Source organism: Simiduia agarivorans SA1 = DSM 21679, assembly GCF_000305785.2.
Classification (GTDB): Bacteria; Pseudomonadota; Gammaproteobacteria; order Pseudomonadales; family Cellvibrionaceae; genus Simiduia; species Simiduia agarivorans.
In genome coordinates, this window is record NC_018868.3 from 2,310,687 (window position 1) to 2,368,357 (window position 57,671).

Genomic DNA, 57,671 nt, shown 5'->3' on the forward strand with positions numbered 1-57,671 from the left:
GAATCCGCCACTACGCCGTCGGCATCACTGACCGTGGCCGTCAACACATCACCCACACTGGGCGATCCGGTAAAGCCCGAGATTTCCACAGACCCAGGCGTATTGCTGTAGCTGTTATCACCACCACCGCACGCCGTCAGTGCGGCACCAATGGCCAGGGTAAGTAACGTTTTCTGAAACATGGTAGGTCCTCTTTTTTATTGCTATTTATTTTTTGAGCGACTGTTCGCTGCTCATTGCTCTTACGCCGGCGCGCGCAACTCAGGGTTGCGCAGTACCGTGCGACGTTTCCAGGCGATAAAATGTCGCTTGCACGAAGTCGTCTGCATTACCGGTGTTATTCTGGTTGTAGACACCGGCCTTGAAGTACATGTAGTCGTCACTCACGTCGTAGCCGGATTGACTCATGTCCACCTCTGTCTGACCGCGCAGTTCATCTCCCACATAGATTTCAACGCGCAGGCTGTTGCCCTTAGCGTCAATCACGTAGGAAAACTTTTCATCCAGCGCGATGCCGTTAGCCGGATCTTCAGCGTTGTCCTTGCGACTGCCAATCAGGTCGATAAATATTTCGTCGCCGTGGCCGCGCGAGGGCTCATGGGCCATATACACAGATCCCCGGGTGTTGTTGGGTAATTTGCGGTAGTAGAGTCGGATTGGTTCATCCTTGTCGGCATGAATCTGACCGATAATGACCCGGCCTACTTGATTGGGGGCGCCGGTTACCGTGACATAATTGACTGCCAGCGTTGCCTCCATGCGGCCATCGACGGCGCCGGCAATCCGCTGCGCGCGCGGCGGCGCACTGGAAAACACCCAATTGTTTTTGTTGGGCCCGCCAGTAGCTTTGGTCTTGATGGATTTATCGCCGCGCCGGAGCATGCCGCGCAATTCACTGCGGGTAAATTTCGTATTAGCAGAGGTACGGCCGCCTTTATTGGGCGCGCGGAAAGTCATACCGCCATCCCAACGGGTAAAGAAATACAGCTCGTCCTCAAAGCCATTCGCCAGTTCCCACTCGTAGTAAATATCGCCGATACCATCGCCGTCATCATCGCGCGGCGTGCTCAGATACCAGCCGAGCAGATCAAAATTGCGGCCCGGAGGGAGGTCGGGAGACAAGCCGGTACCGCCTTCACTTTTCGGCTGAATAGCTGCCGCCAAGGGCGCGCCGGCGTGCTCAGCCAATGAGAAAGAAAAGTCGTCAAAGCGGCCTTCGGTGCCGGCGTATGAAGCAAACACAATGGCCTGAGTGGCCCCCTGACTGTCGAACACCACTGACAATTCTTCCCAATCGCGGGTCTTGCGTTCTGGCTGATCAAAATACATCTGGCCGTCCACTTTCACACCCAGCGTCCCGGCGCCAAGTACGCGCGCCGTAAGCTGGTAACGGGTGTCAGGCGTGACGGAGACCAAACGGCCCACATAACTTCCGGGCTTGGTCAGTTTGACGGAGTGCTTGCCGGTGTAGGCCTTGTCGGAAATCGATAACCCCTCGCCCTGGGGCTGCCAACCTTCCCAGCCCTGCTCAAAGCCCGGGTTAACCAGCTCATTGGCGCACAATTCAGAAGACAACAACAACGCGGCCAGACCAAGGGTTTTTCTCATTACCTACTACACCTGCTTTCTTATTACCCAAACCGGATACAGGCCGGCCAGGGAATCTTTTATCTGATACCAAACCATAACATGGGACCTATGTATCAGATCAATACATCTGACATATAATTTATTGAAATAAGGTAGTAAAAAAGCGCTTATAAATGCCGTAGACAGGGGCTAACACGCCATTTAACTAACTGATAAATAAGCTTATTATTAAATTTCACGCCTTATTTGCGAAACACCCGAAATAATCCAGCCATCTGATCAATTACAGCAATCAAGCGGCGTAATTTGGTCAGCAAGCGCACATTTTCGGGTTATTTGCCCTATCACTGGTTGACTAACGGGTCAGATTTCTTCCGCAAGAAATACGCAGCCCTGGGCCTCTAACCTACTACTGCTGGCAAGCATGCAAAAAAAAGCGCCGCTTAAGCGGCGCATAAGGTGCAAAACGATCCGAATTGATCGGGAGAGATCAGTGTCGTCTACACACGAGGGAACACCACACAATTAGTCATGCTGCACCGTCAGCTCATAAAAGGTGACTGATGCATAATCGGGCGAGGCGGTACCGGTGTTGTTCTGGTTATACAAGCCGGCCTTGAAGTACATATAGTCGTCTTTGTAAAAATCAGAAATCGTAATGGCGTTGATATCGCTGCTATTGTTGATCAACACTTTTGAGCGTGTTTTGGTGTAAGCGATGGCGTCCGCCGTGGTGTAAGTGTTACCGTCATAGGTCACTGTCACCGTCAGCTGGTCGCCCACCAATTTGATCTCGTACTCCCATTCGGCACCCAGCGGAATACCATTGGCTGGCTCTTCGACGGACGATGCATTGGCGTCTGTATCGTTTTTGTCGGTAAAGCCAATCACATTGATGCGATCAACCGGACTGCCACTGGCACCATCCACCGTAAAAAATACTGAACCCTTGGTGTGACCAGGTAGTTTGCGATAGTAAATTTTTACCGGTTCATGGTCTGCGCCGTGAATCTGACCCACAATAATTCGACCGATCTGGTCTGTACTGGTGGCATCCACACTGACCGTATTCACCTTCAAGCGCGCGCGCATGGTGCCATTCACACCGCCTACCAATGTCTGATTTTCAACCGGCGCCTCACTGGTGACCCAGTTATTTTTGGTAAAGCCTTTTACGTTGGCGGAAGAGTCATAGTATTCACTGATCAACTCCCTCAACTCACTGCGCACAAAGCTCGAGTTGGTAGATGTACTGCCTTTGTTTGGCGCCCTGAATGTCGGGCAACCTTCGCTGTCAAAGGTCAGGTCTGCGCCAATATTGGTGCGATCAATCAGGTCCTGAATATCGGATGCGTCATTGCGCGAAACACCATCGGATACGGTATAACCCCAGCGGGATAGATCCATATCCGCACAGGTTCCGGTGGGCGTTGGCGTTGGCGTTGGCGTTGGCGTTGGTGTAGGCGTTGGTGTTGGTGTTGGCGTCACAGAGCCGGCGCTGAATACATCGGCTTCGGTCAGGCTGTTCCAGCTGTTGCTGCTGTTGCCGTTACCCACATAGCGCACGTAGCGAGCCGAGCTGGAAGGCACACTGAAGCGCTCCGCTTGCAGGCTGGTACCGGAGCTCACCAGCCCCGAAGCCAACGTCGACCAGCTGCTGCCATTGGTGCTGGCCAGCAAATTGAAATAAGCCTGGCGCTGATCGCCCTTATAAAAGGCCAGATCAACTGCATCCACTTGCTGGGTGCTGCCCAGATCCAGCGTCAACGTCTGGCCTGATCCGTTGGCGCTCCAGCGAGTGTCAAAATTATTATCCAATACATTGACCGCCACGTTGCCATCGTCGGCACTGGCCGAAACGCTCTGCACGGTAATCGGTGTCAGGCTGCCGCCTGCTTCCGATTCAAAACTGACTTCGGTGATACTGTTCCAATCATTCGAACTATTACCTAAACCAACCAGCCGCAGATAACGTCCGGCGGCACCACTCACAGCAAAGGCTTCGAAATCCAATGTTGAACCGGAGCTCACGCCGTCGTATACCACTGACCAGTCGGTGCCATTGGCAGACGTGGCAATCTGAAACTGGGTTGTGCGCTCGTTACCTTTATAGAACGCAATATTCATCGCGCCGAATATCTGGCTGCTACCAAAATCATATTGCAGGTATTGCCCTGCACCTTGCGCCGACCAGCGCGACTCGGGTTCCAGAGAGCCATCCAGTGTGTTGGCGGCCACATGCCCATCATTGCCACTATCGGACACATTCACAGGGCTCAACGCATAGGCGGCACTTCCAATAGCCATCGCCAGCGGAAGCAGAAGGAAAGGGTTTGCTCTTTTCATTGATTTAATCTCGTGTCATTCATTATTGGTTTTATGGAACACAACTCCCCGTCATACGGGCACCTCAGTCGACTGCATCCTGCGGTTCATATCTGCCCTGAAAGTGGTATGAAATCATAGTCAGATAGATTAGTAAACCAAAGGTTAAAAATATTGCGACACAGGTCAGATAAGCGCTATAGTCAAAGTGCCGGTATCCCATGGCCCCGGCAGAGTAGGCAGGAAGCACAATAATCAGTAAAATCTGTCTGATCACTGCATCAGATTCAGTTATTCAGGAGCCAGCATGAGCGGACGCCGCCTTTATCAGAACGTTGTTGACGAGATCAATAAACTGATCGACTCCGGCGATTACCCGCCGGGCAGCCGTCTGCCGCCAGAGCGGGATCTCGCCGAGCGCTTTGACGTCAGCCGGCTGACCATCCGCGAAGCCATCATCGCTCTCGAGGTGCTGGATAAAGTCAGAGTCAAGACCGGCTCCGGTGTGTACGTGAAAGAACCAGCGCATAAAGCAGTTGCAGGGGCACCATCGGATATTGGCCCGTTCGAACTGACCCAGGCACGCGCCGTCATTGAAGGTGAAGCGGCAGCCATCGCCGCCAGCATGATCACCGAGGAAGCGCTGAAAGAACTGGAAGGCACCCTGAAGTTAATGGCGCAAGAAAACGCCGAAGGCGACCTGGCCGCGGCGGAAGCTGACCGGCAATTCCACCTGATTATTTCGCAGGCCACCAACAATGCCGCGCTGCTGATGACCATTAAACGATTGTGGGAAATCAGGGAAACTTCGGCGCCCATCGTGCGTGCCTATGAGGGCGTGTGCAAACTGAATGGCAAAAACCGGTTGGATGAACACCGCGCCATTTATGACGCACTCAAAGCCCGCGACGCCAACGCTGCGCGCAAGGCCATGCACCACCATTTTGCCCGCTTGATCGAATCCCTGCTGCACGTTTCCGAAGCTCAGGCTATTGAGGCTGCGCGACAGGAATCCCTGAAAAGCCGACAGCAATATTCGCTGGATCATTTGTTCAGCCGATAACCCCGGTCAAACGCCTGCACGCCCTTAAGTGTGCAGGTGCCCCCCCGTTCAATAGTCGCCCTGAATGCTGAATACGGAGGCTGCGGTTTTCAACCCAGCCTTCCTTGGCAGTCATCGCAAGCCCTCAACCCCTGGCTCCTGCTTGCATACGACCGCCACGAACGGCGGAAGTGCACCAATTGCAGGAGCAAATTGGTGCCAGTACATCCATGGACGCCGAAGTGTCGGACCACGGTTCTTGCTCCTGCAAAACCGGCATTTGACTGACAGGGACGTCAGGAATGCCGAAACCGCATGGAGCAGTTTTCGGCCCCGCCATCCTTGGCGGTCATAAAAAAAGGCCGCTAATGCGGCCGTAACGTGGGCGAGAGATGATTATGCGGTGCCCTTACCGCAAAAACGCGTTAACCAATCCAGTAAGCTATTTCGTTGCTGATCAACCGGTCATTTCCGGGCGATCAAATCCTGCCATCAGGCGGCGCGGAATAATGGCGCCGCGATGCTGGATCACCAGGGCGGCCAAACGGTGTGCGGTTTTTGCCGACGCCACCGGATCTTTGCCACCAATGCGCTCGGCCAGATAGCCGGCATTAAAACTGTCACCCGCCGAGGTGGTATCCACTGGCCGCACCCGCTGGGCGGGCACAATCGTGTTCAATTCACCGGCGATGATGCTGGCACCTTCCGGCCCCTGCTTGATCACTAATTCCGGTATGCCGTAGTCGAGCAAACGCTGCTGGTGCTGCTGCAAGCCGCCATTGCCAAACAAGGCCTGCTCATCCTCCAGCGTCAACAGTGCCACATCCACCTGGCGATAGATCTGCTCAAACGCCCGGACCGCGTCAGCCTTGTCGCCCCACAGTCGAGGCCGGTAATTTGAGTCGAACGCGACCTTACCGCCCGCCGCACGGTAGTGCTCCAGAAACCGCAGTAACCGACTGCGCGCTTCGGGCGGCAGTATCGCCAGACTGATACCCGTCAGATACAGCCATGGGTAGCGCATCAGCTGATCAAAAATCTGTTCGGCCCGGCCGGAATCGTTGAATAGCTTGCGCGCTGGTGACTGATCGCGCCAATAGCTGAAGCTACGTTCACCAGTGGCATCTGTTGAAATCAGGTACATGCCGGGCGCGTGGTCGGGGATGCGCTGCACCTGCGCACATCCGACACCTTCCTGCTGCCACTGGTTGAGCAACCAATAGCTCATTTTGTCGTCGCCCACGGCGGTGACAAAATCCACCGGGCAACCCAGGCGCGACAAATACACGGCGGTATTCAATACGTCGCCACCAAAGGCGAGGTTGGCGGGCAGCGAGCTGCCGGCGGAGGTGGCCGACGCCAGAGAAATCTCCAGCATGCACTCCCCCAATACCGCTATTTTTACATCCGACATGCGATGGACCTCAGGAGTACCAGGTACCGCCATTCACATCCACGTTGGCACCGGTCATATAGGATGCTTCGTCAGATGCCAGATACACGGCTGCCTTGGCGATTTCTTCTGAACGGCCTTCACGCTTCAGTGCGGCACCGCCAGCGACTTTTTCACGCACTTCGGGCTTGGTGAAAATGTTGTGGAAATCGGTATCGATCATGCCGGGGCACAGCGCGTTCACACGGATCTTCGGGCCCAGCTCTTTCGCCAGCGAACGGGTGTAGGTCATCACCGCACCTTTGGACGCGGCATAGGCAGCAGAACCCGGGCCACCGCCATCGCGCGCTGCTTGTGATGCGAAGGTCACAATCGAACCACCCTCAGACATCAAAGGCAGTGCCGCTTTAACGGTCAGGAACAGGGAGGTGACATTGAGGTCCATCACCTGGGTCCAGAATGCCTGATCGGCCTCTGCGGTGGTTTTACGGGCGACCAGACCGCCAGTGACGTGCATCAGCACATCCAACTTGCCAAAGCGTTCTTTAACGGTAGCCAGCGTACGATCCACATCGGCCTGCTTGGTCAGGTCTGCCTGCAGCGCTACGGCTTCACCGCCCGCTGCTTCAATTTGGGCACAGACTTTATTGGCACCTTCAGCGCTGGCCATATAGGTCAGAACCACTTTTGCGCCCTGCGCCGCACTTTCAAGCGCGCAGGCTGCACCGATATCACGACCACCACCGGTGACCAGTACCACTTTTCCTTTCAATTTATCTGCCATGATTCCAACCTTCTCTCTTTGGATGCACCGGGCCTGAGCACGCAGACCCGGGATAATGTCTGAATAAGTTCACTCTAACTAAATCTGATACATCGGTCAACCAATTTGTCTGACTTAAACTCACGGCTATCAGACCGATATAATCCTGCTTTCGTCACCGGGGTTTAAGCGGTTCGATCCGGGGGCACAATATCCACACCGCGGCCATCGCTGTGATGGCCAGTGCCGCGCCGATAACAAAAGCGGGGGTATAGTTGCCACCCGATGTCAGCCAGGGCACCAAAGAGGTCAGCCCCACGGCGCCAAGCTTGGCTGCCATGCCGGCAAAACCCGCCAATGAGCCCACGGTTTTACCGCCAAACAAATCACTCGGCAGTGTTTGTACATTGCCAATAGCGGTCTGAAAGCCGAACAGAATCACAGCCATCAGCAGCACCGCTGTCACAGGCTCTCCGGGATTGGCCATAGCGAGCAGTGTGGGCAACATGATCAGACAGCCCAGGGTAATCACCAGCTTGCGGGTTTTGTCCACCGACCAACCGGCTTTCATCCGGTTCTGCGCCAGCAAGCCACCGAACCAGGCGCCGAACATGGCCCCTACATAAGGCACCCAGCCATAAATACCGATTTCCTTTACATTCATGCCGTAGACTTCGGACAAGTAAATGGGAATCCAGAACACAAACAACCACCAGATGGGATCGATAGCGGCAGAGGCGATGATCACACCCCAACTCTGCTTGCGGGACAGCATTTCCATCGTGCCTGGGTTGTAGCCATCGTCGTCAGCTGAACCCGCAGACGAGTCGCTGCGCTGGCCGGTGAGAATGTACTCACGCTCCTCTTCGGAAATCCAGGGGTGACTTTTGGGCGGTGCTTTTACCAACACAATCCAGGGAATGAGCCACAGCAGGCCCACCAGACCGACAATCACAAAAATCATCTGCCAGGAAAAGTAGATAGTGAGAAACGCAATTAACGGGATCGATATGATGCCGCCGATTGCCGCACCGGAGTTAAAAATTCCCTGCGCAAAGGCCCGCTCTTTGGTGGGGAACCACTCAGCATTGCCTTTGGTAGCGCCCGGCCAGTTACCGGCTTCGGCCACGCCCAAGATGGCGCGAAAAATACTGAAGGTCACTAAACCCTTGGCGAAAGCGTGAGCGGCAGTGGCCAGCGACCAGATACCGATGGACAGCACAAAGCCCATACGGGTGCCCACCCAATCAAAGATCTTGCCGAAAATTGCCTGACCAAAGGCGTATGAAAAAACAAATATGACTGAAATGAACGCGTAAATTTCTTTGCGCTCGTCCGGTGTTTTGTCCGGGTACAGGTCCTGCGAAATGGCAGGCCACAACACGTTAAGCGATTGACGATCGATATAGTTGATGATGGTCGCCAGGGCGATTAACCCCACTACCCACCAACGCAGGCCTTTTATTTTCATAGTGACTCCCCTAATAATCTGATCACTGCACGTGCGAATTAATGATTTACCAACAGGTGTACGGGGCCCTGCCATTGAACGCGCTGTTCACCTAAGCTCAGCGCGTGCTGCCGCTCTGGCGCACGATCATCAGCCAACACAATACGCAGCGTTTGGCCGGACACGGTGTCCAGTGTCAGCACCTGTGCACCCGGGTGTTGCTCGATAGCGGCGCGGGCTATTGCCGATCTCGGCTGGCTTACAGTTTCCGCGCGGCCGTCATAGTGACCGTGTTGTTCGAGCAACTGGACAAACTGCACTCCGCCGCTGGTTTCGGCACGGGCAATTAATGCCTGATCCCTGCGCAGGTTGAACTCCGGGTCATTGGCACCCAGTTCAGCCACCAGCAAGGTCTGATCCGCCGGCGCCACCGCGGTGAGCGTGTAAAACCGGTTGTTGCTGAGCCAGCTTGCCTGCAGCGGCCGATGAGCTGCCGGCGCCAGTGTGGCCTTGTGCCACAAATGCTGATAGCCGTTTTGTGTGCCCAAAGGCTTCAACGCATCGGTGTTCACTGCCAGCTCACCGGAAAACGTCATCAGCTGGCCCTGAAAATGCACAGGCAGTTCATACACATGCTGCTCGTCGCTTTCGGCCGCCAGCAGATCAAGCACCAGAGGACCAGACAGCAACGGATGCTCCAGCAAAATCTGTGTGCGCGTCATCACCACACCTTTATAGGCATTGGCTTCACGCGCGCTCACCAGCTGCCATTGCTCGCCGCGAACAAACTGCAATAGTTCCGGACTGGATTTGGACGCGCGCTTAACGCTGCCGTCAAAATGACTGGTGCGATCCACCACCAGTGCGTTATGCGCCACAGTTTGCTTCGCCCAGCTGGTATTTTCCGGCAGGTAAATGCCACCTTGTTTGGGCTCCACGTTCAGGTAGCGAGCGGCACCGTAATCGCTGACGATTTCGGCACCCTGACTGTATAGTTGCCAGCCCAACCGATCGAAATGCCCGTGCCCCATGCCCTGGGACGCAGCCTTGAACACCACGGTGGTATCACCCGCCCGCAACAATGCCACAGCGCCTTCGTCGCCATTGGGGCCATCGCGGAACAGCTGGCTGCTGAATGGAAATTGAACGTCGGCCGAGCGTGCCAAATCAACGGCAACACGCAGGCCATCACCCGTTAACACCACCTGATTCTGCTTGCGCGCGATCGCCAACAGATTTTTGTCCTGGGTTTTCGCGTAAGCAATGGATACGCCGTAAACCATTTCTATGGTATCCAGCCCCTTGTCTTTGATCGCGTCATTCAAGGGCAGGAAATAGTGGCCGTCGGTCAATTGAATGGCGGCGTAAATGGCCTTGATCAGAATGCGGTCACGGTATTCAAAGATACCCATGCTGGGTTTGTGACGATCGAGCGCACGGGCAAACATCACGAAAGGCAACAATGCATAGCGTTGGTAGTAAGGGCCTTCCGTGTAATAGCCATCGGGTGAAAACAGCTGATCCATCTGCTTCAGAAAGCCCGCCTTGCCGGATTGGTCCAATCCTTTCAGGGCGATATTGACGTAATAATCGTCTGCCAGAACCAAACCGGTCATGCCAACTGCCGCCGCGGCCCAGGTGCCATGATTGTGAACTTTGTTAAAGGTACTGGCGGATTCTTTCGACAAAAAGTCGGCATAGGGTCTCAGCAAACGGGATTCCACCTGCGCACGCTGATCCTCCGTCATGGCGGGTAACACCATGTCATAGGCCTGAATCACATAAGTCAGCCACCAGGCATCATTGAGAATCTGCCAGAACAATTTGCCCGGCGCCTGATGTTTGTGTTCAGGATGCAACCCCAGGGTCGGGTACAGATCCGCATAGCGAACCAATACCTCCGCCGCCCAATTGGCATAGCGCGGATCGCCCTTGATGGTGTAAAGCTGCCCGGCCTGGAAAAGCAGTAAGGCATTTTTTTTGTGGCGCTCATGGCTGTAACCACCACCCGGATCTTTTGGCAGCGGAATATCCAGCGCTTGCGCCATAGCAGCATCAACTTCAGTCTGAGCTTGCTGCAATGCGTCCGCAAAAAGAGGTGCAGATACGCCGTCCGCACGCTTCATTGCGGCCACGTCTTGCGCTGCCACCAACAAGTTCGGGTGCCTGGATACATCTGTATCGGACTCACAGGCACTCAATATAAGTGCAGTAACCACTATGGAGAAAAAAACACCGGCTCTCACTTGGCTGTCTCCTCTGCCGTTTCGGTCGCATTCAATGCCACAGGCTCACCCCGATAACGGATATCCAGCAACGACTGGCGCCATTGATTGTCGGCTATCTCATACAGGGGTTCACCCACACGGCTTTCAATTTTTACCGTGCCCGAACCCGAGAGTTGGTTGCCTTTCAGGGTAACGACCTGCGCACCAAAGGCATCGATTAACAATTGATCCTGATTGCGTTTACCGCGTCCGGAATCGGTGAACTGGTTATTCTCCAGTATCAGATGCGGGCCAAAGGTACTTTCGTCAGTGCCGCCCCGGTACAGCGACAACACCTTGCCCTGAATCCGCTCAAACTGATTATTGCGAAGCACCACATAATCCGCATTGAAAATACCCAGGTCATCGATCTCCGCGTCCAGTTTGAGCATATCGCCGGTGATATCACTGAAACGGCTGTTTTCGATGCGAATTTCGTCCGCCATGGTGGACTTGGCCACTTTCAACAATGAATAGGAATGATTGACGTCCAGATTGCGCACCCAAACGCCGGAAAGCAGCAATCGATAATTGTTCAGCATGTCATACCGACTGGTACGGATAAGCGTATTGCCGGCAGTATCATCCGATTCTGCACCATCAATCAGCAGGTTGCGCAACGCCAACTGGCCACCATCCTGAATTTCAAACAGTGCATTTCTGCTATAGCGGACTGTGACCGACAGCGCATCCAGCGGCGCTTCAGGCCCCTGAATGGTCACCGCAAAAGGTACTTCAAGCACACGGTCAACCTGATAGTCGCCCGCTGCCAGCATCAGCACATCGCCGGGGGCCGCCTGCTTCAGCGCATGTTCCAATGCCTGATAACCGGGCTTCACATGAATGGTGCGCCCCGAATCCAGGGCACTACGGGCGTCGCCCTTCGGAAACCAGTCCACACCCACCTGATCCAGTTGAACCGGAAGTGCCGGCTTCGCCATGCCATGCTGCGTGGATTTTGACTGCCACAGACCGTCGGTATTTTTTTCCACTTGAATGTCCGTGCTACCCAGAGGAAACGCGGTTTGGTAGTTGGAGGCACCGTTGTCTGAAAATACCATGCCACTGACATCGTCGAAGGCGGTAATCGGATCGCTCTTAATGCCGGTGGCGATAAACAGATTGTTGGTTACTTTGGTATTGCTGGGCGTCTCACTTCGCTCGGCGTCCGAACCTGCAGCCAGTTGAATTGCAGCCACATCCACCAACGTATTGTTTTCAATGGTGACATTTTTCACTGCGTGATATCGGTTAATGGGCGAATTGGGCACACCGTTCATCACCACCAGACCGCCGCCAAAGCGATAGCCGGTTAGTTCGGAAAGGTAGTTATTGCGTACCTGGTGATCCGCGTTGATCACGCGGATTCCGCCGGTGTGCGGTTTGTTGTTACCCAGAAAAACATTATTCTCAATGATATTGCCATTGCCATGGCGCAAGGTGAGCGTGCCGGCAGACTCGAAAAACACATTATTGGTCAGACTGTTTTTACCGGATTTAACGGAAATAATTTCCACTTCACCGTCGCACCGGTCAAACCAGTTATTGCTGACTTCGGTAAAGGAGTCCGACAGCGAGTAGTGGCTGGTACCAATACGCAACGTCTCGCCACCATTGCTGCCCAGCACCTGGCGCGGACCGAAGTAGTTGTGATCGATTTTGTGATGATTTTGCTGGCTTTGTTCGGTATCCAGGCGCACCGCCAGGGTCACCCCCTGATTCATTTTGCCCACCAGGTGGTTGTGGTCAAAGCGATTGTGGCGACCATACAAAGTCACCCAGATATCCGGCTCGAAACGGCCGGGCTTATTGAATCTGTCGATAACCGTATTGGTTACGCGGGAATAATTTGCCAGTGTTTGTTTATCTTTCCGGAAGCTGATAACGCTACCGGTGGGGGAGTAGCCGCGGGTAAACACCAGACCATCGACCACCAGATAGTCGCCCGCCAGGGTCAGATTAGATTCGCCGGTGATGAGTACCTTGCCCGCTGTTTCCGCTTTCAACGTAATGGGCTTGCCGTCCTGACCATCGACCTCGAACAAAATTTCCACATCCTTCCATTCACCATTACGCAGCGTAATAGTCTGGCCAGGCTGTGCAGATGCAATAGCAGCGCTCAATTCGGTGGCGTTGCTCACTAACGCCTGTTTACCGCCACAGGCTGATACAAGCATTAGGGACAACACACCCATCAGTCTTATCAAAGAAATCATATCAGATACGAATACAGGGCCTGCTCGGAGGCGAAAAAGAAAGCCCGGCGACTGCGCGTCGCCGGGCACTGGCTATCAGAACTTAACGGTTACGCCGGCAAAAATGCGCGGGCCATAGCTGTTAACTTCACCCAAGTTATCTTCATCAAAGAAGTACTGCTGCTTGGGTGCACTGAACAGGTTGATAGCCTCGACCTTCAGCTTGACGTTATCGGTGAGGTCATAAGAAGCGCGTGCCTCCCAGGTACCCACATCACCCACATAGCGCAGGCGCGTGCCGTTGCTGGTGTAAGGCTGGAAGTAGCCACTACGGTACTTGTAGATCAACGCGGTATCAAAATCACCGATCTGGTAATAGATCTGGCCATTGAATACGTGGTTGGACAGCCCCGGCACAGAGGCAGGGTCAACAATGCCCGCAGTCAGTTGCGTGCGCACGCCGTCGAGACCGGTAGTGTAGGTATCACCGTAGAGACTGTCTTCAAACTCGAAATCCGAATCAGCGTAGTTGTAGCCGGCCTTCACACCAATACCATTATCCCAGCGATAGGCCGCGGACATTTCAATGCCGTACAGGTTACTTTCCTGATCGGTGGTCACCGCGTTGGTAATGGGCAAGCTCACGGTCTGGCCGTCAATCACAAACTCTTCCATCACGGTGCGCTGTTCAAACCCACCCAGGAAACGCTTGTAGTAGACGCCGGCAGCAAAGATTGCATCGTCATTCGGATACCATTCGAAGGACACATCAGCGTTCCATGACATCAGTGGCTTGGCATCGGGGTTGCCCGAACCGTTGGCACCCACCAGCAAATCAGGCAGCGTGGTCGGATCACTGGTGTCATCGGTGTCGAAGGTGCGACTGTAACCCATGTCGGACGGATTCACCCGCGACATGCCACGGTAAACACCACCGCGGATCACGTGCTGTTCTGAATAGTCCCACACGAAGTTAACGCTGGGCAGGAACTCAACATAATCACCGCCACCGCTGACTTTTTCGATTTCGCCAGCCACGGTTTCCAGGCTGACAACACCGGTAACCGGATCAGTTACCACCACGTAGCGATCACGGTAGCCATTGGATGTCACGTCTGTGCTGACCACCCGCACGCCGAAATTACCGCGTAATCCGCGATCTGCCAGCTGGGTTTCGTAGTCGGCCATTACATAAGCCGCATAGGTGGTTTCGGTTACGTCAGTGGTGCCCGGGTTCAGGAACTCCACTTCCGGGTAGACAAAATCCACACCGTTGGCTGCCGTCAGTGCGTTGGCAAAACACTGGTTATCGAAGGCCGCATAACTATTGCCGGTACCCTCTTCAATCACATTGCCATTGCTATCGACGTTGGTAATCAGGTTTCCGTCGCTGACGCGGTGCAAGAATTTACTGGATGGGAAATCGATAGTGCAGTTGGCCTGAATTTCAGCCACTACCGCAGAATCGGAGCTGGTGTACTCATCGCGCGAACCATTGCCATTGCTGCCACCAAATTGCACATAAGTCATTTCTGAACCGCGCAATCCTCCCTTAACGCCAGTAATGACGCCGGCATTCATGGCGTAGTCGAAATCAATGCGCAACGCATCCATGCGGTTTTCACGCACGTTTTCGCGATCTACGCGCGCACGGTAGGCGCCATCAAACCAGCTGTGGTCTGTCAAATCCTGGTTTTCGACGATGATGGTAGGAATGGTTTTGCCCATATCCCACACCACCGGAATACGGTCACCTTGCGCACGGTTGCTGATCTGCAGCTCTTCGCGATCAGTTGCAGAGTGGGACGCATCCACCTCAATGGTCAGGCGATCGTTCACATTGTGAGACACGTTCAGACCAAAGCCCTGATAGTTTTCTTCACGTGAATATTTTTCACCATTGGCTTCAAAGCGGGCATCGCCCTCCCAGTGCAGAATGCCACCGGCCGCGTTGGTCACCAGGTTTTCACCGGTCACACCAGGCGTTACGCGTTTCTGCTCAAATACCAGATCGTGGCGCTCTTCGGCCTGGGTACGGTTTGACACCTGCGCATCAAAATTAATGTCCCAACGCTCGGACGGCTGATATTGCAAACTGACAAAGAAGGAATCCCGCTCGTCCGAGGTTTCATTCTGGCGGTAGCTGCGGCTGGAGCCGGTCCACGCATAAGGAATACCATCGCTCACCGCTTTACCGGTATTCGGGTCGATAGTGGTGTCGTAGCCGCGGTTGTTACCGCTGCCATCGTTGCGGTCTTCACAATCGCCAGATGAGCTACGGAAGAAGCCCTCGTTGGTAATGCTGGGATCGTTCAGACACGCCCACAGCGAACTGCCCGTTGGACTGGAGCTGCGGTACTCGCCTTCGGGCTGACTGATGGCCTGACGCTGACCGCCCAATGAAATACCGATGGCCTGACCGTCGCCGAATTCAAACTGATCCACGTAGCTCAGAGTACCGCGATAACCCAGATCGCCCTGCAGAGAATTGTCGATGTGCTGTTGATCCGGGTTGTAATTGAGCTTTACGTCACCCTGAATACGCTGCTTGCCATACTCCAGCGGCTTCAGTGTTTCCAGCGCAATCACGCCGGCCACACCGCCTTCAATCATCGAAGCATCCTGGGTTTTATAGATCGCAACCTTGCTCATCAGCTCTGACGGGAACTGGGAGAAGTTCACCGAGCGGTCACCCGAACCGTTGGTGGCTTCGCGGCCATTGAAGTGGGTCGCGCTCAGGAAAGGGCCCAGACCGCGGATAGTGATTTCAGTGGCACCACCGTTTTCACGGTGTGAGGCCGCACCGGTAATGGACTCGAGCGCTTCACCAATAGACAGCGCCGGCAGTTCACCGATGTCAGACGCGGACAGGCCGTCCACAATGGTGGTAGCGTCGCGCTTAATGGCAATCTGGTCCTGCACCAGCTTGCGGGTACCGGTTACGGTAATTTCTTCCAGCACTTCCGCGTTTTGCGCATCGGCCGATTGTGCCAGCACCGGCATTGCCAATGGCGCAGTCAATCCGGCCAGGGCAGCGGCCCTGACCCACAGGGCCAACGGCCTGCGGGTAAATGTCTCGTTTGTGATTTCGCTCGTTGAGCGACGCTCTCCAGTAATTGTCACCGACATGATGGGGTCTCCAATTTTTATGGTTATCATCGGGAACCACTATATCCAAGTCAGACCAACAGATCAACCAATTGGTTCAATAGGTTGATTTCAGCTATCAGACCAAATAAATTGAGCGCCTAACCTATTGATTTTATTGAAAATATACCCTGTCAGCAAGCCAGATTCTTCGGTTGCGCCGGCGCACGACTGGTCAGTAATTCTGCGATATTCAGCGAACACAGAACAACACGTTAGCGGACCGATCAGTCAGATAAGCTGACGTCCCAATTCCAATTGATCAGATAATAGCATTGAGAGGACACCTGACTGAGCTTAGCAGTCAGGTGTGTACGCGCGATGTGCCGGGCGAAACTTGCCGGTTATTTGTGGCTGCCAGACGCGATAGTTTTCAGCGCCAACAGGGAATTGAGCAACGCCAGAGCCAGACCTCCGGCAACGATGCCTGTCACGAGGTTAGCCAGCATCGCCGCAATGACAGTAAATTCCGCCTCCAGCCCTTGCACCCAATGATGAACCGGGCCAATACCATGGACCAGGATACCGCCACCCACGAGGAACATGGCCGCCGTGCCCACAACAGACAAGGTTTTCATCAGCCAGGGACAAAACGCCAATATGGCTCGCCCGATCGTGTGTTTGAGTTTTTCCAGGCCGGTAGCGGCAGCGTCATTGATCAACGCCAGCCCCATGTCGTCCAGCTTGACGATAAAAGCCACCAGACCGTACACACCCACAGTCATCAGGGTGGCTATCAGACTGAGCACCGCCACCTTTTCACCGAAACTGGCCTGCCCCACTGTGCCTAATGCAATCACAATGATCTCTGCCGACAGCACAAAATCCGTGCGGATGGCGCCTTTGATTTTTTCCCGCTCAAACGCCACCAGATCCGCTTCGGGTTTACGCAGCGCTTGTTGCAACGCCGCGCGGTTGTCCGCTTTTTCCTGCTTATGAACCAGTGCGTGCCAGAGCTTTTCTACCCCTTCAAAGCATAAATAGAGGCCGCCCAACATCAACAGCGGCGTCACCAACCAGGGCGCAAACAAACTGATCGCCAATGCTGCCGGCACCAGAATCAGTTTATTGACGGCCGACCCTTTCGCCACCGCCCACACCACGGGCAGCTCGCGCTCGGCTCTCACACCGCTGACCTGTTGCGCATTCAATGCCAGATCATCGCCCAGTACACCGGCCGTTTTTTTTGCGGCCATCTTGGTCATCAGGGCCACATCGTCTAACACGGTAGCGATATCATCCAATAGCGCCAACAGGCTTACACCCGCCATAGTTTTTCCTTATGTTGTTGCGCGCCGATTGGCGCGCAGGGTGGTTTTAATTTTTACAGCGCCTTCGCCATTTTCGCTTTGCGCACCAATTGCACAAACTCGGTGCGATAGCCATACAGGTCTTCACCTTTATTGGCCTGCGCCAGCGCAATGGCATCGTCGTAGCTCCAGCTGCCGGTATATTTGCCGCCGCGCAGTAATTGTGCAAAACCCGCCACTGCCGTGGCAAATTCCACCTCGCGCATCAGGCCGGTATCCACCCGCGTGCGTTCGTTGGCGGTATTGCGCGCCGCCACCGGCTGCTCAATAAGACGCGACCTGGTCTCACCGGGCAGTTTATACCGCAGCTTCACAAAGGCGTATTCTGCCGCGTTACCCGCGTCGTCCTGAGGCGTGCCGTAACGGCTGGCATCGATTAAGGTTTTGCCGCCAACGGGCGTCAATTCATAAATGGCCGTTACCGTGTGGCCGGCCCCGATATCGCCGGCATCCACCTTGTCATTGTTGAAATCTTCCCGCTTGAGCGCGCGGGTTTCGTAACCAATCAGCCGGTATTCCGCCACGCTGGCCGGGTTGAATTCCACCTGGATTTTCACATCCTGTGCGATGGGGAAGAGTGCGCTGGTGGCCTCGGTCACCAACACTTTCTGCGCTTCGCTCAGGGTATCAATGTAGGCCGCCACGCCATTGCCGTTTTGCGCCAGCTCCTGCATCAGGTGATCGTGATAGTTGCCCTGACCGAAGCCCAGCACCGAAAGATAAATGCCTTTTTCCCGCTCGCGTTCCACAAAGCCTTTTAATTCGTCGCGATCCGTGATGCCCACATTGAAGTCTCCGTCAGTGGCGAGCAGCACCCGGTTTACCGCCTGCTTGTCGAAATGCTGGCCGGCCAGCTGGTACGCCAGCTTGATGCCCTCGGCACCGGCGGTAGAACCACCGGCCTGCAGTTGGTTCAGCGCCTGCAGGATGGTGTGTTTTTCCCGCGCCGGTGTTGGTGCCAGCACCGTTCCCGCTGCACCGGCATACACGGCAATGGCCACGGTATCGTCGGGGTTGAGTTGTGACAGCAACAACGCCATAGATTGTTTGACCAGTGGCAACTTGTCTGGCGCATTCATGGAGCCGGACACATCCAGTAAAAACACCAGATTGGATTTGGGTTTTTGCTGGATTTCGTAACCCTTGATGCCGATGTGCATTAATTTGTTGCCGGTCGCCCAGGGTGAATCGGTGACCATGACGTTGGTGGTGAAGGGCACAGATGTATCGGTGGGCGCCGGGTACTGATAGTCAAAGTAATTGATCATCTCTTCTACCCGAACTGCATCCTTCTGTGGCAACACACCCTGATTCAGTTGGCGGCGGACAAAACTGTAGGAGGCCGTATCCACATCGATGGAAAAGGTAGACACGGGATCGGCCGTGACCTGTTTGACCGGATTGTCTTCCACCGTTTCAAAGTCATCGCGACCTCGTTCCTGATAAGCAGGTTGAGGCACAGGTTCTGAAGGCATCATCATGGAAGCCGCAGCAGGTGCCGCTGGCATCGCAAGGCGAGCTGCAACCATTTCCCGCTTCTTTTCTTGTGCCACGGTGCCCATCAACTGTTGGCGCTCAGCATCGGCCTTTGCCCGCTCTGCTTTTGAAGCTTTGGCAAGGCGTGTCTCGTCGGCAAGTACTGCCGGTCTGGCTACACTTTCTTCAACGCTCTCTAGAGGCGCCTGCGCCATATCCGCTTCTGGCTCATCCACATCACGCCTTTCCGGAGTGCTCCGGCCCTCAGCCATTTCCGCCGGCAGCGCGGGCGTTTTTGCATCGTTAACAGGCGCCGGTTGCTGCTGGATCGCTAACAACGCCACCACCGCTACACTGGCGCTGGCCATGCCGGTCATCATCCACTTGTTGCGCTGAAATAAATTGATCTTTTCCACGGGGTTCACCTTTTCTTGGTTGGGTTTACCCGTTGGACGCCACCACTGAAAAAATCCTTGGCGGCTTTTGATCTTTTTTTCCGGCACAGCGTCGTCGGCCGGCTGATGGGTTTCATTAAAGGCCGCCATCGCCGCGGCCATGGCGGCCTCACGTGCGTTCGCACGTGGTGCCGGCACCGGCTCGCGCAGGTGTTGTTCCCAGTCCTCTGCCGGGCCGGGCTTTTTGGGTGTGTTGCTCATGGCTCATCCCCGCGCCACTGTTGCAGGCGCTTTCTCACTTCATGAATCCGCCAGGACACGGTGGATTCCTTGATTTCCAGAATGTGCGCGGCCTCGGCATGGGTCATGCCCTCGCCCAACACCAGCAGCACGGCCTCTTTAAAGCCTTCACCAAGACTCGCGATCCAGTTCAGCACCGCCGCGAGGAACAGGCCGGTTTCCGCGCTCATGTGGGAGGCTGCGGCATAATCATCCGGTAAAGCCTCAGTTTGATGACGCGTCTGGCTGCGCTGCCAGTCTTTGGCGCAATTGATCACCAACCGGTATAACCAGGTGCGGAAGGCCGCGTCAAAGCGGTACTGACCGATACACTGGGCCAGCTTGATGCACGCCTGCTGCGCCACGTCTTCCGCATCGGGCACATTGCCACACCATCGGTACGCCAGCCGGTAAATAAAGTCGTATTCGGTTTCCACCAGGCGCGCGAATGCCTGCCGGTCGCCGGCCTGGGCTGCGTTGATGAGGGCTGGGTCAGTCACGCGCGGTTATCCCTGCTTTTCCCGTTAGACGCGGGAAATGGCCATTTCCTTGGTGTTCAATCTATTTATTTAAATAGTACTGACGCCGGGGTTCCGGCAGTTTTTCGATGGCATAACGTAACATAGTGCGGGGCATGCTGCTGGCCTGCTGGTCCAGAAAGCGAATGAGAAACGGCTCGTCGCGCTTGCCCGCCTCGCGCAGCATCCAGCCCACGGCCTTGTGCATCAGGTCTTCCGGGTCTGCCAGCAGCTGCAGCGCAAAGCGCTCAATATCGGTGGTCTCGCCGGCGCGGATAAACGTCAGGCAGGCCAGAACACCAATCCGACGATGCCACAGGTTGTCGGATTTTATCAGCGGCGCGAGCGGCGCCCGGTCACGCTCCAGCAAATATTTGCCGACAATATCCGGCGCCGACACATCCACCAGATCCCAATTGTTGACGCCCGACAACTGCGACATATACAGCTGATACAACGCGGCCCTGTCGCAAATTTTACGGCGCGCCTGATCCACCATATTGACCAACGCCAACATGCGCACCTCGTGCCAGGGCGATTGCAACAGGGGCGCCAGTGTTGCCGGCGCCAGGACACCCAGCGCTTTGGATTCGGCCCGCAGCACCGGCATGCGGATACCCAGAAATTGGTCGCCTGCGCCGTATTCACCCGGGCCGGTTTTGAAAAAACGCAGGGCGTGGCGGGCGGCCGCAGCATCCCCCAACGAGGTCAGCCGCGCCGTTATCTGAACCGCATCAACCACAAGCGGCGGCCATACGTTGGGTCAGCTCTTCGGGACTCAGTTCTTCTTTATGGGTGCCGATAGTCCACACATGACCGAAGGGATCTTTGAATGTGCCCGCGCGATCGCCGTAAAACTGATCTTCCATGGCGCGCAGCTGTTCGCCGCCAGCGGCCAGCGCCTGAGCAAACAAGGCATCGCAATCCTCGGTATACAGCATCAGGCTGACACCGGCACCGCCCAGGCTGGCCGGCCCCACAAAGCCCATGTCCGGCATTTCTTCGGCCAGCATAAAATGGGAGTCCCCCACTTTCATTTCCGCATGGCCGATTTTACCGTCAGGCATCGGCATGCGCAGCACCTCCGCCGCGCCCAATGCTTTTGCGTAATAGGCCAAAGCGGCCTCGGCATCTTTCACAATCAGATAAGGTGTGAGGCTGTGATAACCCTCGGGTATCGCTGAAACACTCATGGCTTGCTCCTGTTGCGTTCATTGGATTTACTGGCGCCTTGGCGCTGGCCGGACACCCGCCTTACAATGTGCGGCCAGCGATAAATGTAACATTATGAAGAACAACAACGCCCTCCCACTTTTACCCCAATTCACGTTCATCGCTGCCAGCCTGTTGGGCATTGCCCTGATCGGTATCTGGTATGCCGCCGGGCTCAGCTGGCAGGCCATTACCGACTTCTGGCCGGTGCTGTTCGTGGGGATTGGCGGCGCCACCATTGCCAATTCCTCCGGCGTGGGAGGCGGCGTGGTGTTTGTGCCGGTGTTCGATTATTTCAACAGTTCGGGCCTGTTGCCGGTAAGCGCGCAACAAATTGTCGCCACCAGCTTCCTGATCCAGTGTTTCGGTATGAGCACCGGTTCACTCACCTGGCTGAATAAAATGCGGGGTCAGGGTGATGCCGCCACGGGCATCCACCAGCGCGAGTTCTGGCGCATTGTCCTGCTGGTGTCTGCCACCTGCCTGCCCGCATTGCTGGCCACTCAATATCTGTTTACCTTTAAACCGGCCGACGTGCTGTTCTGGTTTAAAAGCCTGTCGATCGCACTGGGCTCCGCGCTGCTGATCTCGGTTTGGTTTGGCAAAGGGCTGGGTGCTGAGCGACTTGCGCTGAGCCGGTTTGATGCTGGCGTTTTGCTGATACTGGGCGCCGTCGGCGGCTATGCGACCGCCCTGTTTTCCGTGGGCGTGGGTGAGCTGGTGGCACTGTGGTTGTTTATCCGCAACTACCCGCTGGTCACTTGCGCTGCGACTGCGGTCATCATTACCGCCTTCACGGTATTGAGCGGCATTGTATTCCACCTGATACACACCGATATCCCTTGGCTGTTGGCAGCCTTTGCGGTGCCCGGCGCGATCATCGGAGGCTATATTGCGCGGGGCTTCGCCTATTGGCTCGGCCCCTACCGGCTGAAGATGCTGGCCGGGTTGTGGATTGTGGGTTCAAGCGGCTATTTGCTGCTGGCTGGCAGCTGACCCACCGATCCGTTGGCAAGCCGCTGAATCAGAAGTTCCAGCGGCCGCTGTCCACTTCCAGGGTTTCAATGACGCCGGCTTCTTTGGCCACCACACATTTCACTTTACGCGATACCGTCTCGCCGGCTTCCTGTGCGCGGTAATTGAACATCAAGGTGTAGCTACCGCGACGGTAATCGCTCATGGAATTGCGACGGAACTGAAAATCGCTCTGGTCCGCATAGGTTTTCTGGACTTCCGCCTCGCACAGGTCGCGGGCATCCGACTGGCTCAGACCGGCGTGGGCGGACAGGGACATCAGGCTGGCAGCAGTAAGGGCAAACAGGGCTTTCATGGTACATCTCCTCGGCAGATTGATCACATTAAGTCTTTTAATGCAACAGTTGTTTTACGAAACTAACAATAGTTGCGTAAGTTCTTTTATGCAACTAATATTTGCTCTGACAATCCACCAGAACTACACGGTCACGCGACAATGGTAAAAAACAGCTTCTCCCACCTCTGCTGCCCGGTGGCCCGCTCCATGGATGTGGTTGGCGAATGGTGGTCAATGCTGGTGCTGCGGGACCTGATGCTGGCCGGCGGTATCGCCCGCTTCGATCAGCTGGTGGATCATCTGGGCATCAGTCGCAATGTGCTGACCGAGCGATTAAAACGTCTGGAAGTCGAACAGATCATCACCAAGCAACCGGTACAGGAAGGTGGCCGGCGAATGGAATACAAACTCACCCGCAAGGGCTGGGAACTGATGCCGATTATGATCGGCTTTGCCCAATGGTTCGACCGTTGGCGGCCAGACCCGGAGCGCTCGCCGCTGCGTTTTGTCGACCGGCAGCAGCGTGAGCCAATTCAGCAACTGCAGGTTATGTCGGCCGACGGGCGTAAACTGGGCCCGGCGGATATTCTGCCTATTTCTGAGGATTGAATCCGGCCCAGGTATTATCTGTTGCCGATGGGTGAGTAGCGTAGACCGATCTGCATCAGCAGATACAGCGCCATCAAACCGGCAAGCACCAGCAAAACCAGCAGCCCGAATCGTTTCCAATCTTTCGGCGCGTGTTTGATCGCTGGCGTCTTCTGGTATTTTTGCAACCGACCAGAAAACCACTCCGGTCGACCGGCGAGACGACAGAAACACCAAAGGCACACATTCATCAGCAGATAGATGCCGACCCCTATGGCGGCGCCCAGCCACATCGGCGGCTTCCGCTCCACCAGGAGCAAGATGACAGGCAGCGCTGCCCAGTTTTTCAGAAAAAAAACCCACGGGTTGCCATCACCAAAGAGCAGCATCTCGCCACATTGCCTGCAGGCAGTTGGCCACAGGTAATGTCTCAGGCTGCCCGGGTGCCGACACACCGGGCACTGGTTATAGCCGGTCACTGCTGCTGTAGTCATAGATGATGGTACCGACTCTTCTCCAACCAATGGTTGCCCCGATAACGGGTGGTTTGCTTGCTGCCGAGATTGGCCCAGAAACGGGTGCGATTGAATTGAAATTGCGGCTCGTACTCCGGTTGCAGTGACGCCAGCGGATACCGTTTGATTCCGGCCACGCCATTTTTTTGTGTGGCTTCCAGAATGTATTCCTGTCCCTCTTTGATCAGCACCACCCAGGCGTGGCCGCCGCCTTTGTATGTCCCGAGTGCCACTCTTGCATCTTCGCCCATGTCAATCAGCCAGTCTGCCAACGCAATGGCGTGATCTTCACAATCGCCACGGGTAAACCAGTAGGCCTGCCGACTGGTTTGCCAGACTTCGTCGCCGCCATGATTCAGGTTATCGAGCATGTAAGTTTTTTTGCGTGCCAATACCGCCAGCGGGACAAACACATTCTGGGTTTTGAATGGGCTGTAACCCTCCAGGAATGCATTGACGAAATGGTGCTGCCGATCGAGCCCCAGCGCCGAAGCACTGGCCGATTCCACACCGTGGAACCGGTACACAAAGAAGGCCGACTTGCGCGCTTCTGCGCCCAGTAAGGTGCGCAAGCCTGCGCTGTCGACCCGCTTGCCATTGGCCATCAGCTCCACCTCGCCATCGCGTGGCCCCTTACTGCCGGTATCCGGCGCAAACAGCGACATGGCGCCTTTCAGCTTGGCATCCCACTCGCGTTGTTCACGCGCCGACTCCGGCAGCAGGGGTGACTCCTCCGGCAATGCGGGCAGGATATTATCCAATGCCTGCACAAACACCAGCATAAAGGCGATGAGGCTCAACAGTCGCCACACGGTTTCAGCCCTTGAAGCCAAAGGTCACAATGAGCGCCACAAAAATCAATATGGACGAGGCAAAAATCGCCACCGCCACATTGCCGTTTTTCAGTTCCTGTTCAAAACTGATGTGTTTCATCAACTTGTCGTCAATCAACATCAGCGCTTTCACGCCCACGAACAAAGCCACCAGGGTGTAAACCAGATTGACGCTCAGGTTCATCAGGGTCGCAAGCAAAAAATCCCACTGCATGTTGTGTTTTTCCTATTCAGTCAATTAATACCACAAGTAAAATCAGGCAAGCCATTTCGATAATTTCGACAGCGGCGCCCACCGTGTCGCCGGTCACGCCATCAATACGCGCACACATCAGTGCCCGCAATAAATATAAGATCAACCCCAATAGCGCGGGCAGAGCCAACAGTGGCCACCCGTATGTACTCACCCACACGATCGTCACCGACAGGATGATCACGCCCACCCACAACAACTGCGGCACCGGTCGGGCCACCGTCAAGAGCCCACTGGCGAGGCCATCGGTGCGTGCATAGGGCGTAGTGAAAAATAACAGTGCGGGTACGCAGCGCCCGAGTACCGTCGCCGTCAACAACGCGCCAAATAAAACCTCCGGCTTCAGACTGTTCAGGGCGGCGAATTTCAGCAGCAGTAACAGTGCGATGATCATCACTGCCGCGGAACCGGCCCTGGGGTCTTTCATGATCTCGAGCGTGCGCTGTTTATCGCCCAGACCACCCAGCCAACCATCGGCCGAATCGCCCAGGCCATCGATGTGCAAACCGCCGGTGATCAATACCCAGCAACACAAAATGATCGCGCTGGTCAGCTGTCCGGCCGGCAACGCAACAGACACCAGCCCCAACAGCAAACCGATCACCGCGCCCACCAGCGGATAGCAATAAACCGCCTGCGCCTGCAGGTGATCATCAAATTGCCGCAATGTGGGTGCCGGCAATCGGGTCAGAAACAGTTGCGCCAGCCAGTAGGGAGCCAGTGGGTTTTGCATGGGTTTATTGTCCAACACAAAGGCGGGTGTGCGCGAGTCGCAAATCAGGCATGAAGCCCACCATTGTGAAACATCAGCTGAGGCCAGTCGTCCTTGCCCGGGCTGTGGTAAACCGCAATATGCGACAGGCAGGCATGCGGCACGTGCAAATAGGACAGGGGCCGTATGGGCATGCCCAACACCTGTGCCAATATCAGGCGGATCACACCGCCATGGGTCAACACCAGCGTGGTTTTGCCGCGCTGCCGGGTGAGCAGTTGCTGCCACACAGCCACCACCCGCGCCTGAAAATCTGCCATGGTTTCGCCATCGGGCGGTGGAAATGCGGCGGGATCACGCCAGAAGCGGCTGATGCGCTCCGGTTCGCGCTGCTCGATCAGCGACACAAGCTGACCTTCCCATTGACCGAAATGAATCTCGGCCAACGCCGGCTCTTCCGATAACGGCAGATGGTGCTCTGCGCAAAAGGCCCGGGCGGGCTCACAGCATCGGGCCAGAGGCGAGCTCCACACCGCATCGGGCGCCGCCGCGGTCAGGGTTCCCAACACCTGCTGAACCTGTGCCCTGCCCTGGGGACTCAGGGCAGAATCGGTACTGCCACGAAAGATCTGACCGCCTTCGCAGGCGCCGTGCCGCAACAGGTAAACATGGGTTGCACACGGCTCATCCGTCATCGGGCTTTATCCGCCACACCGGCTTCCGCAAACGTTGCCATGCCGTTGTGCAGGTCACAGGCCAGCCGGACCAGTGGCACGGCCACGGCCGCGCCACTGCCTTCGCCCAGACGCAGGCCAAGGTCCAGCAACGGCACCTGACCCATGGCCTCAACCGCCAACCGATGACCGGGTTCGGCCGATGCGTGAGACAGGATCAACCAGGGCACAATGGCCGGATTAATCCGGCTCGCCAGCAATGCGGCCGCCGTGCAAATAAACCCGTCAACCAGCACCGCGATGCCGGTTTGGGCACAGGCGATGTAAGCCCCCACCAAGGCGGCGGTTTCGAATCCGCCCAGGCAGCGCAAGACCTCTACCGGATCGCGCGCCTGCGCGTGCAGGTTCAGGGCCTGCTCGATAACCCGGGCCTTGTGCGACACGCCCGCAGAATCCAGCCCGGTGCCGGGGCCCGCCAGCAGCGCGGGGTCGACCTCGAGCAGGCGACACAGCATTGCCGTGGCCGTGGTGGTATTTCCGATACCCATTTCGCCCGCGACGAACAGGTCGGTATTGTTGGCCTGCGCCCGCTGCACGGCTGCACGTCCGGCCGCCAGGGCCAGCTGGAGTTGCTCGTGGGTCATGGCGGCGGCGCGGGCTATATTGCCGCTCTGTGGGGCAATGGTAGCGTCGATGACTTGCGGAAGCGCGGCGGTGGGCTGGACCGTGCCCAGGTTAATCACCTCAAGGCTTGCCCCCAACGACTTGGCCAGCACCGAGATGGCAGCCCCGCCGCCGGCAAAGTTGGCCACCATCTGGGCGGTCACGGCCTGGGGAAAAGCCGAGACGGATTCGGCGCAGACGCCCTGATCGGCGGCAAACACCGCCATCGCAACCCTGGCGGCCGAGGGGTGCAGATTGTGCTGCAGTGCCGCCAGTTCCACCGCCAGAGACTCCAGACGGCCCAGGCTTCCGGCGGGTTTGGTGAGTTGATTTTGCCAGGCCAGAGCCTTGTTCCGGTGCTTTTCGCTGGGCGCTACCACCCCGTCCAGGTACCAATTGTCCATAATTATCCTTGTTATGTTTAATCATCAAACTACATCCACATCGCGCCCATCCCGGACACGGCGTGAAATTGAACTGCGGTTAAAACGGCTGTCCTTTCATCACCCACGGTAACCCCGCGGCCACAAACACCACCCGCTCCACTTCTGCCGCGAGCAATTGGTGCAAACGCCCGCTCTCGTCAACAAAGCGGCGGCTCAGCTCGCCCATGGGCACAACCCCCAGTCCCACTTCGTTGCTGACCATGATCAACTCCCCCTTAAACGCGCCCACTGCCCCCAGCAGTGCATCGCGCTCCTGATCCCAGCATTGGGCCTGCAATGCATTGGCGAGCCAGAGGGTCAGGCAGTCGATCAGAACAAAAGCCCCCGGATTATTCAAGCGTCGCAAACAGCCAGCCAGATCGAGCGGCGACTCCTGCAGCTGCCAACGGCTATCCCGCTGCAACTGATGATGCTGAATGCGCGCACTCATTTCGGCGTCATTGTGCGCGCGGTCGGCGGTGGCGATGTAATGGCAGGGGCTGTCCGCGGCCAGATTCAACAGCCAGCCCTCCGCCAGCCGGCTTTTGCCGGAACGGGCCCCACCCAGCACCAATGATCGCATCGCTTTCTCCCGAAGTTGGCAAATTTAGCGAATAATACCTCGTATTTTTGCGCCACCATCCTACAATGAATAGCACCGGATTTATTAAAAAATATAATTGTTTTTCAGTCTGTTAATGCTGGTGCCAACACCCCCGCTGCGGTACTGTGCGCGCCCCTTTGAGAGGGTTGACAAACCGGCGGCGGCGTCCAGAGACAAACTGGCAAAAGGAAAACCGATGATTGATTCAACTCATGCAAAGGCCAACCTGCCCTGTGTAGGATGGCGTGAATGGCTGAGCCTGCCCGAATTGGGCATCAAGGACATCAAGGCCAAAGTGGACACCGGCGCAAGAACCTCTGCGCTACACACATTCTCTCTGGAGTTTTTTTTCAAAGGCGAAGAAGAATGGGTGCGTATCGGACTGCATCCGAAGCAGAACAGCAACGAAGAATTTTTCACTGAAGCCCGCGTGGTGGACAAGCGCATGGTGCGCGATTCCGGCGGCCATGAAGAAGTCCGCCCGGTGATTGAGACCTTATTTGTGGTGGGTCAACACCGCTTTCGCGCCGAGATGACCCTGACCAGTCGCGACAACATGAAATTTCGCATGCTGCTTGGGCGCAAAGCGCTGGAAAATAAATTTTTAGTGGACTCACAAGGTTCCTATTTACAGTCCGTCAAACCTGCCGTTTGACATTCACACAGGAGAATTACTCCATGAAAATTGCTGTATTGTCCCGCAACGCTAATCTCTACTCGACCAATCGTCTGGTAGAAGCCGCGAAAGAGCGAGGTCACGAGGTGGAAGTGATCGATTGCCTGCGCTGCTATATGACTATTAATCCGGACGACCTGGACATGCACTATAAAGGTCGTGAGTTGATTGGCTATGACGCGGTCATTCCCCGTATCGGGGCGTCAGTAACTTTTTATGGTACCGCCGTGTTGCGACAATTTGAAATGATGGGCGTTTTCCCGGTCAACGAATCCGTGGCCATCACCCGCTCGCGCGACAAACTCCGCTCCATGCAATTGTTGGCACGCAAAAATATCGGCCTGCCCACCACGGGCTTTGCCAACCAGACCCGCTATATTCCCGATCTGATCGAAATGGTGGGCGGCGCGCCACTGGTGATCAAATTGCTGGAAGGCACGCAAGGTATCGGCGTGGTGCTGGCGGAAACCCGTAAAGCGGCCGAGAGTATTCTCGAAGCCTTTATGGGCCTCGGTGCCAACATCATGGTACAAAAATTTGTCAAGGAAGCCGGCGGCGCCGACATCCGTTGCTTTGTCATTGGCGATAAAGTGGTCGGCGCCATGAAGCGGCAAGGCAAGGAGGGCGAATTCCGCTCCAACCTGCACCGTGGCGGCACTGCATCGCTGATCAAAATCACACCGCAGGAACGCGAGACGGCCGTGCGCGCGGCACGCACCATGGGCTTGAATATTGCCGGTGTCGATTTGCTGCGTTCCTCTAACGGCCCGGTGGTTATGGAAGTAAACTCTTCACCCGGCCTGGAAGGCATCGAAAAAGCCACAGGTAAGGACATCGCCGGCGAAATTATCAAGTGGATCGAGAAGAACGCCAAAGCCAACGCGTCTAAAACCAAAGGCAAAGGCTGAAATGGGTACAGATACAGCCAAACCGAAAACGCGCAACAAGCGGGCCCCGTTTCAGCTGTTGGGTGAAACGGTCGCCGCTGGCACCAGCGCCATGCTGGAAATGGATATTGGTAAACTGTACACCAACACCCCACTCACCATTGGCGTCGAGGTTTTTCACGGTAAACAGGACGGTCCGGTACTGCTGGTTACCGCCGCTATTCACGGCGATGAACTCAACGGCATTGAAGTATGTCGGCGCCTGGCAAAAGCGCCGGCACTGAAAAAACTGAAGGGCACCCTGATACTGGTACCCGTGGTCAATGCCTTTGGCTTTATCCAGCAGATCCGTTACCTGCCCGACCGTCGCGATCTGAACCGTTGTTTCCCGGGCTCAGAAAAAGGCTCGCTCGGTTCGCGCATTGCCTACTTGTTGCGCACAGAGTTGCTGGCTCATTGCACGCACGTGGTGGATTTACACACGGGCGCAATTCACCGCTCAAACCTGCCACAAATCCGCGCCAATCTGGAGAATGAACAGAATCTCGCGATGGCCCAGGCATTTGGTGCCCCGGTGGTGATGCATTCCAGTATTCTCGATGGGTCTTTCCGCGACGCCGCCGACAAAATGGGCAAGCCATTTATTTTGTACGAAGCCGGGCAGGCCTTACGATTTGACGAACCATCCATCATGGGTGGCGTCAAGGGCCTGATGGGGGTCATGCAACACCTGGGCATGCTTAACAAACGCAAAACGCAAAAGTCATTTGAGCCTACACTGGCGAACTCCAGCCAGTGGGTACGCGCCGGCCACGACGGCATGATGGTGCCCCGGGTTGAATTAGGTGCACGGGTCAAAAAAGGCGACCTGCTGGCATTGGTCGTTGACCCCTATGGCGAGCAGGAACTTGAAATCACCTCGCCGGTCAACGGCATTGTGATCGGCCGGAACAATATTCCGGTGGTAAACGAAGGCGAGGCTTTGTTCCATATCGCCAAATTTGACACGGTGCGGGAAGCGGCAAAAACCGTTGAAGCGTTTCACGAACAGTTTGACGACCTGAGCGATCCCGACCTGCGCTTTACCGACCCCTGGGGAGATCGCTATGACAGTTAGGGCACTGTTATTCAACACGCAAGGTGAATTGGTCAAAAGCGGGCAGGAGGAGCTTCTGCCTTACTATCACAATGAAGATTATTTTCTGTGGCTGGACGTTATCGGCACCGATGCTGAACGCGAAATGCAAGCCCTAGCCAGCTTTGACCTGAACCCATTGGCCCACCGCGACGCCCAACGGCATCGGCACCCACCCAAATATGAGCCTTTTGACGATCATGTGTTTTTGCTCATGCACGAGCTCACCGAGCAAGGTACACAGACAGAAATCAGCCGGCATCAACTGGCGATTTTTGCCAACAATTCCCACCTGATTACCCGCCGCAACCAACATTCGGTCACCGTAGATAAGATCTGGCAACAACTCACTCAGGATCAGACGCTGCCCCGGGGTGGGATCGGGCAGCTGGTCTATATGCTGCTGCGCGGCATCACCGACCGTTATCTGCCTCTGATGTTTGAAGTGGAACAACGCCTGAGCCAGATTGAAGACGAAATTTTTGATGCCACCAGCGACGATTTGCTTGGCGAACTGATCAGCTATGGCTCACAGTTGAAAAAAGCCCGCCGCTCGTTTGTTTACCAAACGGAAGTGATTGAAGAAATCATGAATGCGGACCACGCGCACCTGCTGGCGTTTGATGAGCACGAGCTGGTGGACCTGTTCGAGCACTTCGAGCGACTTGGCAGCTTGGCCAATCTGTATCAGGAGCTGACCAATGACCTGATCAACGGTTTCATTTCGGTCAGCGCCCATCGCACCAACAACATCATGAAGCTGCTGACGATCGTCACCGCCATCTTCCTGCCCTTAACACTGATCGCGGGCATATATGGCATGAACTTCGAATACATGCCCGAATTACGCTGGCACTACAGCTATTTCTTTGTATTGGGGTTCATGTTCAGCGTCATGATCTTTGGCATTGTATTTGTGCGCAAACGTGGCTGGCTGTAGATGCTGGATTTTCTCAATATCACGCTGTTCGAATTCGACGACTACCGGCTCAGCCTGCTGGCACTGCTGAACATTATTGCAATTCTGGTGGCCGGCTGGATTGTGTCGCGACTGGCTCAGCGTTCACTGACCCGGCTTGCCGGCAGCAACAAACGCATCGATCAGCGCGCGGCCTATTCCATTGGCCGGATTCTGCACTACATCATCATTACCATCGCTTTGCTGATGAGTTTATCGGTGGCAGGCTTCAACTTTACCAAGCTCGCGATTGTTGCCGGCGCCCTGTCGGTCGGCATCGGTTTTGGTCTGCAAGGCATCGCCAACAATTTCATTTCCGGCGTGATCATGTTGTTTGAGCGCAACATTAACGTGGGCGACGTGGTGGAGTTACAGTCGGGTACCTTTGGCACTATCAAAGAAATCAATGTGCGCAGCACCCTCATCAATACACCTGACAACATGGACGTATTGGTGCCGAATTCCGAATTCTTGTCCGCTCAGGTAACCAACTGGACATTGCGCGAAGGCCTGGTGCGTTTTCGCATTCCCTTTGGCGTGGCCTACGGCACCGACAAAGACGCCATGCGCGATGCGGTGCTGAAGGCCGCCAACCAGGTGGCGACCACGGTCAACATTGAACCGCGCTATCCCACGCGGGTATTCATGACCGGTTTTGGTGATTCCAGTCTGGATTTTGTGCTGGTGGTATGGGTCACGCACGAAGCGGCGCAAGCGCCAACCCGCACCAAGTCTGCCTATTTCTGGGCCGTGGATACCGCACTGCGCGAAGGCGGTTTTGAGATTCCCTTTCCTCAACGGGATCTGCATCTGCGCACCGGCTTCGATCAACGCAATGCCGAGGCGGGTGGACCCGACGCTCAGGCCGGCGAGTGATGCGCCAGGGTTAAGGTCAAAAAACCCTGCTCGCGCCAGCGGGAAAAATCTGTCGCGGTGGGCTGACCTGTGCCAATGGATTGTTGCAGCACGGCACTGCAGTTCGCATAGGCATAACCGTTCCGGCCAGCATGTTTAACCTGGTACAGGCAATAGTCCGCCAACTCCAACGCCACTTCCCAGTCTATGGCTTCGCCGTCCACCACGATCGGGTGCACAGCGATGCCAACGGATGCAGTCAGCTCCCCCTCCAGGCCTGCCTCTTGCCCTGCCAACCGAGTTGCCATGTTGATGCGGCCGGCGACATTGGCAAAACTGGCTTCGCTGGATTCAGGCTGAATTAACAAAAATTCCTCGCCGCCCAGCCGTATCAGGAGATCAGATTCCCGGCACAATTTTTTCAACTGAATGGCAAGGCTCTGCAAAGTGGCATCGCCTTTTGCGTGACCAAAGCGATCGTTAATGGATTTGAATCTATCCAGATCAATCAGGAAAAAACCAATGGCAGACACATCCAGGCCCGCAAATTTCTGGCGTCGTTGATTCGCCAGCAAGCGCGGCATCTGGTCGTACAGAAAGCGCCGGTTGTGCAAACCGGTGAGCGCATCCACCATACTGATTTCCAATAAGCGCTCATTTAACACGGCCAGTTTTTCATTGGCTTCGGTCAACGCCTGGGTACGCTGCGCAATTTCCTGCCGCATCCATTTTTCCCGACGCGCCATGCGTCGGGTCCACAGCTGCAGCATTAGGTAAATGATCGCCAACACCACCACCACAGCGCTCAATCTGAACCAGGTGGTTTCATGCCATTTTGGTGCAATCACATCATCCGCACTGGCCACAGGGCCCCACTGGCCAAAGGTATAGCGCGCTTGCACCTGAAACTGTTTGCGACCCGGCGGCAGGTTAGTGAAGTAGGCAAACGTCTGATCATCCACGTAGCGCCACTCGTTGCTGTAGGGAATCACGCGATAACGGTATTGCAAAGCATGAGGCACGCGGAATTCCAGCGCGCCGAACAAATACTCCCGATCGCCGGGTGCCGCCGTGCCGCCGGGTTTACGGATGCGGTCGATTTTCACCACCGGTACCCGTGCGCGCGGCACGTCCATTTCTGCACGGACCAGGCCCGCCAGGGACGGATACCACAGGTAACCGTCGAACATGGCCACCCGATGGTTGCCACCACCATTACAACAACGCACCCAATGCCGGCCGGGCATCTGCCCTTGATCGTGCAGAATCACTTCCAGTTGGGGCCGGGGTTTATCCAGGCTGTTTATGGCCACGCGTTCAATCCCGTCGCCATTGCCAATCCACAGCCAGGGGCCCGACGCAATCAGACTGAACGCACCGCTGGAAGGCAATCCGCCGTCAAGCGACAGTAATTGCCACCGCTGACCTTGCCCATCGCCAACAAACACCCCTTGCTGATAGGTCCCCACCACCAAACGGCCGTCGGGCAGTTGGGTCATGGCGATAATAAAACCATTGCCCAATGGCGAATGCTGGACCCTGTGCCAACCCTCGGGCCCGCGCCGCCACAAGCCCTGCTCGGTACCCGCCCATAAATTGCCCGCGCCATCTTCGAACAAGGTCCGCACCGGCAGCGCATTCAATGGGCTGTCGAGTTGTTCGGCGCCGTCGTTGCTCAATGTCCACAGGCCCCGGCTGCTGGCCGCCAGCATGCGATGCTCGCGGTCAATGATCAGGCTGTTCACCTGCACACCGTTGAGAGCCGGGTATTGGATCGCTTTGCCACCGGCCCAGCGCATCAACCCTTCCCGGCTGCCGACCCATACCTGCTTCATTGGGTCCACGGCCAGGCTGTAAGCAACCCCGCCGGGGATCACTTCCGCCGGTACCAGCTCGCTGATCTGGCCCCGATGCAGCTGTGCAACGCCCGATTCCGTGCCGATCAGCAAACGGTCGTTATCCGCCAACACCGTCCAGCTGAAGGTATCCAGGCCTTCGGCGGCACCCCATTGCACCACCGAACCGCGCCAGTAGTGCCGGACGCCATTGGCGCGGCTGCCCACCCAAAACGCGGCATCCTCAGACGCAAACAGACTCAGGGCTTCCGCCGCCATCGACGCTTCGCCAGCGAGGTGCCGGCTCAGGCGCCCGGCGACCCAAAACCCAAATCCGGTTGCGTCGGCCACCCACACCGCGCCCTGATACCCGGCCATGGCCTGCACCGGCTGGCTGGTCAACCAGCTCATCCCCGCGGCCCGCCAGAACCCGAGCCCGCGGCTGGTAGCGATCCAAACCCCACCTTCGCTCGCGACCAATTCGCGCACAACCGGCGCTGATCCTTCAGCACCCAGCGCGGCGACCTGTTCCACCGACTGGCCATCGGCCCGGAATAATACGCCCCGATTGCTGACCCACCAGATGGCGTCGTCGGCGGTCAGCGCCTGTACCTGTCCTTGCCAACCGGCAAAGGTCTGCAAACCTTCCGGACCAAAGCGCCACAGCCCATCACCCGACAACCAGATGACCCCTTGCGCATCGACCGCGAGGCCGGTCACTTCGCCGATGGGATCGAGCATCGCCATGGATTCGAACTGACCGTCAGCCCAACGCACCAGGCGGTTCTGGGCCACGATCCAGATGGCATCGTCCACCGCCAGCAGGTGCGACACCCATCCGGCACCCAGTGCGGGCTGCTCCGGTGCTTTGAACACCTCCACCGTGACGCCGTTCATGCGCACCAAACCGTTCTGTGTGCCCAACCACATCCACCCCTCGGGGCCGCGCGCGATGGCGGTCACGCTCACCTGGGGTAAGCCCGATTCCAGTGACCAGCTGGCGAAGTGGTAATTGCTATCGGGGGTGCTGGGCGAGAGCGGATTGGCCGCAAGCGCGCCGGCATAGAACAAAAGGGCAAACAGCAGCCCTGCAAGCCGTCTCTCGCGGGCAATAGATTTCGACAGGACAGGGGCGCAGCTTTCCATCAGCACCTTCATCAAAACGGCATATTCAGGCAGGACGTGGCCTGCAGTATACAGCGCCCGCACCGGCGTGCGAGCGGCGTCAAACGAGGAACAGGGAGCCCAGCCCCAGAAACGCGAAGAAGCCGACCACGTCTGTCACTGTAGTCAGAATCACCGCGCCCGACAGGGCCGGATCGATCTTCAGCTTATCCAGCATCAAGGGGATCAACACTCCGCTGATGGCAGCAAATATCAGGTTCACCAGAATCGCGGCGCCAATCACCATACCGATAGCCACCTGCTGGAACCAGAAACCCGCCATGGCCCCAATGACCACCGCCCACACCACGCCGTTGAGCAAGCCCACGGCAATTTCCTTTTTGAAAATGAGCATGGCGTTGGACATGGATAAATGCCCCAGGGCCAGGCCGCGGATTGCCAGTGTGAGAGTTTGAGAACCCGCAATGCCGCCCATACTGGCGACGATCGGCATCAGAATCGCAAGCGCCACGACCTGCTCCAGAGTGGCTTCAAACAAGCCGATGGTCCAGGACGCCAGCAGTGCCGTGAACAGGTTGATACCCAACCACACGGCCCGGCGTTTGGCCGAGCGCTTGACCGGCGCAAATAAATCTTCGTCTTCGGACAGACCGGCCTGGTTCAACATGGCGGCTTCGGCGTCATCCTGTACCCAACCCAGAATGTCCTGGGAGGTAATCCGCCCCAACAGCTGACCAGTTTCATCCACCACCGGCATCATCGCGTGGTGGTTCTGGTAGTTGCGGTCGGCCACTTCGCTCATGTGCATTTCGGCCGCTATGGCGGGATCTTCTTCCAGTTTGAGTTCGGCAATGGCTTGCTGGGGATGGGCATTGAACAGGTCGGTTAACTGCACCGAGCCGGCGTACAGCCCTTCGTCATTCACCAGACACAACAGGTCGGTGTTGGACGGAATCTGCCATTGGCGCAACAAGCGCATCACTTGCTGCGACGTGAGGGTTTCGGAAATCGAGATAAAATCCGAATCGATATTGCGGCCCACCTGATCCTCATCAAAGCGCATGGCCGTGTTAACGGCGGTCTGCTCTTTGATACTCATCAGTTTCAGGCGGCGGGAATACAGCTTGGGCGGAATCAGCTCATTCAGCTCAACCAGTTCCTGCGGGCTCAGGCGCGCGGCCATGGACCGAAGCTCGGCTTCATCCATGTCGTTGATGAGGTGACGGCGGGCGTCGTCGTGCATCTCAAACAGGACATCGCCCTGTTCGTCTGCACTGATTAATTCCCAGACCTTGAGTCGCTGCTCGGCCGGTAAAGACTCGAGCAGCGCCGCAATGGCTTCACTGGGTAACGCGATAATCGATTCACGGGTTTCCTCCGACAGTTGGCCCTCGTCGCTGGCGAGTTCGCTCAGCACCGGGTTGACCAGAGGTTCGTGGGTGATTATCTCGTTTGCTTCCAATGAAACGTCCTCAGTAAAAGAGTGTCCGGCTCCTAAATACCAACGTCTGGGGTCTGGAAACCGGGGACTACCAACTTATTTCAACCGCTTGTACTTCATCCGCTGGGGCGTCGCGTTGGCACCTTTACGCTTAACGAAGTCTTCATGGTACTCAGTGTAGTTGCCTTCAAAGAACACTACGTCCGAGTCACCCTCGTAAGCCAGAATATGGGTGGCAATCCGGTCCAGGAACCAGCGGTCGTGCGAAATCACCAACACACAGCCGGGGAACGCCAGAATGGCTTCTTCCAGCGCGCGCAGGGTTTCCACGTCCAGATCGTTGGACGGTTCGTCCAACAACAGCACGTTGGCGCCTTGCTTCAGTGTATTGGCCAGGTGCAGACGACCGCGCTCACCCCCGGACAATTCGCCCACGCGTTTTTGCTGGTCGGTGCCCTTGAAATTAAAACGCCCTACGTAGCTACGGCTGCTCACTTCGTAGTTGCCGATTTTCAGGATATCGGCACCACCGGAAATGGCATTCCACACGGTATCTTCATCCTTCAGGCTTTCGCGGCTTTGCTCCACAAACGCGAGCTTGACCGTTTCACCGATGCTGATGCTGCCGCTATCGGGCTGTTCGCGGCCGGCAATCATGCGGAACAGGGTCGATTTACCGGCACCGTTACCGCCGATGATGCCCACCACAGCACCTTTGGGGATGCTGAAGCTTAAGTTGTCGATCAACACGCGATCACCAAAGGCTTTGGTCACACCGTTGAATTCGATCACCTTGTCGCCCAGGCGTTCGCCCGGCGGAATATAGATTTCGTTGGTTTCGTTGCGCTTCTGGAATTCCTGGCTCTGCATTTCTTCGAACCGGGCCACGCGCGCCTTGCTTTTCGCCTGACGCCCTTTGGGGTTCTGGCGCACCCACTCCAGTTCCGCCTTCATGGCTTTCTGGTGTGCGGCTTCGGTGCGTTGCTCCTGCGCCAGACGCGCCTCTTTCTGCTCCAGCCAGCTGGAGTAATTGCCCTCATAGGGAATGCCATGACCGCGGTCGAGTTCCAGAATCCAGCCGGCGGCGTTGTCGAGGAAGTAACGGTCGTGGGTAATGGCGACCACGGTACCCTCAAATTCACACAGGAAACGCTCCAGCCAATGCACCGACTCGGCGTCCAGGTGGTTGGTGGGTTCGTCCAGTAACAGCATGTCCGGGCGCGACAATAACAGCCGGCACAGTGCCACACGGCGTTTTTCACCGCCGGAGAGCTTGCTCACGTCCGCGTCCCACGGCGGCAAACGCAGGGCATCGGCCGCCACCTCGAGAGTGTGCTCCATGTTGTGCGCATCCCAGGCAGCGATAATGTCTTCACATTTGGCCTGCTGCTTCGCCAGCGCGTCAAAGTCCGCTTCGGGCTCGGCGTAGGCGGCATAGATCGCGTCCAGCTCTTTAAGCGCATCCACGGCTTCGCGCATGCCATCTTCTACGTTGCCGCGCACGTCTTTGGCTTCATCCAACTGGGGTTCCTGCGGCAGGTAGCCCACTTTGATGCCGGGCATGGGGCGGGCTTCGCCGTTAAAATCCTGGTCGACCCCGGCCATAATGCGCAATAAAGTGGATTTACCCGCACCATTGAGACCCAAAACGCCGATTTTCGCGCCCGGGAAGAAGGACAGAGAGATGTCCTTCAGGATTTCACGCTTGGGCGGCACGATCTTGCCCAGGCGATTCATGGTATAAACGTATTGCGCCATGGCCGGCACTCCTCAGCTAATGTCTGATTTGGCGCGCACGTTACCCCAAAGCCCTTTGGAGTTTCAATGCCGACCGCATCTATACTGATAATCTATGAATGGAGCAGGAAGAATAACCATTGTCTGACGTGTTTGCCGCCGCTTTTGACGCCTCCCCCCTGCCCCAGGCCCTGATGACGCCCGACGGGCGCTACCTGCAGGTTAGCCGGTCACTGCTGCTATGGCATAACGACGCGCCTCTTGTCGATACCCTGTCGAGCCTGTGGAATGAAAAGCTTCAGGGTCCCTCCATGGTCAAAATGGTGCGCGATGCCATGGCGCGCAAAGGCAGCTGGAGTGGCGAACTGCAGTACCAGACGCACAAGGGGCCGATCCCGGTACAGGTACACCTGCAGGTTGTTGTTAAGGATAAAGACAATTATTGGCTGGCCAGCCTCCAGGATCTGAGTTTGCGTAAACAGGCCGATCTGCGCCTGCAGAAGATGGCCTATGTAGACCCCCTGACTCAACTGGCCAGTGCCGGTTTGCTGGCTGATCGCTGCAGCCAGGCCATCGCCCGCGCCAAGCGCGCCCAACAATTACTGATGCTGATACTGATTCAGCCGCTGGACCAGGCCGGGCTGCGCGCCACGCTGGGCACCGATGCCGCCGACTCGGCAATCCAGTCGCTGGCACTGGCCTTGGTCAAACAGATCCGACACGAAGATACGCTCGCACATCTGGGCCAGGGGCGATTTGCGTTGCTGGTGCCCGATCTTAAAGACAAAAACCAGGCCGTCAGCGCCTTTGGCCTGATCACCGAAAAATTGCGCGCGGCCGCCGGCCAGGTTCAGGCGGGGCCCAGCAACGGCATGGAATTGCAGCAGGGGGGCGCGCTCTGGCCCGAAGACGCCAATACCGTGCAACGCTTGCAACAACAGGCGGAGCAGGCACTGCTGAGCGCCAGCAACCACCCCCAACTGTTCACCCCCGCGCTGCAAAAGCAGTTGGAGAAACGGCGCACAGAAGCCAGTGCGATTGAACAGGCACTGGATTGCGATGAATTTGTCCTGCACTACCAGCCCCTGCTCAACACCGAGAGTGGTGAAACCGACAGCCTGGAAGCGCTGATCCGCTGGCAGCATCCCGACCGCGGATTGTTGCTCCCCGGTGCCTTCCTGGAACAGGCAGAAGCCACGGGCAACATGCAGGCACTGGGCAACTGGGTGCTGCGCGAGGCGGCGCGCCAGTTTTTGCACTGGCAGCAGCAACACCCCCATTTGCAATGCATTCATGTCAACCTGTCGGCGCAACAGTTCCGGGCCCACTATCTACTGGCGCTGATCCGCGACGTACTGGCCGACACCGGACTCCCGGCCGAGCAATTGTGCCTTGAGATCACAGAGAAAGCCCTGCAGTGGCCTCAGGCCGCCGACCGGATTGATGAGTTGCACCTCATGGGTGTTCGCCTGGCCCTGGACGACTATGGCGCCGGGCCCAGCGCGATTCAGCAAGTGGCGGCGATGCCGCTGTACCAGATTAAACTCGACCGCCAGTTCATCCAGCCCATTCCGCATGCGCGCACCGAAAAGCAACTAAGCGGTTTAGCCGCGTTGGTACAGGGCATGGATAAGCAACTGGTGGTGTGCGGTGTGGAAAACGCGCGCCAGCTGGAATTGGCGCAACAGCTCGGCAGCCAGCTGGTACAGGGCTTCTTGTTGGCAGAGCCCCAATCGGCCGAGGCGATTTCGGCACTATTTGACCCAACCTGATCCGGAGCCGGTAATTATCACGACGGTTAAACACCTGCGCAATTTGCTATTGATGGTGACGCTCACACTCAGTGCAACCGCCGCTGTGAGTGATCCCCTGCCTGACGACGCGCGCCCGCTGATAATACTGAGCGCCACTGACTACCTGGGCAAACACACTTACGACCAGCACCCCTATACCGACTTGCTACGCATGGCCTTAGGGGAACTGGGTTATACGTTGGTGGTGATGCACAACCCGGGCCTGCGTAGCCTTGCCATGGCCAATACCGGCGTGGTCGATGGCGAACTGGTGCGCATCAAAGACATGAGTGAGGAATATCCCAACCTGATCAAAGTGCCCGAACCACTGGGCGGTGCAGACCTGGCGATTTTTGTCGCTAAACATAAAGTCCCTGCAAGTAGGCACTGGGCAGACTTGCAGGCAACGTCGGTTGTTGCGTTAAGGGGCATGGCGATTATGGAACACCTGCCTGTACGATTCCGGGAACTGTCAGAAATACGGGCGCAAAACTATGTGCAGGCCATGCACCTGGTGATTGCGGGTCGCGCCGATCTGGCGATTCTGCCCGCGTCGTTTATAGAAAAACCCGAACAGGCCGCACTGGCGGAAAAACTCGAAGCACTGACGCCCGTGGTCGGAAGGGTTGAAGGTTTTGTGCATCTGCACAAACGTCACGCAGCGCTGGTCGGCCCGCTAGCCGAGGCCATGCATCAACTGAAACAACAGACTACCGCACCTGGTCCCGCGCCCGTTTCGAAATAGCACTGGCCTGCTCTTCCGGCAGATGAGATTCGGCACATTCCCGACTGACGCCAATGGCCAGCGTGAAGTGCCGGATATAGCGCCGGCAATGCACGCACATAAACAAATGGAACTTGTACGAAACCCGTCCCCAGAAACCGAGGTTACCATCCACATAATCGCTCGAGCGCTTGACGACTTCTTTGCAACTCAGCATTGGCCGGTTTCCTGATAGTGATCGATCACGGACAACAGCGACAGCCGGGCCCGGTGCAGTAACACACGCACATTGGAGTTGGTCACGCCCAGGATGTTACAGATCTCTTCCAGCGGTTGCTGCTCTACATCGCGCAATAGAAAAACCGCCCGCTGTGCCTCGGGCAGCTTCTGCAGATTCTTTTCGATGCATTGTTTGAGTTGGGATTCTTCGAGTATCCGGTCCGGCGACTCCATATGCCAATCCGAGGGGCCGCCCGCCCAATGGCCATCGGACTTGAACCGCTCTTCGGATAAATAACTGCCCAATACCTCGCCCGGCTCGTCCATCTGGACTTCCCGCCCCTCCTTGCGCAACTTGGCTTTGGCCGCATTAGAGACAATGGTGTACATCCAGGTCTTGAGGGTCGAGCGGCCTTCAAACTTGGGCAGGGCACGGAAAATAGATACCCAAGCTTCTTGCACCACCTCTTCAGCCTGGCCATGACGGACGATAGCACGCGCCACCACCAGCAACTGATTGTGGTAACGCTGCACCAGCTCGGTAAATGCCCCGTGGTCCTGCGCACGCAGTAGATCCAGATTGGGTTCCATAATCATCCTTTCAATTTGGCAACATTAAAGCACAGGTCGCTGTAACGGCGCGCCTGCCATGTTATCTAAAGACCAGCTTACGCCCTAAACGATTGCCAAAAATTCACATTTTCATCACGGAGACGCCAGTGGTTGCGCAGCTTACTGCTTCATATCGGAAACTTGGACAAACTTTATCGCACCTGGATGGCATCCCATCGCTGTTGATACGGCTCTATCTGATTCCGGTGTTCTGGATGGCCGGCAGCAACAAACTCATGCATTTTGAAGATACCGTGGCCTGGTTCGGCAACCCCGACTGGGGGCTTGGCTTGCCCCTGCCCTGGTTGATGGCCGCGCTCGCCACGGGTGCCGAGCTGGCCGGTGCGGTTTTATTGGCACTGGGTCTGGGCACCCGCGCTATCAGCTTGCCACTGGCTGTCACCATGCTGGTGGCGGCGGTGACCGTGCATTGGGAAAACGGCTGGCAAGCCATCGCCGATGCCGGGGCCCCCTTTGCCAATGACGCGGTGCTGGCGGCGCCGGAAAAACTCGAACGCGCGCGCAGCATTCTGCAGGAATACGGCAACTACGACTGGCTCACCAGCTCAGGCAATTTCGTGGTGCTCAACAACGGCATCGAATTCGCCGCCACCTATTTTGTCATGTGCCTTGCGCTGATTGCGCTGGGTGGCGGGCGCTATGTGAGTGTGGATTATTGGGTGTCGAAGAAGCTCGGGACTCAATAAAATTTGTTGGAGCGGCTTCCCAGCCGCGAAGGGGTTGGCACTCTGTAGGGCCTCCAGTGCCACTCCTTTCGCGGCTAGGAAGCCGCTCCCACAGGGTCGCCCCGCGCTCCAACAAAATTCGCCCAAAGGATTGGGCTCCTACCGGTTATGCAGCCCCGCCCGATACTGACTGGGGCTGACACCCATGACTTTTTTAAAAATGCGCGAAAAGTAATAGGCATCGTCATAGCCAAGATCCAACGCCACCTGTTTGATGGATTGACTGCGGGTATCGAGTGCGTAACAGGCCTGCTGCATTTTCAGTTCAATAAAATAGTGGATGGGCGATTGCCCGGTCTGGGCTTTGAACAGTTTGGCAAAATGGAATTTCGACAGTGCCGCCTCTTCCGCCAACTGCTCCAGGTTCAGCTGGCCATGCACATGCTCGATCATCCGGCCTTTGATGGCGGCAATGTCCAGGCGCCCCTCGAGCCGGCCCCGGCCCAGCATTTGAGCGATATGACTCAGTAAAAACTGTAACTGGTGGCAGGCGTGAATCGCGGCATCGGGCGAAGCGCCTTCCTCGCGCAGACTGAACTGGGCATCGAACAGCGACAGGAGCCGGGCGTTGACCCCCAGGCGCTGCACCCGCCCGCCGTGAGACAGTATCCACTGGCCCAGATCACCCGCCATGTCACCATCAAAATGCACCCAATACACGGTCCAGGGACGGGCATCGTCAGACCAATAATGATGCGCTAACCCCGCCGGCAGGAGCACCACATCGCCCGCAGCGATGCGCCAATGGCCATCGGCCACTAATCGACCCTCGCCAGCCGTGCAGTAGAGCAGCAGGTGATCATCGTGCAGCTCGCGCTGCATCCGGTGCCCGCGCGCCACCGGGTAAAACCCCAGGGCGCGCGGGTAGAGTTGGCGCGTAAGCGCTTCCGCCGCCAGCCGCTCGGTTAGCGCTTTTGGTAATAAAAAGCGCTTTCCGTCCCGGGGCAATGGCCAATCAGATGGCTGAGACAAGGCTATCTACCTGTTTTTTATAGATATTTCTAAATTATAGCTAAAAGTATGACCCACCAGACAATCACAAGATAGTCCATCAAGGCACCAATATCGTCAATCCCCCGGCCGTCTATCCTGTGTTCTGATGTTGCCAGACTCAATTGAAGGTGTTTGCCATGACTCAGCATTTTGCCAACGGCCTGCCCAAGCGCGTGCCCCTGTTCATCGAAGGTGAGTGGACTCAGAGCGAATCCAGCCAGTGGATTCCGGTGACCAACCCCGCCACCCAGGAAGTGATTACCGAAGCGCCCTGCGCCACCGAAGCCGAAGTGGAACGCGCGGTTGCGAGCGCAAAGGCTGCTTTCGCCAGCTGGAAAGACGTGGCCGTGCCCGTGCGTGCGCGCATCATGTTGCAGTACCAGCACCTGCTGAAGCAGCACCACGATGAAATTGCCACCATTCTGGCGCAGGAAACCGGCAAGACCTTTGACGATGCCAAGGGCGATGTCTGGCGCGGCATCGAAGTGGTGGAACACGCCTGCAATATCGCCAGCCTGATGATGGGCGAAACCGTGGAAAACGTGGCCCGCACTATCGATTGCTATTCCTACACCCAGCCTCTGGGTGTGTGCTTCGGCATCACGCCGTTCAACTTCCCGGCCATGATTCCCCTGTGGATGTTCCCGCTCGCCATCGCCTGCGGCAACACCTTCATCCTGAAGCCGTCTGAGCAAGACCCGCTCACGCCCACCCGCTTGGTGGAACTGTTTGAACAGGCGGGCGCGCCAAAGGGCGTGCTGCAGGTGATTCACGGCGGCAAAGACCAGGTCAACCAATTGCTGACCCACCCGGAAGTGAAAGCCGTGAGCTTTGTGGGTTCCGTGCCCGTGGGCGAACACGTGTACCGTACTGCGACCCAACACCTCAAGCGCGCCCAGTGCTTTGCCGGTGCCAAAAACCACATGGTGGTGATGCCCGATGCCAACAAGCAGCAGGTGATCAACAACCTGGTGGGCGCCGGCTTCGGTGCCGCCGGTCAGCGCTGCATGGCGATTTCCGTGGCCGTGATGGTGGGCGAATCAAAAGAGTGGGTGGACGACCTGAAAATCGCCGCCAGCAAAATCCGCCCCGGCGCCTGGGATGACAAAGACGCCGCCTACGGCCCACAGATTTCCCCGCAAGCGCGCGACCGCGTGCTGGCCTTTATCGAAAAAGGCAAACAGGAAGGCGCCAACTGTATTCTGGATGGCTCCGACTGCGTGGTGGAAGGTTTCCCCGACGGCAACTGGGTAGGCCCGACCATTTTCACCGATGTCACTACCGACATGGAAATTTACAAAAATGAAATTTTCGGTCCGGTACTGTGCATCATTACCGTCGATACGCTGGACGAAGCCATTGCGCTGATCAACGCCTGCCCGTTCGGCAACGGCACCAGCATTTTCACCGCCAGCGGCGCCTGTGCGCGTAAATACCAGCACGAGATCCTGGTGGGCCAGGTGGGCATTAACGTACCGGTGCCGGTACCGCTGCCATTCTTCAGCTTCACCGGCTGGCGCGCTTCCTTCTATGGCGACCAGCACGCCTATGGCAAACAAGCGGTGCGTTTCTACACCGAAACCAAAACCGTTACGGCGCGTTGGTTCGACGAAGATATCCCCGGCGGCCCGAACATGACGATCAATTTAAAATAAATAAAACGTAGGGTGGAATAAGCGCAAGCGCATTCCACCTTTTTTCGCACACCATGGAAACGGTGGAATGCGAAGGTGGAATGCGCTTCGCTTATTCCACCCTACGGTGTATAACAAGAGAGTGATATGAATTTCGACCTAACCGAAGAGCAATTGGCTTTCCAACAGGCGGCCCGCGATTTCGCCAACGGCGAAATGAAACCGCACGCGGCCGAATGGGACGAGCAACAAATCTTCCCCACCGAGCTGTTTGAAAAAGCCGGCCACATGGGCTTCATGGGCATCTACTCACCTGAAGACTGCGGCGGCATGGGCTTATCCCGCGCCGACACCATGGTGATTGTGGAAGAACTCGCGCGCGCCTGTCCGAGCACGGCGGCGTTCATTACCATTCACAACATGGCCACCTGGATGCTGTGCAGCTGGGGCCAGGATGCGCTCAAGGCCGAGTGGGCAGAAAGCTTAACCTGCGGTGCCAAGCTCGCGTCCTACTGCCTGACCGAACCCGGTGCCGGCAGCGATGCGGCAAGCTTGCGAACCAAAGCCGAACGCGACGGCGATGATTACATCATCAATGGCTCAAAGGCGTTTATTTCCGGTGCCGGCTCCACCGACATACTGATTGCCATGGTGCGCACCGGCAGCCAGGACGACGGCGCCAAAGGCATATCCTGCATCGCCATTCCCGCCGACGCGCCGGGCATCAGCTACGGTAAAAAAGAAGTGAAAATGGGTTGGAACAGCCAGCCCACCCGAACCATCAGTTTTGAAAACGTGCGCGTGCCGGTGACTAACCGCCTGGGTGACGAGGGGGAAGGCTTTGCCATTGCCATGAAAGGGCTGGACGGCGGTCGCATCAACATTGCCACCTGCTCACTCGGGGCCGCCCAGGAAGCGATTACCGTGGCGCAAGCCTATATGCACGAACGCAAACAGTTCGGCAAAGCGCTGTCTGGCTTTCAGGCGCTGCAATTCAAGCTGGCGGACATGGCTACAAAACTCGTCGCCGCCCGCAACATGGTGGCACTGGCCGCCTTCAAACTGGACCAGAATCACGCCGACAAATCCACTTACTGCGCCATGGCCAAGCAGTTCGCCACCGACCAGTGTTTCGACGTGGTCAACGATGCCCTGCAGCTGCACGGCGGCTATGGTTACATTCGCGAATACCCGCTCGAGCGCTTGCTGCGCGATTGCCGGGTTCACCAGATTCTGGAAGGCACCAACGAAATCATGCGCGTGATTGTTTCGCGCCGCATGCTGGCCGAACATGCAACGGAGACCATTCGATGAGCGATTTACTGAAAATTGAAAAACGCGGTCACACCGCCATCATCACCATGAATAATCCACCGGCCAACACCTGGACGCCGGAAAGCCTCAATTATCTGAAGCAACTGGTTGAAGAGTTAAATGCCGACAAAGACAACTACGCGTTGATTCTGGCATCGGAATCCGAGAAGTTTTTCTCTGCCGGGGCCGACCTTAACCGCTTTAACCACAACGACAAAGATCAGGCATTTACCTTTTGCGCGGCCTTTGGCGAAGCCTTTGAGACCCTGACACACTACCGCGGTGTCTCCATTGCCGCCATCACCGGGTTTGCCATGGGTGGCGGTCTGGAAGCAGCACTGTGCTGCGACATCCGCATCTGTGAAACCCAATCACAAATGGCCTTGCCCGAAGCCACTGTGGGCTTGCTGCCCTGCGGTATCGGCACTCAGCACCTGCCCTGGCTGGTGGGTGAAGGTTGGGCCAAGCGCATGATTCTGTTGGGCGAACGCATCAAATCCGACAAGGCCCTGCAAATTGGCCTGGTACAGGACGTGGTTGAAACCGGCACTGTGCTGGACAAAGCGCTGGAACTCGCCGACAAAGTCGCCGGTCAGTCACCTACCTCGGTGGCGCGTTGCAAACAATTAATCATGGGCGCACGCACGACGCCGATGAACCACATGATGGCGCTGGAGCGCGAACAGTTCGTCAAGCTCTGGGACACACAGGACCAGAAAGAAGGCGTGGCCGCGTTCCTAGAAAAACGCAAACCCGAATGGAAAAACCAATAGCACACACCCGTAGGGTGGAATAATACCGACATGGATGTCGGATAGTAGAGCAACGCAGGAGCAGTTGCCGAGCGACAGCACATTCCACCAAAATCAACGCAGCAAAAGACGGAATGCGAAGGTGGAATTCGAAGGTGGAAGGTGGAATGCGCAATCGCTTATTCCACCCTACGGTGTATTGAAAAAATAAGGAGCCTGTTTTGTCCGATCAACCCGTGGTATTTGAAACCCGCCCGGCGACCAATGGAAAATTGCTTGGCATTGCCCGCCTGAATGCGGAGAAATCGCTCAACAGCCTGAGCCTGGCGATGATCGATTTATTGCAGAGCCAATTGAACGAATGGGAGCAGGATGCGCAGATCGCGGCAGTCTGGTTAGAAGGCGCGGGCGAAAAGGCGTTTTGTGCGGGCGGCGACGTGGTGGCACTGCACGCGGGCAGCGCAGCCTATGGCGAAACACTGCCAGACGACAGCTGCGAGCGCTTTTTTGAGCGCGAATACCGGCTCGATTATCACATTCACAACTACACCAAACCGTTAATTGTCTGGGGCAGTGGCATTGTCATGGGCGGCGGTATGGGGTTGCTGTGCGGCGCACCGATTCGCATCGTCACCGAAACCACCCGCATGGCCATGCCGGAAATCACCATCGGCCTGTTTCCCGATGTGGGCGGCAGTTATTTCCTCAGCCGCGCGCCCGGCAAATCGGGTCTGTTTCTCGGCATTACCGGTGCACAATTTAATGCCACCGATGCGCGCTACTTAGGTTTCGCCGACCTGTTTGTGCCCGCCGCCGAAAAAATTAACCTGCAGGCACTGGTGGCCGAATCGGAACCCGATACGCTCGACACGGTGTTGTCGCAATTCGCCGACCGCTTTGCTGCCGACGCGCCTGCAGGCCAGGTGGAAGCACACCAGGCACACATGGATGCGCAATGCACGGGCGACAACACGCTGGAGATTATCAACCGCATCATTGGCTATCAGGGCGATGACGAGTGGCTGAGCCGTGCCGCAAAAACCCTGGCCCGCGGCTGCCCGGTAACGCCTTACCTGGTGACTGAACAATTGCGTCGCGCCAACGGCGCGAGCCTGGCCGACGTCTTCCGCACCGAGCTGACCATGGGCGTGAATGCGGCCAAGCATGGCCACTTCAAGGAAGGGGTCCGCGCGTTGCTTATCGACAAGGACCGCAATCCCCAGTGGACACCCGCGGCCTTCCACGAGGTGCAAGACCAGCATTGGCAAATTTTCTTTGACTCGCCATTTACCGGCGAGCACCCATTAACCGATTTAGGAGCCTCCGCATGACCACTGTTGCATTTATCGGCCTGGGCAATATGGGCGGCGGCATGGCCGCTAACCTGGCAAAGAAAGGCTTCACTGTACGCGCCTTCGACTTGATGCCAGAGCATCTTACGCAGGCCGAAAAAGATGGCTGCGTTGCGTTCAAATCGGCGCAAGAGGCCGTTAAACAATGCGACGCGGTGGTGTCCATGCTGCCCAATGGCAGCATCGTCGAAAGCGTTTACATCGACAAAGACAAGTTGTTCGACGCCATGCCCAAAAACACGCTGGTACTCGACTGCTCCACCGTGGCACCGCAGAATTCCCAGCGGCTAGCCAACGTCGGCCGCGAGAAAGGCATGCGTGTGGTGGATGCGCCTGTGTCCGGCGGCGTTGCCGCAGCGGCGGCCGGCACCCTGGCGTTCATGTGTGGCGGCACTCAAGCCGACGTCGACGCAGCGCGTGACATACTCGCCGCCATGGGCAGCAATATTTTCCGTGCCGGTGACAGCGGCGCAGGCCAAGTGGCTAAAATCTGCAATAACATGTTGCTGGCGATTCACATGGCCGGCACCGCCGAAGCGCTGCAATTGGGCGTGGATAACGGACTCGACCCGAAAGTGCTGTCTGAAATTATGCTGAAGAGCTCCGGCTGCAATTGGAGTCTCGAAAAATACAACCCCTACCCCGGCGTACTGGAAAACTCCGCAGCCTCGCGCGGCTATACCGGTGGTTTTATGGTGGACCTGATGTTGAAAGACCTGGGCCTGGCCATGCAGGCCTCACTGGCCAGTGCATCATCTATCCCGATGGGAGCGGCAGCGAGGAATTTGTTCAGTTTGCATAAGCACAGCGGCGGCGAAGATAAAGGCAAGATGGATTTTTCTTCTATTCAGCAGTTGTATAAATAAACGTTTAGTCTCGATTTTATGGCGAGGCACCCGCTCTTGGGGCCCCTTCTGCAGCGGTGATCGGAGGGCAATTTCAGGGGGTCAAATGGGCAGGACGCCCATTTGAGCGGCGTTCTGCCATGGATGGCGGTCGCCGGCGACCCTCTGAAGTTGCCCGGAGAGAACGAGCCCGAAGGGCGCGACAAATTGCATGGAACAATTTGGACCAGCTCTGCTGCCCGAAAGGTGAGCGGCAGGAGCCGCTCAGTCCACGCGGGGTGGCCTTTCTTTTGGTTCGTTTGAACGCTCCTTCGTCACTTTCGCTGACGCTCATGTTTTCAACGCTTTGGCCAAGCAAAGAAAATGAATAACTATCCGCAAAACAAAAAAATCATCACACAAAAAACGCGAAATTACTCAGCCCCAACCCCCATCGGACTGGCCAACCGTACCCCGGCCTTTTGCACACACCCCAGCAATGCCAGATTCAATGACTCTGCCACTTCCAGGTAGTCGTTGTAATCCGTGGTGTCCACGTAGGCCAGTACGTCGATCAGTAACGCGTGATGTTCAAACGCTTTAAAGCGCACCCGCACCACATCGTCGGCGACCCGTTCGTGCTCATTCAGTACCTGACGCATCTGCGTTAACAATTCATCCAATACAAGAGATTGTGGCAGGCTTCTGCCATCCAGGTGAATGGCCGGACGATAGGCAATGCGTTCGCGCTGGGAAATATTTTCCAATTGCATGTCGGCAAAAACAGCATTGGGAATGTGCACCACGCTCCGGTCCAATGTACGCACCCGTGTAGCACGCAATCCGATCTCCTCTATCACACCCACCTGCGTTCCGAACCGGCACAACTGCCCTACTTTCACCGGCGAGGACACATACAAGGTCAAAGCACCAATCATGTTTTCGATCGACTTCTGTGCGGCCAGTGCAAATGCCAGCCCGCCGATACCCAGACCCGCCAGCGCTGCAGTGGGGCTGAAGCCCAGATTTTCCAACCACAGCAGGGCAATGATCACCACCACAATACTTTTGGCTACAGTCGCGCCCGGCCGCAGTAACGCGTGCACCAGACCCGTGGGCGAATCCTTGTGCCGCTGTAAGTAGATCTCTGCCAGCAGGCTGATCACACCATTCAGCGTCCAGGCCCAACACACCAGCCACAGAGTTTGCGCGCGCAATACCGCCGCAACCGATACACCCAGCGACTCCACAGCCACAAACTGACCGGACACCACCAGCGCCGCCATCAGGCAAAGTGGTCCTCGCAGTAAATCATTGAATGATTGCCGCACCGGCGATGGATGGCTTCCACCCACGCGCAATAACGCATTGATAAGCAACCAGATCAGCAGCCATGTCGTCCCCAGTAAAGAAAGCAGAAGCAGCCAGATCCACAGCGGAACATTCAACAATGAGATGCGTGGCACATGGTCAGACATCCATTGCCCCAGGGGGCCGTACGCAAACTCCTCCGATAGCTCGGGAATACGCGCCACCGTGGCGTTGGACACCTTCCAGATGGATACGCCATCGCCACGGGGTACCCGCTGGAGCAACAAGGTCATCTGACCATGGCGGGTTTCAATCTTGCCCAGTGCTTCGCGGTAACTGGGCAATCCGTCCTGCAGTTTACCCTCGGGTCGCAAGCTGAGATTATCCAGATCAACCCACAAGGTGCGATCCAGTATCTGAAAAAAATCCTCAGCCAGCGCCGGCTTGCCAATGGCCAAAACGTCTTCGCCCACATTGCGGAAATCAAGGTATTCTGCTGCCCGTTCAAATTCCCCCCGACGGGCGGCCCGCAGGTAGGCCTCCATGGCAGTGCGCGGCGTGCCCCGTTCAAACTCGTCTTCTGGCACCTGGGTATCCGGCATTGCCTCCTTGGCCGGCTCAGACACCATATCGGCAATGCGCGGTTCAAGGTCCTGCGCCCAGACGTGACCGCCGGCGAAGCCGGCCACAATTAACACCAACACTATCCTGAGGACAGTCATCATCTGCTATTTCCTTCCTTAGTCCAGATTGAGCCGCATCACCAGATCACATCGCGCGTAATCCGGGTGGCAGCCAGCAGGGAGCTCGGCAAATCCGAATTTCCGGTAAAGCGTGACCGCAGGCACCAGCCGCGAATTAGTCAGCAAGTCTATGGATAAAGCGCCTTGCTCGCGCGCCAGTCCAATCGCAGCCTGCATGAGCACGTTGGCCAGGCCGCGGCCCTGATGGGACTGCCTCACCGCCATTTTGGCAAGCTCGAAACTGCGCTCGCCATTGCACAATAACGCGCAGCAGCCGACCACGGTTTGACCATCAGATTGGGTGATTATGTGGCCCCCGGCTTTTACTATGTCGCCGGGGTTGTCCAGTGCCTTCCTGTCTGATGCTTCAACCTCGAAAAACTGGCTGATCCAGGCGTAATTCAACGCCGAGAATGCATTGAAGTGTGTGGGTTCATTGATAAATAACGCCATACGCCACTCCTGGTACCTAACGCAATATAGCCATCATAACTAAAAATCCATTTATCACTATCATTTAGAAATAAAAATTCGAAAAAGCGTTATTCCGCGCCATGCCGGAGTAATGCCCGCATCTTGACTATACTGGGCTAAACACCGGAGCCCTTTGGATGACGCCGCCCCTGACAACCTCTTATGCGAAGGCAGACAGCCAAGATCCGCATCGTACCCAATTCGTGCAAAGCGCGCTGTTTGAAATAGCCGATCTGTCCTATCGCGCAAGCAGTCTGGAAAACCTGTTCAGGCGCGCCCACGCCATTATCGGGCGATTGATGTATGCCGAAAACTTTTATATTGCGGTCGAGAGCAAAGATGGCACCAACTTAAGCTTCCCCTACTATGTCGACACACTCGACCCGGAACCCGGCGATAAAATAGCTGAAACACCCCTTTCCCGTCTCGATGGCAGCCTGAGCGTCTTTCTGGTAAACCACGACACCACCATATTTACTCAGGATACCGATGATTTCGACCAGTTGCTGACCCGGTATTCGCTCAAACTGGTGGGCGGTAAACCCCAGTGTTTGATCGGCGTACCGCTGCGCTGGGGAGAAGATCAGCGTGGCGCCATGGTGGTTCAGTCCTACCTGCAGGACACGCTGTTTACCCGCACCGATTGTGACGTACTGTCTTTTCTGGCCAAACAGATTTCTACCGCGCTCAGCCGGTTCGAACAACGGGAAACATTGGAGCGCACAGTTGCAGAGCGAACCCAGATACTCAGCCAGAAAAACCAGGAGCTGGAAGCCACGCTGGCTGCGCACGAAGAAGACAAGCGGCGCCAGGAGGCGCTGTACGAAATCTCCACGCTTTCCCACAGCATCAGCGATCTGGGAAAGATCTATCCCAGATTGCACCGGATCCTGGATGGGCTTTTCCCTGCAAAAAACTTTTACGTATCACTCCTGAGTGAGGACGGCAGCACCATTACCTTCCCCTACTTTGCCGACAAAAAAGACATCAGCACCAAATCACGTAAACTCGGCAATGGTGCCACCGAATACCTCCTGCACCTGCGAAAGCCTCGCTTATTGGGCAAAGAAGAAATCGCTGCGCTGATTGACGAAGGCGAGCTCGACCCGGTGGGTGCCCTGCCTGAAAGCTGGTTGGGCGCGCCCATTCTGATTGGCGATGAAGCCTACGGTATTATCGCCGCGCAAAGCTATGAGCCCGATCAGCACTACAAGCCACAGGACCTGGACCTACTGCGATTTGCCGCCGACCAACTGGCGGAAGCGCTCAAGCGGCAACAGGATTCCGACGCGCTCATGCTGGCCAACATCACGCTCGAAGCACGGGTAGAACAACGCACCTGGGAGCTTTCCGAGATCAATAGCCGCCTGGGTGCAGAAATCGAAGACCGCCGGCGCGCCGAAGAAATGCAGGCCACACTGTTCAGTATTGACGAGCTGACCCAGTCGACCACCGACATGGCGACCATCTATCAGGAGATACACCGATTGATCGGCCGCTTCGTCCATGCCGAAAATTTCTACATCGCCGAATTCAACCGTGAAAAAGGTAAACTTTACTTCCCCTATTATGTCGACTCCCACCAGGATCTGGATGACTTCACCGAGGTCAGCCCGGACGAGCAAGTCCCTCACATGCCGCTGGAATTCATCGACAAAACACTGACCGCCTATGTCATCCGCACCAAGCAATCCCTACTCGCCGACGAGGCTGTGTTCACGCAATTGGAAAAGGACGGCGAAGTGGGGCTGGTGGGCACCAACCCGGTGGATTGGCTGGGCATCCCGCTACTGAGCGAAGGCGAAGTGAATGGCGTCATTGTGGTGCAAACCTATACCCAGGAGCACCGGCTCACAAAACAGGATCAGGAATTACTGCAGTTCGTCAGCTCGCATGTGGCGACCGCGCTTGAACGCAGGCAGCACCGGGAATCGCTGGAGGCCAGGGTTCAGGCGAGGACCAATGAGCTGGCTGAAACCAACAAGCAGCTGCAGCATGAAATCGATATCCGGGAAAAAGCAGAGAAACTCCAGGCCGCCCTGTTCAAGATTGCGGATGTCTCCAGTTCCACTACCGACATGGAAACCTTTTATAAACAGATTCATAAAATTGTTGGCCAACTGATCTACGCAAAATATTTTTTCATCGCGCTTATCGATGACAACCAGCCCGGCATGCTGCATTTTCCTTACTACGCCGATAACAGAGACCGGGTGCCGGGCCCTCGCCCCATGGGCAACCATCTGAGCGAATGGGTTATTCACAATGTCAAACCCATGTTGGTGACGCCCGATAATATCGCAAAGATTTCGAAAAAAATTCAGATCAAGGGCAAGCAGCCCGTATCCTGGCTTGGAGTACCCTTAATCATTGAAGGCGATGCAGTGGGTGTGCTGGCCGTTCAGACTTATGACACCGATTTTGTACTCGGTCGGGAAGAAGAGGAACTACTGACTTATGTGTCACATCATGTAGCCACTGCGCTGCAAAGAAAATCCGCGCGCGACGCTCTGGAGCGCAGGGTGGAGCAGCGCACACAGGAGCTGCGGGAAGTGAACCTGTCGCTGGAAGCGCAGATAGAAAAGCGACGCGAAATTGAAAAACAACTCGAACACGATGCCTTTCACGATGCATTGACCGGGCTGCCCAATCGCGCCCTGTTCATGGACCGGCTCGGCCAGTTAATTGCCAAGGGCAAACGTGAATCCCGCTACCGCTATGCGGTACTGTTCCTTGATCTCGACCGGTTCAAAATCATTAATGACAGCCTCGGTCATCTGGCCGGCGACAAACTACTGCAGGAAGTCTCCAAACGATTGGTATCTGTCATACGGCCACAGGATACAGTGGCTCGGCTGGGTGGAGATGAATTCTGCCTGCTGCTGGATGATATCAGTGGCGTGCAACACGCCGAACAGGTTGCCAAGCGCATTGGCACCGAATTGACCGCGCCGTTTATCGTCGACGGCAGTGAAGTGTTCACCTCTACCTCTATCGGGATTGCCCACAGCAAACTGAACTACGACAAAGCCGACGCCATGTTGCGCGACGCCGACGCCGCCATGTATCAAGCTAAACTGTTGGGTAAGCGTCAGTACGTGGTATTCGACCAAAGCATGCACAAAAAAGCGCTGAACACGCTGAAGCTGGAAACCGAACTGCGCAATGCCATTAATCTGTCTGAGATCGATGTGTACTTTCAGCCCATCATTAATCTGGCCACCGGCAGCCCCGACGGGTTCGAAGCCCTGGCACGCTGGCAACACGCCAACCAAGGCACGATTTCCCCCGCTGATTTCATTCCGCTGGCAGAAGAAAGCGGGCTGATTGTAGAGCTGGACCTGATTATTTGTAAAAAAGCCTGCCTGCAATTGGCGCAATGGCAACAAAAGTTCAAATACCCGCTGAGCGTCAGTGTCAACCTGTCCAGCAAGCATTTTTCCCGCACCGGCTTAGTGGAGCGAATCCAGGATATTATTGAACTCAGCGGCATAAGCCCCGCCAGCCTCAAGGTAGAGATTACCGAGAGCGCCCTGATGGAAAACGTTGCCACCGCACAACGATTATTAAAGGAACTCAGCCAGCTGGGTGTCCGCCTGGCTATGGACGATTTTGGCACGGGCTATTCTTCACTCAGTTACTTGCACCGGTTCCCGCTGGACCTGATCAAAATCGATCGTTGCTTTGTCGATGAAATCGACGTCAAAAAGGAAAACCTCGCCATTGTCAAAACCATTATCACCTTGTCTGAGGCGTTGAATATGACATCGGTGGCGGAAGGGGTGGAAACGCAGGCGCAGTGTGATCTGGTGACCCGCATGGGATGCCAACTCGGGCAGGGATTTTTGTTCTCCCGGCCGCTATCCGCTGGCGAAGCCTCGCGCTGGCTCGAAAACCAGATTCCGGCGTTTATGCAACCCGACACAATATAACCGCTGGTTATATCAAGCCGGCCACTGTCGTTTCGTCGGATTTTTACCGTTCCTTTCAGCAACACCCACCAGCGACGGCTATGCTTTAGCTATCATGGATTGGATTTCTAGGGTTATGTTGGTACCAAAACCCCACATCGACGCCAGTCATACATTGGCGGAAGCCTGTGCGCTCATAGTCTCCAGTGGCGCCGACGGCATCGTCGTAGACAATGCACAATCAGAGCAATTGTTGACGCTGGCACACCTGCGGGATTTATTGGCACACCAGCATCTCACCCCCGACACGCCCCTATCTGATGTGTCCATCGATAAAGACCTGCCCCATAGCATCCAGCAGCGCACGGCGCTCTCGCCCGAGGTCAGCCCGGCACAACTGCTGGAGCTGCTGCATGCCTTGGTGTCCGATTCCTCCGACGCCATTTACATCAAGGCCGAGGACGGACGCTATCTGCTTGCCAATCAGCAATTTGCCAATCTGCTGGGCTGCTCACTGGAAAACGTGATCGGCGCCTACGACAGCGACCTGATGCCCACCGCGATGGCCCGGAACATCGCCATCACCGAACAGCGCATACTGTCCAGTGGCAAGGCCGAGGTATCGGAAGAACCTATGGCAACCCCAACCGGCATGGGCAGATACCTGCGAATACTCGGCAGCCTCAATGCGGGTGGCGGCGCGCAGCATTTGTACGGCGTGCTGCGCGACATCAGCGACCTGAGAGAAGCGCAGGCGGCACGCGACGCCACCGAAAGTGAACTGGAAACCATATTCCGCTCCCTGCCGGATTTGTTTTTCCGGCTCGGAGCCGATGGCACCATACTGGACTACCGGGCCCAGGAAGATGACGACCTGTACGCACCGCCGGAGCAGTTTCTCGGCAAACGTATGCAGGACATCATACCCGAGCCTTTGGCGCAGTTGTTTGACAAAAAAATTGACGAGCTGCGCAGCCATGGCGAGCTCGTTACCTATGAATACGATATGGAATTGCCTCAGGGTCTGAGTCACTTCGAAGCCCGGTTGCGGGATCTGCCCGGCACCGACGAGCTGATACTCATCATTCGCAATACCACGGACATACACCAGAAAACCGAAGCCCTGCAATCGCTGCAGCAACAACTGAACCTGGCGCTTGAAGCGGCGCAGCAAGGCGTGTGGGATTGGAATGTGCCAAGTCAGACCTGGGTGGCCAACGAACGCTTTTTTACCATGCTGGGATTTGACTACGACGCCAAACCCCAGCCTCTCGATTACTGGAACGACAAGGTGCACCCGGATGATCGGGACAAACGCAGCAGCCTTTACCTGAAAGCCATGCGGGGCGACGCTGAAGCGCTGGAAGTGGAGTTCCGTGCGCAAAGTGCGTCCGGTGAATACCGCTGGCTAAGGGCCAAGGGCAAGGTGGTTGAGCGAACCAAAGACGGACGCGCCAAGCGGCTGGTGGGCACCCACGAGGACATCACCGAGCGCAAGGCCTTGCAAGAACAATTGGCGTTGGCCGCCATGGTGTATGAAAACACCAGTGAAGGCGTGATCATCGCCGACCCCAACGGGATCATTGTGGATGTCAACACCGGTTTCGAACGCATCACCGGTTACGACAAACGCGAAGTCGTTGGCAAACCCGCCAGTATTTTAAACTCGGACAATCATT

General features: G+C 56.4%; 48 protein-coding genes (2 of these 48 cut by a window edge). 18 read left to right on the forward strand and 30 right to left on the reverse strand.

Annotated features, from left to right (window positions below; genetic code table 11):
- The 3 genes from M5M_RS10305 to M5M_RS19535 form a co-directional block, all read right to left on the reverse strand.
- Positions 1-182: the 5' end (the start) of a chondroitinase-B domain-containing protein gene (locus tag M5M_RS10305; protein WP_015047427.1), read on the reverse strand. 2,809 nt of this gene lie to the left of the window's left edge; 182 of the gene's 2,991 nt are visible here — the first part of the coding sequence; the start codon lies at positions 180-182; its stop codon lies off the left edge, out of view.
- Positions 183-261: 79 nt separating this feature from the next.
- On the reverse strand, positions 262-1,608 hold the full coding sequence (locus tag M5M_RS10310) for a polysaccharide lyase family 7 protein (RefSeq protein ID WP_015047428.1): 1,347 nt from the start codon (positions 1,606-1,608) through the stop codon (positions 262-264).
- Between the two features lie 507 nt (positions 1,609-2,115).
- A complete protein-coding gene (locus tag M5M_RS19535; RefSeq protein WP_015047429.1) occupies positions 2,116-3,936 on the reverse strand; it encodes a polysaccharide lyase family 7 protein in 1,821 nt (606 codons plus the stop codon).
- Between the two features lie 286 nt (positions 3,937-4,222).
- On the opposite strand from M5M_RS19535, the gene M5M_RS10320 reads away from it, so the two are divergent.
- Positions 4,223-4,978 carry a FadR/GntR family transcriptional regulator gene (locus tag M5M_RS10320; RefSeq protein WP_015047430.1) on the forward strand — a complete coding sequence of 252 codons (756 nt, stop codon included), beginning with the start codon at positions 4,223-4,225 and terminating at the stop codon, positions 4,976-4,978.
- Positions 4,979-5,414: 436 nt separating this feature from the next.
- On the opposite strand, the gene M5M_RS10325 is transcribed toward M5M_RS10320, so the two are convergent.
- The 11 genes from M5M_RS10325 to M5M_RS10375 form a co-directional block, all read right to left on the reverse strand.
- Entirely contained in the window at positions 5,415-6,371 is a 957-nt protein-coding gene (locus M5M_RS10325; protein WP_016389341.1) for a sugar kinase, read from the reverse strand.
- 10 nt (positions 6,372-6,381) lie between these two features.
- A complete protein-coding gene (locus M5M_RS10330; RefSeq protein WP_015047432.1) occupies positions 6,382-7,134 on the reverse strand; it encodes an SDR family NAD(P)-dependent oxidoreductase in 753 nt (250 codons plus the stop codon).
- A gap of 154 nt (positions 7,135-7,288) precedes the next feature.
- Complete coding sequence (locus M5M_RS10335; protein ID WP_015047433.1) at positions 7,289-8,584, reverse strand: MFS transporter; 1,296 nt, start codon at positions 8,582-8,584, stop codon at positions 7,289-7,291.
- A gap of 38 nt (positions 8,585-8,622) precedes the next feature.
- Positions 8,623-10,809 carry an alginate lyase family protein gene (locus tag M5M_RS10340; RefSeq protein ID WP_016389342.1) on the reverse strand — a complete coding sequence of 729 codons (2,187 nt, stop codon included), beginning with the start codon at positions 10,807-10,809 and terminating at the stop codon, positions 8,623-8,625.
- On the reverse strand, positions 10,806-13,007 hold the full coding sequence (locus M5M_RS10345; protein WP_015047435.1) for a polysaccharide lyase 6 family protein: 2,202 nt from the start codon (positions 13,005-13,007) through the stop codon (positions 10,806-10,808). The genes M5M_RS10340 and M5M_RS10345 overlap by 4 nt, the downstream gene beginning before the upstream one ends.
- Before the next feature lie 114 nt (positions 13,008-13,121).
- The gene (locus tag M5M_RS10350; protein WP_016389343.1) at positions 13,122-16,154 is read right to left on the reverse strand and encodes a TonB-dependent receptor; all 3,033 of its coding nucleotides are present in this window, start codon (positions 16,152-16,154) and stop codon (positions 13,122-13,124) included.
- 362 nt (positions 16,155-16,516) lie between these two features.
- Positions 16,517-17,443, reverse strand: coding sequence for a DUF808 domain-containing protein (locus tag M5M_RS10355; RefSeq protein WP_015047437.1), 927 nt, complete (start codon positions 17,441-17,443; stop codon positions 16,517-16,519).
- A 53-nt stretch (positions 17,444-17,496) separates the two neighbouring features.
- The gene (locus M5M_RS10360) at positions 17,497-19,614 is read right to left on the reverse strand and encodes a vWA domain-containing protein (RefSeq protein ID WP_015047438.1); all 2,118 of its coding nucleotides are present in this window, start codon (positions 19,612-19,614) and stop codon (positions 17,497-17,499) included.
- The gene (locus M5M_RS10365) at positions 19,611-20,132 is read right to left on the reverse strand and encodes an RNA polymerase sigma factor (protein ID WP_015047439.1); all 522 of its coding nucleotides are present in this window, start codon (positions 20,130-20,132) and stop codon (positions 19,611-19,613) included. Before M5M_RS10365 ends, M5M_RS10360 begins: the two co-directional genes overlap by 4 nt.
- A gap of 61 nt (positions 20,133-20,193) precedes the next feature.
- Positions 20,194-20,892 carry a DNA alkylation repair protein gene (locus tag M5M_RS10370; protein ID WP_015047440.1) on the reverse strand — a complete coding sequence of 233 codons (699 nt, stop codon included), beginning with the start codon at positions 20,890-20,892 and terminating at the stop codon, positions 20,194-20,196.
- The gene (locus M5M_RS10375; protein WP_015047441.1) at positions 20,885-21,343 is read right to left on the reverse strand and encodes a VOC family protein; all 459 of its coding nucleotides are present in this window, start codon (positions 21,341-21,343) and stop codon (positions 20,885-20,887) included. The genes M5M_RS10370 and M5M_RS10375 overlap by 8 nt, the downstream gene beginning before the upstream one ends.
- A 94-nt stretch (positions 21,344-21,437) precedes the next feature.
- On the opposite strand from M5M_RS10375, the gene M5M_RS10380 reads away from it, so the two are divergent.
- Complete coding sequence (locus M5M_RS10380) at positions 21,438-22,358, forward strand: sulfite exporter TauE/SafE family protein (protein WP_015047442.1); 921 nt, start codon at positions 21,438-21,440, stop codon at positions 22,356-22,358.
- 28 nt (positions 22,359-22,386) lie between these two features.
- Here M5M_RS10380 and M5M_RS10385 read toward each other — a convergent pair whose 3' ends face one another.
- Positions 22,387-22,692, reverse strand: coding sequence for a hypothetical protein (locus M5M_RS10385; RefSeq protein ID WP_015047443.1), 306 nt, complete (start codon positions 22,690-22,692; stop codon positions 22,387-22,389).
- A gap of 141 nt (positions 22,693-22,833) precedes the next feature.
- Between M5M_RS10385 and M5M_RS10390 the strand changes: the two genes are divergently transcribed.
- Complete coding sequence (locus tag M5M_RS10390; RefSeq protein ID WP_016389344.1) at positions 22,834-23,283, forward strand: winged helix-turn-helix transcriptional regulator; 450 nt, start codon at positions 22,834-22,836, stop codon at positions 23,281-23,283.
- Between the two features lie 14 nt (positions 23,284-23,297).
- On the opposite strand, the gene M5M_RS10395 is transcribed toward M5M_RS10390, so the two are convergent.
- The 7 genes from M5M_RS10395 to cobU all read right to left on the reverse strand — a co-directional run bounded on the left by M5M_RS10395 (position 23,298) and on the right by cobU (position 27,920).
- Positions 23,298-23,756 carry a hypothetical protein gene (locus M5M_RS10395; protein ID WP_016389345.1) on the reverse strand — a complete coding sequence of 153 codons (459 nt, stop codon included), beginning with the start codon at positions 23,754-23,756 and terminating at the stop codon, positions 23,298-23,300.
- Positions 23,753-24,589 (reverse strand): hypothetical protein, encoded by an 837-nt coding sequence (locus tag M5M_RS10400; protein WP_015047446.1) that lies wholly within the window; start codon positions 24,587-24,589, stop codon positions 23,753-23,755. The genes M5M_RS10395 and M5M_RS10400 overlap by 4 nt, the downstream gene beginning before the upstream one ends.
- A 4-nt stretch (positions 24,590-24,593) precedes the next feature.
- Positions 24,594-24,824 carry a DUF350 domain-containing protein gene (locus tag M5M_RS10405; RefSeq protein ID WP_015047447.1) on the reverse strand — a complete coding sequence of 77 codons (231 nt, stop codon included), beginning with the start codon at positions 24,822-24,824 and terminating at the stop codon, positions 24,594-24,596.
- A gap of 16 nt (positions 24,825-24,840) precedes the next feature.
- The gene (gene cobS / locus M5M_RS10410; protein WP_015047448.1) at positions 24,841-25,596 is read right to left on the reverse strand and encodes an adenosylcobinamide-GDP ribazoletransferase; all 756 of its coding nucleotides are present in this window, start codon (positions 25,594-25,596) and stop codon (positions 24,841-24,843) included.
- Positions 25,597-25,640: 44 nt separating this feature from the next.
- Positions 25,641-26,270, reverse strand: coding sequence for a histidine phosphatase family protein (locus M5M_RS10415; RefSeq protein WP_015047449.1), 630 nt, complete (start codon positions 26,268-26,270; stop codon positions 25,641-25,643).
- A complete protein-coding gene (cobT, locus tag M5M_RS10420; protein WP_015047450.1) occupies positions 26,267-27,316 on the reverse strand; it encodes a nicotinate-nucleotide--dimethylbenzimidazole phosphoribosyltransferase in 1,050 nt (349 codons plus the stop codon). Before cobT ends, M5M_RS10415 begins: the two co-directional genes overlap by 4 nt.
- 79 nt (positions 27,317-27,395) lie before the next feature.
- Positions 27,396-27,920 carry a bifunctional adenosylcobinamide kinase/adenosylcobinamide-phosphate guanylyltransferase gene (gene cobU / locus M5M_RS10425; protein ID WP_015047451.1) on the reverse strand — a complete coding sequence of 175 codons (525 nt, stop codon included), beginning with the start codon at positions 27,918-27,920 and terminating at the stop codon, positions 27,396-27,398.
- Positions 27,921-28,137: 217 nt separating this feature from the next.
- Here cobU and M5M_RS10430 point away from each other — a divergent pair, with 217 nt between their 5' ends.
- From M5M_RS10430 to M5M_RS10450, 5 genes are read left to right on the forward strand one after another with little or no spacing between them, the layout of a single operon-like run.
- Positions 28,138-28,596 (forward strand): ATP-dependent zinc protease family protein, encoded by a 459-nt coding sequence (locus M5M_RS10430; protein WP_015047452.1) that lies wholly within the window; start codon positions 28,138-28,140, stop codon positions 28,594-28,596.
- Between the two features lie 23 nt (positions 28,597-28,619).
- On the forward strand, positions 28,620-29,525 hold the full coding sequence (rimK, locus tag M5M_RS10435; protein WP_015047453.1) for a 30S ribosomal protein S6--L-glutamate ligase: 906 nt from the start codon (positions 28,620-28,622) through the stop codon (positions 29,523-29,525).
- 1 nt (position 29,526) lies between these two features.
- The gene (locus M5M_RS10440) at positions 29,527-30,621 is read left to right on the forward strand and encodes a succinylglutamate desuccinylase/aspartoacylase family protein (RefSeq protein ID WP_015047454.1); all 1,095 of its coding nucleotides are present in this window, start codon (positions 29,527-29,529) and stop codon (positions 30,619-30,621) included.
- A complete protein-coding gene (corA, locus tag M5M_RS10445; RefSeq protein ID WP_016389346.1) occupies positions 30,611-31,579 on the forward strand; it encodes a magnesium/cobalt transporter CorA in 969 nt (322 codons plus the stop codon). Before M5M_RS10440 ends, corA begins: the two co-directional genes overlap by 11 nt.
- Positions 31,580-32,473, forward strand: coding sequence for a mechanosensitive ion channel family protein (locus M5M_RS10450; protein ID WP_015047455.1), 894 nt, complete (start codon positions 31,580-31,582; stop codon positions 32,471-32,473).
- On the opposite strand, the gene M5M_RS10455 is transcribed toward M5M_RS10450, so the two are convergent.
- The 3 genes from M5M_RS10455 to ettA all read right to left on the reverse strand — a co-directional run bounded on the left by M5M_RS10455 (position 32,458) and on the right by ettA (position 38,611).
- Positions 32,458-35,433 (reverse strand): ligand-binding sensor domain-containing protein, encoded by a 2,976-nt coding sequence (locus M5M_RS10455; protein ID WP_015047456.1) that lies wholly within the window; start codon positions 35,431-35,433, stop codon positions 32,458-32,460. The two genes, M5M_RS10450 and M5M_RS10455, sit on opposite strands and share 16 nt — an antisense overlap.
- 79 nt (positions 35,434-35,512) lie before the next feature.
- Positions 35,513-36,874, reverse strand: a complete 1,362-nt coding sequence (gene mgtE / locus M5M_RS10460; protein ID WP_015047457.1) for a magnesium transporter — start codon at positions 36,872-36,874, stop codon at positions 35,513-35,515.
- 75 nt (positions 36,875-36,949) lie between these two features.
- Positions 36,950-38,611: an energy-dependent translational throttle protein EttA gene (ettA, locus tag M5M_RS10465; protein WP_015047458.1), complete on the reverse strand. Its 1,662-nt coding sequence runs from the start codon at positions 38,609-38,611 to the stop codon at positions 36,950-36,952.
- Between the two features lie 128 nt (positions 38,612-38,739).
- Between ettA and M5M_RS10470 the strand changes: the two genes are divergently transcribed.
- Positions 38,740-40,362 (forward strand): sensor domain-containing protein, encoded by a 1,623-nt coding sequence (locus M5M_RS10470; protein ID WP_244431085.1) that lies wholly within the window; start codon positions 38,740-38,742, stop codon positions 40,360-40,362.
- Positions 40,349-41,128: a type 2 periplasmic-binding domain-containing protein gene (locus M5M_RS10475; protein WP_015047460.1), complete on the forward strand. Its 780-nt coding sequence runs from the start codon at positions 40,349-40,351 to the stop codon at positions 41,126-41,128. Before M5M_RS10470 ends, M5M_RS10475 begins: the two co-directional genes overlap by 14 nt.
- On the opposite strand, the gene M5M_RS10480 is transcribed toward M5M_RS10475, so the two are convergent.
- Entirely contained in the window at positions 41,094-41,324 is a 231-nt protein-coding gene (locus M5M_RS10480) for a zf-HC2 domain-containing protein (protein WP_015047461.1), read from the reverse strand. The genes M5M_RS10475 and M5M_RS10480 overlap by 35 nt on opposite strands.
- A complete protein-coding gene (locus M5M_RS10485; protein ID WP_015047462.1) occupies positions 41,318-41,917 on the reverse strand; it encodes an RNA polymerase sigma factor in 600 nt (199 codons plus the stop codon). Before M5M_RS10485 ends, M5M_RS10480 begins: the two co-directional genes overlap by 7 nt.
- A gap of 128 nt (positions 41,918-42,045) precedes the next feature.
- Here M5M_RS10485 and M5M_RS10490 point away from each other — a divergent pair, with 128 nt between their 5' ends.
- Positions 42,046-42,645 (forward strand): HvfX family Cu-binding RiPP maturation protein, encoded by a 600-nt coding sequence (locus tag M5M_RS10490; RefSeq protein ID WP_015047463.1) that lies wholly within the window; start codon positions 42,046-42,048, stop codon positions 42,643-42,645.
- A gap of 138 nt (positions 42,646-42,783) precedes the next feature.
- On the opposite strand, the gene M5M_RS10495 is transcribed toward M5M_RS10490, so the two are convergent.
- The gene (locus tag M5M_RS10495) at positions 42,784-43,656 is read right to left on the reverse strand and encodes a helix-turn-helix transcriptional regulator (RefSeq protein ID WP_015047464.1); all 873 of its coding nucleotides are present in this window, start codon (positions 43,654-43,656) and stop codon (positions 42,784-42,786) included.
- A gap of 158 nt (positions 43,657-43,814) precedes the next feature.
- On the opposite strand from M5M_RS10495, the gene M5M_RS10500 reads away from it, so the two are divergent.
- The 5 genes from M5M_RS10500 (at position 43,815) to mmsB (ending at position 49,595) form a co-directional block, all read left to right on the forward strand.
- Positions 43,815-45,332 carry a CoA-acylating methylmalonate-semialdehyde dehydrogenase gene (locus tag M5M_RS10500; RefSeq protein WP_015047465.1) on the forward strand — a complete coding sequence of 506 codons (1,518 nt, stop codon included), beginning with the start codon at positions 43,815-43,817 and terminating at the stop codon, positions 45,330-45,332.
- 126 nt (positions 45,333-45,458) lie between these two features.
- Entirely contained in the window at positions 45,459-46,625 is a 1,167-nt protein-coding gene (locus M5M_RS10505; RefSeq protein WP_015047466.1) for an acyl-CoA dehydrogenase family protein, read from the forward strand.
- Positions 46,622-47,398, forward strand: coding sequence for an enoyl-CoA hydratase (locus M5M_RS10510; protein ID WP_015047467.1), 777 nt, complete (start codon positions 46,622-46,624; stop codon positions 47,396-47,398). The genes M5M_RS10505 and M5M_RS10510 overlap by 4 nt, the downstream gene beginning before the upstream one ends.
- Before the next feature lie 200 nt (positions 47,399-47,598).
- A complete protein-coding gene (locus tag M5M_RS10515) occupies positions 47,599-48,708 on the forward strand; it encodes an enoyl-CoA hydratase/isomerase family protein (RefSeq protein ID WP_016389347.1) in 1,110 nt (369 codons plus the stop codon).
- Positions 48,705-49,595: a 3-hydroxyisobutyrate dehydrogenase gene (gene mmsB, locus M5M_RS10520; RefSeq protein ID WP_015047470.1), complete on the forward strand. Its 891-nt coding sequence runs from the start codon at positions 48,705-48,707 to the stop codon at positions 49,593-49,595. The genes M5M_RS10515 and mmsB overlap by 4 nt, the downstream gene beginning before the upstream one ends.
- A gap of 392 nt (positions 49,596-49,987) precedes the next feature.
- On the opposite strand, the gene M5M_RS10525 is transcribed toward mmsB, so the two are convergent.
- Together M5M_RS10525 and M5M_RS10530 are read right to left on the reverse strand one after the other, a co-directional pair.
- Positions 49,988-51,589, reverse strand: a complete 1,602-nt coding sequence (locus M5M_RS10525) for a mechanosensitive ion channel family protein (RefSeq protein ID WP_015047471.1) — start codon at positions 51,587-51,589, stop codon at positions 49,988-49,990.
- A gap of 15 nt (positions 51,590-51,604) precedes the next feature.
- Positions 51,605-52,060: a GNAT family N-acetyltransferase gene (locus M5M_RS10530; RefSeq protein WP_015047472.1), complete on the reverse strand. Its 456-nt coding sequence runs from the start codon at positions 52,058-52,060 to the stop codon at positions 51,605-51,607.
- Between the two features lie 158 nt (positions 52,061-52,218).
- Between M5M_RS10530 and M5M_RS10535 the strand changes: the two genes are divergently transcribed.
- The gene (locus M5M_RS10535) at positions 52,219-56,013 is read left to right on the forward strand and encodes a sensor domain-containing phosphodiesterase (RefSeq protein ID WP_015047473.1); all 3,795 of its coding nucleotides are present in this window, start codon (positions 52,219-52,221) and stop codon (positions 56,011-56,013) included.
- 115 nt (positions 56,014-56,128) lie between these two features.
- A protein-coding gene (locus tag M5M_RS10540; RefSeq protein ID WP_015047474.1) for an EAL domain-containing protein crosses the window boundary here: on the forward strand, positions 56,129-57,671 show its 5' portion. The gene runs 1,493 nt beyond the window's last position; 1,543 of the gene's 3,036 nt are visible here — the first part of the coding sequence; the start codon lies at positions 56,129-56,131; the stop codon falls past the right edge of the window.

Coding starts and splice junctions, on each gene's coding strand:
- M5M_RS10330 (WP_015047432.1), bottom strand. CDS start 7,134: ATGGCAGATAAATTGAAAGGAAAAGTGGTACTGGTCACCGGTGGTGGT.
- M5M_RS10510 (WP_015047467.1), top strand. CDS start 46,622: ATGAGCGATTTACTGAAAATTGAAAAACGCGGTCACACCGCCATCATC.
- M5M_RS10380 (WP_015047442.1), top strand. CDS start 21,438: ATGAAGAACAACAACGCCCTCCCACTTTTACCCCAATTCACGTTCATC.
- M5M_RS10455 (WP_015047456.1), bottom strand. CDS start 35,433: ATGGAAAGCTGCGCCCCTGTCCTGTCGAAATCTATTGCCCGCGAGAGA.
- rimK (WP_015047453.1), top strand. CDS start 28,620: ATGAAAATTGCTGTATTGTCCCGCAACGCTAATCTCTACTCGACCAAT.
- cobT (WP_015047450.1), bottom strand. CDS start 27,316: ATGGACAATTGGTACCTGGACGGGGTGGTAGCGCCCAGCGAAAAGCAC.
- M5M_RS10485 (WP_015047462.1), bottom strand. CDS start 41,917: ATGGAACCCAATCTGGATCTACTGCGTGCGCAGGACCACGGGGCATTT.
- M5M_RS10505 (WP_015047466.1), top strand. CDS start 45,459: ATGAATTTCGACCTAACCGAAGAGCAATTGGCTTTCCAACAGGCGGCC.
- M5M_RS10415 (WP_015047449.1), bottom strand. CDS start 26,270: ATGACGGATGAGCCGTGTGCAACCCATGTTTACCTGTTGCGGCACGGC.
- M5M_RS10525 (WP_015047471.1), bottom strand. CDS start 51,589: ATGATGACTGTCCTCAGGATAGTGTTGGTGTTAATTGTGGCCGGCTTC.
- M5M_RS10530 (WP_015047472.1), bottom strand. CDS start 52,060: ATGGCGTTATTTATCAATGAACCCACACACTTCAATGCATTCTCGGCG.
- M5M_RS10395 (WP_016389345.1), bottom strand. CDS start 23,756: ATGACTACAGCAGCAGTGACCGGCTATAACCAGTGCCCGGTGTGTCGG.
- M5M_RS10350 (WP_016389343.1), bottom strand. CDS start 16,154: ATGTCGGTGACAATTACTGGAGAGCGTCGCTCAACGAGCGAAATCACA.
- M5M_RS10500 (WP_015047465.1), top strand. CDS start 43,815: ATGACTCAGCATTTTGCCAACGGCCTGCCCAAGCGCGTGCCCCTGTTC.
- cobS (WP_015047448.1), bottom strand. CDS start 25,596: ATGCAAAACCCACTGGCTCCCTACTGGCTGGCGCAACTGTTTCTGACC.
- mmsB (WP_015047470.1), top strand. CDS start 48,705: ATGACCACTGTTGCATTTATCGGCCTGGGCAATATGGGCGGCGGCATG.
- M5M_RS10360 (WP_015047438.1), bottom strand. CDS start 19,614: ATGAGCAACACACCCAAAAAGCCCGGCCCGGCAGAGGACTGGGAACAA.
- M5M_RS10405 (WP_015047447.1), bottom strand. CDS start 24,824: ATGCAGTGGGATTTTTTGCTTGCGACCCTGATGAACCTGAGCGTCAAT.
- M5M_RS10335 (WP_015047433.1), bottom strand. CDS start 8,584: ATGAAAATAAAAGGCCTGCGTTGGTGGGTAGTGGGGTTAATCGCCCTG.
- M5M_RS10385 (WP_015047443.1), bottom strand. CDS start 22,692: ATGAAAGCCCTGTTTGCCCTTACTGCTGCCAGCCTGATGTCCCTGTCC.
- cobU (WP_015047451.1), bottom strand. CDS start 27,920: ATGCGATCATTGGTGCTGGGTGGGGCCCGTTCCGGCAAAAGCCGGCTG.
- M5M_RS10535 (WP_015047473.1), top strand. CDS start 52,219: ATGACGCCGCCCCTGACAACCTCTTATGCGAAGGCAGACAGCCAAGAT.
- M5M_RS10375 (WP_015047441.1), bottom strand. CDS start 21,343: ATGAGTGTTTCAGCGATACCCGAGGGTTATCACAGCCTCACACCTTAT.
- M5M_RS10440 (WP_015047454.1), top strand. CDS start 29,527: ATGGGTACAGATACAGCCAAACCGAAAACGCGCAACAAGCGGGCCCCG.
- M5M_RS10390 (WP_016389344.1), top strand. CDS start 22,834: ATGGTAAAAAACAGCTTCTCCCACCTCTGCTGCCCGGTGGCCCGCTCC.
- M5M_RS10310 (WP_015047428.1), bottom strand. CDS start 1,608: ATGAGAAAAACCCTTGGTCTGGCCGCGTTGTTGTTGTCTTCTGAATTG.
- M5M_RS10480 (WP_015047461.1), bottom strand. CDS start 41,324: ATGCTGAGTTGCAAAGAAGTCGTCAAGCGCTCGAGCGATTATGTGGAT.
- corA (WP_016389346.1), top strand. CDS start 30,611: ATGACAGTTAGGGCACTGTTATTCAACACGCAAGGTGAATTGGTCAAA.
- M5M_RS19535 (WP_015047429.1), bottom strand. CDS start 3,936: ATGAAAAGAGCAAACCCTTTCCTTCTGCTTCCGCTGGCGATGGCTATT.
- M5M_RS10430 (WP_015047452.1), top strand. CDS start 28,138: ATGATTGATTCAACTCATGCAAAGGCCAACCTGCCCTGTGTAGGATGG.
- M5M_RS10355 (WP_015047437.1), bottom strand. CDS start 17,443: ATGGCGGGTGTAAGCCTGTTGGCGCTATTGGATGATATCGCTACCGTG.
- M5M_RS10345 (WP_015047435.1), bottom strand. CDS start 13,007: ATGCTTGTATCAGCCTGTGGCGGTAAACAGGCGTTAGTGAGCAACGCC.
- M5M_RS10320 (WP_015047430.1), top strand. CDS start 4,223: ATGAGCGGACGCCGCCTTTATCAGAACGTTGTTGACGAGATCAATAAA.
- M5M_RS10325 (WP_016389341.1), bottom strand. CDS start 6,371: ATGTCGGATGTAAAAATAGCGGTATTGGGGGAGTGCATGCTGGAGATT.
- M5M_RS10450 (WP_015047455.1), top strand. CDS start 31,580: ATGCTGGATTTTCTCAATATCACGCTGTTCGAATTCGACGACTACCGG.
- ettA (WP_015047458.1), bottom strand. CDS start 38,611: ATGGCGCAATACGTTTATACCATGAATCGCCTGGGCAAGATCGTGCCG.